General features: G+C 58.5%; 37 protein-coding genes and 1 pseudogene (1 of these 38 only partly in view). 12 read left to right on the top strand and 26 right to left on the bottom strand.

Annotation, left to right across the window (positions count from 1 at the left end):
• Window positions 1-134: 134 nt before the first annotated feature.
• On the bottom strand, window positions 135-2,573 hold the full coding sequence (locus tag MWH26_RS18070; protein ID WP_247975375.1) for an efflux RND transporter permease subunit: 2,439 nt from the start codon (window positions 2,571-2,573) through the stop codon (window positions 135-137).
• A gap of 248 nt (window positions 2,574-2,821) precedes the next feature.
• Here MWH26_RS18070 and MWH26_RS18065 point away from each other — a divergent pair, with 248 nt between their 5' ends.
• Window positions 2,822-3,220, top strand: a complete 399-nt coding sequence (locus MWH26_RS18065) for a hypothetical protein (protein ID WP_247975374.1) — start codon at window positions 2,822-2,824, stop codon at window positions 3,218-3,220.
• 94 nt (window positions 3,221-3,314) lie between these two features.
• Here the strand turns inward: MWH26_RS18065 and MWH26_RS18060 are convergent, their stop codons facing one another.
• On the bottom strand, window positions 3,315-4,832 hold the full coding sequence (locus MWH26_RS18060; protein WP_247975373.1) for a glycine--tRNA ligase: 1,518 nt from the start codon (window positions 4,830-4,832) through the stop codon (window positions 3,315-3,317).
• 356 nt (window positions 4,833-5,188) lie between these two features.
• Between MWH26_RS18060 and MWH26_RS18055 the strand changes: the two genes are divergently transcribed.
• The gene (locus MWH26_RS18055) at window positions 5,189-6,595 is read left to right on the top strand and encodes an inorganic phosphate transporter (RefSeq protein ID WP_244694280.1); all 1,407 of its coding nucleotides are present in this window, start codon (window positions 5,189-5,191) and stop codon (window positions 6,593-6,595) included.
• Window positions 6,596-6,789: 194 nt separating this feature from the next.
• Here MWH26_RS18055 and MWH26_RS18050 read toward each other — a convergent pair whose 3' ends face one another.
• The 10 genes from MWH26_RS18050 to MWH26_RS18005 all read right to left on the bottom strand — a co-directional run bounded on the left by MWH26_RS18050 (window position 6,790) and on the right by MWH26_RS18005 (window position 22,947).
• Complete coding sequence (locus MWH26_RS18050; RefSeq protein WP_244694279.1) at window positions 6,790-7,272, bottom strand: hypothetical protein; 483 nt, start codon at window positions 7,270-7,272, stop codon at window positions 6,790-6,792.
• Window positions 7,273-7,335: 63 nt separating this feature from the next.
• Window positions 7,336-7,827 (bottom strand): DUF4385 domain-containing protein, encoded by a 492-nt coding sequence (locus MWH26_RS18045; RefSeq protein WP_244694278.1) that lies wholly within the window; start codon window positions 7,825-7,827, stop codon window positions 7,336-7,338.
• Between the two features lie 1,144 nt (window positions 7,828-8,971).
• Complete coding sequence (locus MWH26_RS18040; protein WP_247975372.1) at window positions 8,972-10,597, bottom strand: Ig-like domain-containing protein; 1,626 nt, start codon at window positions 10,595-10,597, stop codon at window positions 8,972-8,974.
• Window positions 10,598-10,809: 212 nt separating this feature from the next.
• The gene (locus tag MWH26_RS18035) at window positions 10,810-11,703 is read right to left on the bottom strand and encodes a class I SAM-dependent methyltransferase (RefSeq protein WP_247975371.1); all 894 of its coding nucleotides are present in this window, start codon (window positions 11,701-11,703) and stop codon (window positions 10,810-10,812) included.
• A gap of 298 nt (window positions 11,704-12,001) precedes the next feature.
• Complete coding sequence (gene mnmG / locus MWH26_RS18030; protein ID WP_247975370.1) at window positions 12,002-13,870, bottom strand: tRNA uridine-5-carboxymethylaminomethyl(34) synthesis enzyme MnmG; 1,869 nt, start codon at window positions 13,868-13,870, stop codon at window positions 12,002-12,004.
• A 326-nt stretch (window positions 13,871-14,196) separates the two neighbouring features.
• Window positions 14,197-14,925 carry a GNAT family N-acetyltransferase gene (locus MWH26_RS18025; RefSeq protein WP_247975369.1) on the bottom strand — a complete coding sequence of 243 codons (729 nt, stop codon included), beginning with the start codon at window positions 14,923-14,925 and terminating at the stop codon, window positions 14,197-14,199.
• Between the two features lie 300 nt (window positions 14,926-15,225).
• Window positions 15,226-15,711, bottom strand: coding sequence for an rRNA maturation RNase YbeY (gene ybeY / locus MWH26_RS18020; protein ID WP_247975368.1), 486 nt, complete (start codon window positions 15,709-15,711; stop codon window positions 15,226-15,228).
• A gap of 14 nt (window positions 15,712-15,725) precedes the next feature.
• The gene (locus MWH26_RS18015; RefSeq protein WP_188557231.1) at window positions 15,726-16,184 is read right to left on the bottom strand and encodes an ATP-binding protein; all 459 of its coding nucleotides are present in this window, start codon (window positions 16,182-16,184) and stop codon (window positions 15,726-15,728) included.
• A 49-nt stretch (window positions 16,185-16,233) separates the two neighbouring features.
• A complete protein-coding gene (locus tag MWH26_RS18010; protein ID WP_247975367.1) occupies window positions 16,234-19,659 on the bottom strand; it encodes a DUF4175 family protein in 3,426 nt (1,141 codons plus the stop codon).
• Between the two features lie 252 nt (window positions 19,660-19,911).
• Window positions 19,912-22,947: a M16 family metallopeptidase gene (locus MWH26_RS18005; RefSeq protein ID WP_247975366.1), complete on the bottom strand. Its 3,036-nt coding sequence runs from the start codon at window positions 22,945-22,947 to the stop codon at window positions 19,912-19,914.
• Between the two features lie 449 nt (window positions 22,948-23,396).
• Between MWH26_RS18005 and MWH26_RS18000 the strand changes: the two genes are divergently transcribed.
• A complete protein-coding gene (locus tag MWH26_RS18000) occupies window positions 23,397-23,804 on the top strand; it encodes a hypothetical protein (RefSeq protein WP_247975365.1) in 408 nt (135 codons plus the stop codon).
• A 4-nt stretch (window positions 23,805-23,808) separates the two neighbouring features.
• Here MWH26_RS18000 and MWH26_RS17995 read toward each other — a convergent pair whose 3' ends face one another.
• The 6 genes from MWH26_RS17995 to MWH26_RS17970 all read right to left on the bottom strand — a co-directional run bounded on the left by MWH26_RS17995 (window position 23,809) and on the right by MWH26_RS17970 (window position 33,049).
• On the bottom strand, window positions 23,809-24,906 hold the full coding sequence (locus MWH26_RS17995; protein WP_247975364.1) for a glycosyltransferase: 1,098 nt from the start codon (window positions 24,904-24,906) through the stop codon (window positions 23,809-23,811).
• A gap of 235 nt (window positions 24,907-25,141) precedes the next feature.
• A complete protein-coding gene (locus MWH26_RS17990; protein WP_247975363.1) occupies window positions 25,142-26,557 on the bottom strand; it encodes an MFS transporter in 1,416 nt (471 codons plus the stop codon).
• Window positions 26,558-26,657: 100 nt separating this feature from the next.
• On the bottom strand, window positions 26,658-28,505 hold the full coding sequence (locus MWH26_RS17985; RefSeq protein ID WP_247975362.1) for an alpha-amylase family glycosyl hydrolase: 1,848 nt from the start codon (window positions 28,503-28,505) through the stop codon (window positions 26,658-26,660).
• A 119-nt stretch (window positions 28,506-28,624) separates the two neighbouring features.
• Window positions 28,625-29,332 (bottom strand): SDR family oxidoreductase, encoded by a 708-nt coding sequence (locus tag MWH26_RS17980; protein WP_247975361.1) that lies wholly within the window; start codon window positions 29,330-29,332, stop codon window positions 28,625-28,627.
• A 91-nt stretch (window positions 29,333-29,423) separates the two neighbouring features.
• Window positions 29,424-31,328, bottom strand: a complete 1,905-nt coding sequence (locus MWH26_RS17975) for a glycoside hydrolase family 13 protein (RefSeq protein WP_247975360.1) — start codon at window positions 31,326-31,328, stop codon at window positions 29,424-29,426.
• Window positions 31,329-31,603: 275 nt separating this feature from the next.
• Window positions 31,604-33,049, bottom strand: a complete 1,446-nt coding sequence (locus MWH26_RS17970; RefSeq protein ID WP_247975359.1) for a hydrolase — start codon at window positions 33,047-33,049, stop codon at window positions 31,604-31,606.
• Window positions 33,050-33,427: 378 nt separating this feature from the next.
• Here MWH26_RS17970 and glgP point away from each other — a divergent pair, with 378 nt between their 5' ends.
• Entirely contained in the window at window positions 33,428-35,080 is a 1,653-nt protein-coding gene (glgP, locus tag MWH26_RS17965; RefSeq protein WP_247975358.1) for an alpha-glucan family phosphorylase, read from the top strand.
• A 235-nt stretch (window positions 35,081-35,315) separates the two neighbouring features.
• On the opposite strand, the gene MWH26_RS17960 is transcribed toward glgP, so the two are convergent.
• The gene (locus MWH26_RS17960; protein ID WP_247975357.1) at window positions 35,316-35,903 is read right to left on the bottom strand and encodes an arylesterase; all 588 of its coding nucleotides are present in this window, start codon (window positions 35,901-35,903) and stop codon (window positions 35,316-35,318) included.
• A gap of 431 nt (window positions 35,904-36,334) precedes the next feature.
• On the opposite strand from MWH26_RS17960, the gene MWH26_RS17955 reads away from it, so the two are divergent.
• Both MWH26_RS17955 and MWH26_RS17950 read left to right on the top strand, forming a co-directional pair.
• Window positions 36,335-36,652, top strand: a complete 318-nt coding sequence (locus MWH26_RS17955) for a thioredoxin family protein (RefSeq protein WP_188557220.1) — start codon at window positions 36,335-36,337, stop codon at window positions 36,650-36,652.
• A gap of 12 nt (window positions 36,653-36,664) precedes the next feature.
• Window positions 36,665-36,907 carry a DUF6952 family protein gene (locus MWH26_RS17950; RefSeq protein WP_244694263.1) on the top strand — a complete coding sequence of 81 codons (243 nt, stop codon included), beginning with the start codon at window positions 36,665-36,667 and terminating at the stop codon, window positions 36,905-36,907.
• Between the two features lie 283 nt (window positions 36,908-37,190).
• On the opposite strand, the gene MWH26_RS17945 is transcribed toward MWH26_RS17950, so the two are convergent.
• The 3 genes from MWH26_RS17945 to crtD all read right to left on the bottom strand — a co-directional run bounded on the left by MWH26_RS17945 (window position 37,191) and on the right by crtD (window position 40,150).
• Entirely contained in the window at window positions 37,191-37,802 is a 612-nt protein-coding gene (locus MWH26_RS17945; protein ID WP_247975356.1) for a TetR/AcrR family transcriptional regulator, read from the bottom strand.
• A 69-nt stretch (window positions 37,803-37,871) separates the two neighbouring features.
• A complete protein-coding gene (locus tag MWH26_RS17940) occupies window positions 37,872-38,555 on the bottom strand; it encodes a carotenoid biosynthesis protein (protein ID WP_244694261.1) in 684 nt (227 codons plus the stop codon).
• 101 nt (window positions 38,556-38,656) lie between these two features.
• Complete coding sequence (crtD, locus tag MWH26_RS17935) at window positions 38,657-40,150, bottom strand: 1-hydroxycarotenoid 3,4-desaturase CrtD (protein ID WP_247975355.1); 1,494 nt, start codon at window positions 40,148-40,150, stop codon at window positions 38,657-38,659.
• Window positions 40,151-41,167: 1,017 nt separating this feature from the next.
• Between crtD and MWH26_RS17930 the strand changes: the two genes are divergently transcribed.
• The 6 genes from MWH26_RS17930 to MWH26_RS17905 all read left to right on the top strand — a co-directional run bounded on the left by MWH26_RS17930 (window position 41,168) and on the right by MWH26_RS17905 (window position 53,225).
• Window positions 41,168-43,054, top strand: a complete 1,887-nt coding sequence (locus MWH26_RS17930) for a cellulase family glycosylhydrolase (protein WP_247975354.1) — start codon at window positions 41,168-41,170, stop codon at window positions 43,052-43,054.
• A 35-nt stretch (window positions 43,055-43,089) separates the two neighbouring features.
• The gene (locus tag MWH26_RS17925) at window positions 43,090-45,105 is read left to right on the top strand and encodes a 7TM diverse intracellular signaling domain-containing protein (protein WP_247975353.1); all 2,016 of its coding nucleotides are present in this window, start codon (window positions 43,090-43,092) and stop codon (window positions 45,103-45,105) included.
• Between the two features lie 745 nt (window positions 45,106-45,850).
• Entirely contained in the window at window positions 45,851-49,018 is a 3,168-nt protein-coding gene (locus MWH26_RS17920; protein WP_247975352.1) for a SusC/RagA family TonB-linked outer membrane protein, read from the top strand.
• Between the two features lie 24 nt (window positions 49,019-49,042).
• Window positions 49,043-50,539 (top strand): RagB/SusD family nutrient uptake outer membrane protein, encoded by a 1,497-nt coding sequence (locus MWH26_RS17915; RefSeq protein ID WP_247975351.1) that lies wholly within the window; start codon window positions 49,043-49,045, stop codon window positions 50,537-50,539.
• Between the two features lie 105 nt (window positions 50,540-50,644).
• On the top strand, window positions 50,645-51,904 hold the full coding sequence (locus MWH26_RS17910; RefSeq protein WP_247975350.1) for a PKD domain-containing protein: 1,260 nt from the start codon (window positions 50,645-50,647) through the stop codon (window positions 51,902-51,904).
• Window positions 51,905-52,340: 436 nt separating this feature from the next.
• The gene (locus tag MWH26_RS17905; RefSeq protein WP_247975349.1) at window positions 52,341-53,225 is read left to right on the top strand and encodes a glycoside hydrolase family 16 protein; all 885 of its coding nucleotides are present in this window, start codon (window positions 52,341-52,343) and stop codon (window positions 53,223-53,225) included.
• 370 nt (window positions 53,226-53,595) lie between these two features.
• On the opposite strand, the pseudogene MWH26_RS17900 reads toward MWH26_RS17905, so the two are convergent.
• From MWH26_RS17900 to MWH26_RS17885, 4 genes and pseudogenes are all read right to left on the bottom strand, one after another.
• A pseudogene (locus tag MWH26_RS17900) lies at window positions 53,596-54,785 on the bottom strand (class I SAM-dependent rRNA methyltransferase).
• A gap of 159 nt (window positions 54,786-54,944) precedes the next feature.
• Window positions 54,945-55,280, bottom strand: coding sequence for a hypothetical protein (locus MWH26_RS17895; protein WP_247975348.1), 336 nt, complete (start codon window positions 55,278-55,280; stop codon window positions 54,945-54,947).
• Window positions 55,281-55,557: 277 nt separating this feature from the next.
• Complete coding sequence (locus tag MWH26_RS17890; RefSeq protein ID WP_247975347.1) at window positions 55,558-56,025, bottom strand: SRPBCC family protein; 468 nt, start codon at window positions 56,023-56,025, stop codon at window positions 55,558-55,560.
• A 140-nt stretch (window positions 56,026-56,165) separates the two neighbouring features.
• On the bottom strand, window positions 56,166-57,671 hold the 3' portion of the coding sequence (locus MWH26_RS17885; RefSeq protein ID WP_247975346.1) for a T9SS type A sorting domain-containing protein. It continues 189 nt past the right edge of the window; 1,506 of the gene's 1,695 nt are visible here — the last part of the coding sequence; the start codon falls outside the window, past its right edge — the gene reads right to left on this strand; its stop codon occupies window positions 56,166-56,168.

Below are 57,671 nucleotides of genomic sequence, written 5' to 3'. Positions count from 1 at the left end.
ACGTCATGCTTGATCTTGCGTCCGCTTGCCGAAGCATCTCTACCGCTTCGTTGAATTACTACTGCAACGAAGCGGTAGAGATGCTTCGGCAAGCGGACGCAAGATCAAGCATGACGGTGGTATAAAGGGTGGTTTTAGCCGTTCAGTTTGGGCTGCCGCTTCATCCGGTTAAGGTTGAGTTCCAAGTCGTCGTCTTCCTCGTGGTAGTTGTCGTCGTAATGGCGAATACCGGATTGGTCGATAACATCCTCGTCCTTGCCGTGCTCGAAGGTAACGAGTAAGCAGGGCAGCAGAATCAGGTTAGAGAAGTTGGTGATGAGCAGGCTGGCCGACATGAGCAGGCCGAGGGCCTTGGTGCCACCGAACTCCGAGAAGGCAAACACCGAAAAGCCCAGAAACAGCACAATGCTGGTGTAAATCATGCTGGTGCCGGCCTCCGAAAGCGTAGTGCTGATGGCGGCCTTTACGCGGCGGCCGTTGGCGGCCATTTCCTGCCGAAACTTGGCCAGCAGGTGAATCGAATTGTCGCCGTCGATGCCCAGGGCAATGCTGAAAATTAGGGCGGTGCTGGGCTTGAGCGGGATGCCGAAGTAGCCCATAATACCGCCCGTGAGCAGCAGCGTGAAGAAGTTGGGCAGCAGGGTAAACGCCACGGCCCGCACGCTGCGGAACAAGATCAGCACGACCAGCCCGACCAGCACGAAGGCAATAACCAGGCTTTCCTTGAGCGTACCAATCAGGTACTCATTGCCTTTGGTGAAGATGATGGTGGTACCAGTCAGCTTCACCTTCATATCCGTACCCTTGAAAATCCGGTTGATTTCGGGCTTGATGCGGTTGTTAATCAGCGTATCGAGGTTGTGGGAACCTACGTCGGCAATCTTCAGGGAAATGCGCGCCCGCTGCATGCTGCTGTCGGTGAAGGAGCGCAGTAGTTTGCTGGTTAGCTGGCCCTCAGTGCCCTCCGTGGACTGCGAATGGGCCAGGTAGCTGAACACGTAGTTTTTCTCGGAGTTGTCGGGTAGGCGGTAGAACTCGGGGCTGCCGTTGTAGAAGGCCTGGGTCGAGGCCTTCAGAAAGGTAACCACGCTGACGGGGGTAGTCAGCACGGGCTGGGTGCGCAGAAAGTTTTCGAGGCGGTCAATCCGCTCCAGGTTCTTGAGCTTGAGCAGGCCTTTGGGGCGGCCGGTGTCCACTACCATTTCCAGGGGCATTACGCCGTTGAAGTGCTGCTCAAAGAACTTCAAATCAGAGTTTACCGACGAATCCTTGGGCAGATCATCCACCATGTAGCTCACGGATTTCACCTTCATTACCCCAAACGAAGCCAGCACCATCAGGGCCAGGGCGGTGAGGTACACCGTGCGCCGGCGCTCCAGCACCAGGTAGTCGAAGAACTCCAGCAGCTTAGTCAGGGGCTTGGCCTCCAGGTGCTCCAACTGCTTGGGGGTAGGCGGCGGCAGAATGGTGAAGATGATGGGCATCAGGATAAACGATACCGCAAACGCCACGAAAATATTGACCGTAGCCACCAGCCCAAACTGATACAGAATGGCAATGTTGGTGAAGCAAAACACCACGAAGCCGATGGCCGTGGTGGTATTGTTCATGAGCGTGACCAACCCAATTTTGCGCACCACCCGCGCCATGGCCAGCACCTGGTTGCCGGATTTGCGGTAGTCGTAGTGGTAGCGGCTAAGTAGGTAGGTGCAGTTCGGGATGCCGATAACGATGATAATGCTCGGAATCAGGCCCGTAAGCAGGTTGATTTTGTAGCCCAGTAGCACCATGGAGCCAATGCACCAGGTCACCACAATCAGCACAATCAGCAGCGGGAACACCACCGCCGACCAGGTCCGGAAGAACATGAGCAGGGTCACGGCCATCATCACAATGGTCAGGGCCACGAACAGCTTCATTTCCGAGGCGACCTTGGTAGTCATGGTGGCCCGCACGTAGGGCAGGCCGGCGTAGTGCATCCGAATGCCAGTTTTCTGCTGGAAGCGTTCAGCGTGGCCCAGAATCTCCTGCATCACGGCCTCGCGCCGGCTGGAGTTCAGGTACTTGGGGTCCATGGTGAGGGCCAGCAGCGTAGCCCCGGTGGTTGGCGAAATCAGCTGACCTTTGTAGAACTCCTGGGCATTTACCACCCGCATCAGGGAGTCTAGCTCGGGCTGGGTTTGGGGGAAGTTGCGGAAGATGGGTTCGGCCCGAAAGGTTTGGGTAGCCGTGTCCTTTACCAGCCGGGGTAGGCGCGTTACGCCCAGAATGCCATTGACACCCTCCACTTTGCTGAGCGTATCCGTGAGGGTGCGCAGCTCATTGAAGTTGCCGAGCTGGTACACCGAGCTGTCCTGCATGCCCAGCACCAGCACGTTGCCGTCCTCCCCAAAGGTTTGCTTGAACTGCTGGAAGTACACCATGTCCGGGTCGTCGGGCGACACGACCTGGGCAAAATCGTAGGTCATCTGCACCTTGCGGGCTTCCCAGGCCATAAACACCGTAATAAGGGCCAGCAGCCCGACGAGCAAGCGGCGGTTCTTGATGACGAATAGGGCGAGGTTTCTCCACATAGGCTGCTAAAATGCAGCAAAGGTACGCAACCCCGGGCAGGTATGCGGTGAGCCTCAGTCAGTAAACCCCACCCCTACCTCGACTACCAGTAGCCAGCCAAACAAGTGCGCTTGGTTGACAAACTCATTTTTTCTTCAGAATATAGGGAACAAATTATGCACTATTCAACGTAAATAGTCACACTTCAAGGCGTTGCGACCGTAACTACTTGTATTTTCCCGCGCCTTGCTGCTATTTTTCTATTATAATGACATTGTACAATTCCCCTGATGCGTCCCTGACGTATAACTCGCTGTTGGATACCCTACACTTGAGCTACAATGCAGCTCACCTGTCGGGGTCGTTCGGGGAGGCTTACCACCGGGCACTAGAGGAAATGCTGGCCCAGAACGTGGACAAACTTCTGGTGGATTTGAAGCGAAATGCTCCCCCAACCGACGAAGCAGACGCTTTACTTCAGCCCCTAACCAGCATCCTGCCCGGTCATTTGCAGCGCCCCTTGTTTATTGCCGCCGTGGTGTCAGAAGGCCAATACCAGTACCAGGTAGGCAACTCCCTTGCCTCGGCCAGCCTGCCTCCGTCCCAGGTTGAGTTCAATTACTTTACCTCCCGCCGCGACGCTACCCAGTGGCTGAGCGAGAACTAAGAAAGAACTCACCAGCCCTACCTCAAAACGCCAACAGGCCGCCGGATTGCTCCAGCGGCCTGTTGTGTTATAACCCCGTAGAAACAGCAGGGCGCTACAGCTTTTCGAAGACGCGTGAGAAGCTCACGGCTTCCCCGATGTAGGCGCGCAGCTCGGAAATTGGCATGCGGGTTTGCTCGCGGGAGTCGCGGTGGCGCACGGTTACGGTGTTGTCTTCCAGGGTTTGGTGGTCGACGGCAATGCAGAAGGGCGTGCCTATAAGGTCCTGGCGGGTGTAGCGCGTCCCGATGGAGTCCTTCTCCTCCACTACCAAGCGGAAGTCGTGGCGCAAGCTGTTGTAGATTTCGTTGGCTTTGTCGGGCAGGCCATCTTTTTTAACCAGCGGGAAGATGGCGGCTTTGATGGGCGCCACGGCCGGGTGCAGGCGCAGCAGCTTGCGGGTTTTGGTTTGCTGCTTGTCGCCCTCGCCTTCGGTAATCGTTTCCTCCTGGTAGGCCTGGCAGAGGGTAGCCAGAAACAGGCGGTCGGCGCCCACGGAGGTTTCCACTACATAGGGCACGTAGTTACCGTAAGGCTTGCCCGTCTCGGGGTTGAGGTCGTTATCGAAGTACTGCTGCTTCTTGCGGCTCAGGTTCTGGTGCTGGGTCAGGTCGAAGTCGGAGCGGGAGTGAATGCCCTCAATTTCCTTGAAGCCGAAGGGGAATTCAAACTCGATGTCGACGGCGGCCTTGGCGTAGTGGGCCAGCTTCTCATGAACATGGAAACGCAACTTGTCGGCGGGCAAACCCAGGGCCTCGTGCCAGCGGCGGCGCGTCTCCTTCCACGTTTCGTACCATTCATCTTCGGTGCCAGGGCGCACGAAGAATTGCATTTCCATCTGCTCAAACTCCCGCATCCGGAAGATGAACTGGCGGGCCACAATCTCGTTGCGGAAGGCCTTGCCGATCTGGGCAATACCGAACGGCACCTTCTGGCGCGCCGACTTCTGCACGTTCAAAAAGTTGACGAAGATGCCCTGGGCCGTTTCCGGGCGCAAGTAAATCTGCGAAGAGTCGCCGGCCACGGCGCCTACCTGCGTGGAGAACATCAGATTGAACTGCCGCACATCGGTCCAGTTGCCAGTCTTGGAAACCGGGCAGAGAATCTTCTCCTCAATGATGAGCTGCTTGACGCCGGCTAAGTCTTCAGCGGTGAGCAGGCGGCCCATTTCAGCCAGCAGAGCATCGGCACGAGCTTGGTCGCCGGCGTTTTCGTACTCGGCGGCTTTTTCTTCGAGCAGCACATCGGCGCGGTAACGCTTCTTGCTGTCGAGGTTGTCAATCATGGGGTCCGAAAAGCCATCAACGTGGCCGGAGGCTTTCCAGGTGAGCGGGTGCATGAAAATGGCCGCGTCAATGCCCACCACGTTCTGGTTGAGCTGGGTCATGGCCCGCCACCAGAGCTGCTTAAGGTTGTTTTTGAGCTCTACGCCGTTGGGGCCGTAGTCGTACACGGCGGCTAGGCCGTCGTAGATTTCCGAAGAAGGGAATACGAAGCCGTATTCCTTGGCGTGCGACACGATATCGGCCAGGGTATTTTCAGCCGTGGCGGCGGGTTTCTGCTCGTTGCTCATGAGGGGGAGGTTAAATGGAATACAGCTGTCCTGCCGAGCGCCGCGAGGAATTTGGAGTAGGAAGTATAGCCTGCCCCAACTTGCGCCCTGCCCTCGGAACGACAGCAGCTTCTCGGCAAAAGTAGCCAAAGCTTTAGCTTACAGCCTACCCAAAGGCCCATAAATAGCGCTGAACAACTGTTAGTCACTATTTTACTGTGCTGCCACCGTTCAGTCCTAACCTGACGCTACTTCCTGCGTTTAGCGGCTCAGAAGCACGCAACCGGCCGGTCCGGTAACAATTTCATAATCTTGCGCCCCCTTTGGGCGGTCCTACCTTTGGTTACCGAAACTGAATCCTCACCAATCCCCCCTCTATGTTTGGCTTAGAGCCTCATGTGCTGTTGCTGCTCGTTGCCTGTTTGGTAGCAGCTTGCGCGTTTGAATTTGTCAACGGTTTCCACGACACGGCCAACGCCGTGGCCACGGTTATCTACACCAACACCCTGCGGCCCTGGGTGGCCGTTATCTGGTCGGCGTTCTGGAATTTTTTGGGCGTACTGACGGGTGGTATTGCCGTGGCCATGGGCATCGTGTACCTGCTGCCCGTGCAAAGCCTCGTGGACCAGAATGTATACCACGGCATTGCCATGGTAGGCGCCCTGATTCTGGGCGCCATCATCTGGAACGTGGGCACCTGGTACTACGGCCTGCCTTCTTCCTCCTCGCACGCCCTGATTGGGTCCATTCTGGGTGTGGGCATTGCCTTCAGCTTCCTGCCTGGCGCTGATAATGCGGCCGTAAACTGGGGCAAGGCCGGTGAAACCGGGGTAGCTCTGCTTACGGGTCCGCTGTTCGGCTTCACGCTGACCATCGTCATGATGTTCCTGCTGAAGCGCTTCGTCCGCAACAAGGCCATCTTTAAGGAGCCGCACAAGCGCAAGCCGCCACCCCTCTGGATCCGGTTGATTCTGATTGCTACCTGTACCCTGGTAAGCTACTTCCACGGCTCCAACGACGGGCAGAAGGGAGTGGGGCTGATTATGCTGGTGTTGATTGGCATTGTGCCTACCTACTTTGCCCTCGACCATAGCAAGAACCCTCTGGACATGCGCGATTCGCTGGTGAAGATTGAGCAGGTAATGCAGAAGGTAAATGCGGCCGAGCTGAGCGCTAAGGACCGGGAAGCGGTAGCCAACATTAAGGTGCAAACGAATTCCCTGGACAGCATCTTCGCCGGTAAAACCCAGGTAGCCCAGTTGCCGCAAAACGCGCGTTTTGAAATCCGGAAGGCTATTCTGCTGCTGGGTAACCAAGCCAAAACCGTACTGGGCAGCGACAAAGTGAGCCTGAGCACCGCCGACCGGGAAACGCTCACCGCGGGCCTTTCCAACATGAAGGGCTTCACGGATTACGCTCCGTGGCAGGTGCTGGTGGCCGTGAGTGTGTCGTTGGGTCTGGGCACCATGATTGGCTGGCAGCGCATTGTGAAAACCATCGGGGAGCGTATCGGCAAGGAACACCTGACGTACGCTCAGGGCGCTTCCTCAGAGCTGATTGCCGCCGCCATGATTGGCGCCAATACCCAATTGGGCTTACCTGCCTCCACTACCCACGTGTTGTCGTCGGCTATTGCGGGCTCCATGGTAGCCAACCGCGGCATCAAGAACCTGAACCCCCAAATGGTGCGCAACATTGCCCTAGCCTGGGTGCTCACCTTGCCTGTAACCATGGCCCTGTCGGGGGGCTTATTCCTGCTATTCCGGGCCATTATGCCTTCGTAAACACTTCTTGGAATAAAACAAAAAAGCCACTCCGATTGCGGGGTGGCTTTTTTGTTTTCTACTTAAGGATCAGGGCATTCACTTGCTAGTGGTTTTAGCTCTCAAAGTGGGAAAGGTTGTTGAAAACTCCCGGCAATGAGCACCTTATCAACTTATCCACACCAATTTCTTGCGTTTTTGTGGATAACCTAGCGTTAAGCGGGCCACTGCACCTCTAAATCATCGTTGATAAACACGCCGAAGTTGACAAACTGCAGTTGTTCCTCGTCGAAGTAGAGGTCAATCATTTCCTTTTCGTAGGAAAGGCGCATCTCGCCAGTGTCCATTTTCTCGACTTCGCTCTGCTCGTGGCCGTGGCGCTTCATCAGGTCCTGGATTTCTTCCGGGCTCTTGCCGTGAATAGCTTCCCCGTACAGGCGAATGCCAGGGTGGTCCGTTTCAATGCAGCTCAGGCGGTAGTCGTCTTCCCGGTCGAAATACAGGGAGTAACCTTCTTCGAGGTAGTTCCAGGCCTGGTGCTCAAACTCATCGTCGTCTTCCGACTCCTCAATTTCTTCGGGCTCTCCCATCAGGGCGCGTACTTCGTCCATGGAGGCGCCAAACTTAAGCGGCCCCATGCCGATGCCGAGGGTAATTTCGTTTTCGTCGGTGCTGGAGGATTGGGCTGGTGTCTGCATAGCCGTCTGGGGTTCAAAAGTGAAGAAGAGTTCAGGGAAAGTAAAGGTAGGGGTTCTCGGGGGTCATTTGCCGTAGCGAGCCTCAAATTCGGCCCGCTGCTGCACGTAGCTGGGGTGTTGCTTGGCCTCGTCCCACTTGCGTTTGAAGATGGCGGCAGCCTCTGCTTTTTCCGGGTCTTCGGGGGTGCGGGGCAGTTCGTCGCGGCCGTGGGCACCGCTCTGACCTTTTTTGTCGTCGGGTACGGGACCGTCGTACTTCTTGCCGCCCTTGTGATTGGCGTAGCGCCGGGCCCGGGTAAAGCCCATCTGGAGGAACTTCCGGGCCATATCGGCTCCCACAAAGTCCTGCTCTTTCAAATACGCCTCAAACAGCGCATATATCTGCTCCGAAGACTCCCGGGCCAGCTCCGGCGTGCGGAAGCGCCAGTGGGGCAGAATCTCCCCTTTATAGGGCTGTACCAGCAGTACGCCCTGCTCGCCTTTGCCCACGCGGTACAGTTCCGGGTGCTGGCGGAAATCAACGGTTCGAAAATCCAGGGTGTAGTCGAACGGCATAAGAACTAGCAGCGCGCTTGCGGGAGAGTGGGCCTCTCTATACGCCACATCGGGCCCGGCGGCTGCATGTTTTCCCCAAGCGCAACAAACGGTGTGGATAAACGCGCGTTTTCGGTGGATAACTACTTGATTACAAACACTAGCTGTACCTGAAAAGTAATTTCTGCCGGGTCCAGGGCCTAAATTTTCCTTTTGCGCTAAGAAAAGCGACCGGCAGCCTTGCTACACACTTAACCGAAAAATGCACCGCTAAGCCAGCCAAAGCACCCTGCCCAGCCCGCCAAGGAGCGCAAACTCCTGCCTCGCTTTTTTGCCCGCTGCATTTTCTGTACTGCTCAGCTACCCGAAGTTCCGACCTGCTTGTTTTCTGCCCTTGCTCCCGAACAGGGAAACGAGAGCACCGGCTCGCTTTTCCACAGGGTTAATAACTTTTAAAATTCTTCTTTAAATAAATTCTCTTTTGTTATCCGTCGTTAGGGCTGTGCATAAGTGGATAAGAAAAAGGGGTTATGCACACCGGGGATAACATGTGCACAACAACCCAGTTATGCACCGTCTATCAACAGGGTGTGTTGATAGTAAATATCTGATTATTAGATACATATGTGAGTTTTTAACAATCCACATAGCTTGTGCACAAATCCACAATTCACATCCACACCCCTGTGTGGATTGTGCTTTTTTCGGGGGATAGTTATCCACCCTTATCCACCGAGTTTGCACTGCGCCAAGGTGCTGCTGTGGGTTGACCACATCCAAAAAAACTTTTCCGCAAGTTCTCCACGGGTTATCCTCAGGTTTCCCCACTATTATCCACAGGTTATGCGTGCTTCGCCTCAAGCAGTGGAAAACTATGTGGATTGCAAACTAGCAGGGCGCAAAACAGGCCGCTCCAGTAAGTAGGCCCATATTCAGCCTGTGGATATCTATTCAGGCCGGATTCTATATAGTTAGGAAGCATAAGGTTAAGCGCGCTACTCAGCGCTAGACTTGCTTACCTCCGGCCGAGATTACCCCAGCCTTGCAGGTTAAGCCATGCGGTGCTTGCTACTCATTATATACAGCAACGCCCAACATATACAGCAACGCCCAACTCCGGCATTGGAGTTGGGCGTTGGAGCAGTGCATTGGGGCTATTGCTAGGTTAGAAGCTAAGCGTTTCGACGTTATCAAAGTTGGAGCGAACCTGAATGGCCTTTGGAAACAAATAGACGGGTTCCGGCGGCCGGCGTAACTGTGGGTCGCCGCCCTGCCAGCGGCCGTCTTGGTTGGTATCAATCAGCACCCGCACCCGGTAGGTGCCTGGCTGCAGGTTATCAAAGCGGTAGGTACCTCGCGGGCTGTCGAGGGTAGTAAGCACCTGCCCATTGGATTCCAACAGCTGAACCCAGTAACGAGTGGCCTTGGTTTGGAGCGGACCGCTGAGCGTACCCGTAGCAGTCTGTTCGGACACGCGCAAACGCAGGGGTTTCAGCCCCAACCGCTGCCCGGTGATGCTGCTGATAACCGTGCTGTCGAGCAGGAACGTGACTGTTTTGCGAGCATTGGTATTTAGGTTCAGCGCCAACGTAGTTCGGTCAGGACTCAGGGTTCCGTCCTGGGGTAAGCGCAGCGGGCGGCGTTTCACAGAGTCCTCCACCAGCGTACCTACGGGCTTATTGGGCGCCAAGCGCACGGGCTCAGTGAATACAAACTTCACCTGGCCCTGCCGATATACTTCTCGCGGGCTGCCCTCCACGGTATAGGCTGCCCCCCGCCGGGCGGGCGAATTACCTTGGAACCGGACGTTAATTGTGTCGCGGCCCACGTTGCCGGCGCTATCCGTCGAAGCCAGCAAATAGCGGCCTTCCGTGAGGGCCGGGGTGCGGTAAAGTAGCGCAGTGCGGCCTTTTTCCGTGAGCTGAACGGCCTCGCTCAGGGCTGGTGAAACCGGAGCCGTTCCCAGCGGAGCCAGCGTTATGCGCTCTACACCCTCATTAAAGCTGATGCGAAAGTCCGTTGGGTTAGTCTTCTGGGTGGTTACGAGGGGGCGGCGGGCATCAGGCCGGGTGAGCAGAAACTGAAGGCTGTCTAGGCCGGGGCGCACGGTGAGTAGTTCGGGCAGGTAGCCAATTTTTTCGCCCTCTTCGTAGCGGTTACTCTGGTTTTTATCGGCCAGGGCAAACGCCCGGTAGCGGCCTTCCTTCAAGTTTTGCAGCTCAAAGCCACCCTGCTTATCGGTGCGGGCCAGGTAGTAGGGCCGGCCCCGCCGAATATTGGCCGTATCCGCTTCCGGGTACAGCACTACGGCCGTATTCTCGGTGGGCTGGCCCGTGAGCAGGTCGCGCACTACCCCCCGGACCGAGCCGGAATCGAGGCGGGCCCCAGTGCTGAAGCTCAGCACTACTTTCTGGGCCGGGTTGCTTTCGGTAATGTCGCTGATCGAGTTGCCGAAGTTAAACGAGTAGGTAGTGTTCGGGGCGAAAGGGCGGTCGAAGGTCAGGGTAATAGCTGAGCGGTCTTCCCGGATTTTGTAGGTGTCCTTGTCGCCGAGCACCGGGGCCACAATCAGGTTTTTCTGCAGATCCTTCAGCTGCACCTGCTCCGAAAACTCCAGCCGCACCGACTGCCCCGTTACGTTGCGGGCCCCGTTGGCGGGCGTGGTGCTCACCAGCTTGGGCGGGATGGTGTCACGGGTCCCGCCCTCGGGCGAGCTAATGGCCGCGCAGCCACCCAAGCCCGCCGCAGCCGTTAACAATAGAAAGATACTCGCTCGGGCAGGTAGGGCCATAGAGAAATAAGTCGGGAGAAAAAGCAGCATCGGCCAAAGCAGATTACGCCAGCCGAAGGTACAATGCACAACGCTGGAACAGCCAAAAACTGTCATTCCGAGCCCGGCACGAAAGTGGAGTAAGCCTCGCGGCGCTACTTCAGCTTTCGTGCCGGGCTCGGAACAGCAACTTCTTTGCTATAAGAACACTAGCCTCTCCCCTACCCCACTGACTAGCGTTTCTGGGAAACGTAAATCAGGCTGGAGTACTGGCCTTCGTGGCTGGCGGCGTAGCGGTTCGACTGGTAGCCCGCCTTGAGCACGGTCAGCATGCCGCCGCCCCGCTCGGCCCGGTGCTTTTCGCTGAGCATGCTCACGTAGTAGGCATCCAGGGGCATGGGTAGCACTTCCTTGACCTGCATCTTGTGCTTTTTGAGCAGCTGGGTCATGGTTTTGGGGCTGAAGTGATACAGGTGGCGCGGCACATCATAGGCGGCCCAATCCTGGCGGTAGTGCTGGGCATCGAGGCTGTCGACGTTGGGCACGGCAATGATGAACACGCCGTCGGGCTTCAATAGCCGGATGAGCTGCTGCAAGGTATCGTTCAGCTCGTGAACGTGTTCCAGCACGTGCCAGAGCGTAATGGCCTCAAACGATTCGGCGGGTAGCTGGCTAAGGTTGTCCAGGTCCAGGGGCTGGCCTACCCGTTGGGAGGCGTCCTGCCGGGCCCGGGGGTTGGGCTCCCAACCCGCCACCTGCCAGCCGTTGCTCTTAGCCGCGGCCAAAAAATGCCCCGTGCCGCACCCGTAATCAAAAAGGCGGCCTTTGCGGGGCGCCAGCTTGTTCACGAGCCCTACCTTGCGGCGCATGGTGAAGAAGCGGGCCACCTTGTAGGCCTGGTTGATCATGCCCCCTGCCCCGCTGTTATGCGACACGTACTCCTCCGACTCGTAGTAGCGGCCAATGTGGTCGGCATCGGGCCGGGGGTTGGTAAACTGAAACGAGCAGGCCGCGCACTGCTGAATGGCAAAACTCTCCTTGCTGACTGACTTGTCTTCTACAACCAGTTTATTGCGAAACTCCGTTTTCCCGCACACCGGGCACTTCTCAAGTCGCTCGTAAATCACAGATGCTCGCTGATTATATTGATTTCGCTGATTGCGACGACTGACCTGCGCAGAGAAGCCAGTCGCAAGGCGAAGGTACAAAACGAAGCTGCCACAAATTCACGGAGAATTCGGGGCAGATGTCAGGTAACAACGATAAAACCATAAATCATGCGGCCACTACTAACGCAAGCACGTCATCCTGACGAAGGAAGGACCTTACCACGCCAGAACGAGTACCCTTAGTACCGCTCGTGCTTCGTGATAAGGTCCTTGCTCCGTCAGGATGACGTGCTTGGTTGAAAGGATATGCGTCTTCTTACCGGCCTAGGTATACTATCAGTACCGACACGTCGGCCGGCGAGACGCCGCTGATGCGGGAGGCTTGGCCTAGGGTTTCGGGCTGAATCTTGAGCAGCTTTTCGCGGGCTTCGTGCGAGAGGGCCGGCATGGCCTTATAGTCGAGGCGGCCCCGGATCTGGAAGTTTTCCAGCTCCTGCACTCGGGCGGCCTGCTGGTGTTCCTTCACCAAATAGGACTCATACTTTACCAGAATTTCGGCCTGTTCCAGGGCCTCCGGACCGTAGGGCGCCAGGGCCAGCGTGAGGCCGGGCAACACCCGCGTGAGGGCCGGCAGGTCTACGTTGGGGCGACGCAGCAAATTCACGGCGCGCGTTTTCTCGTGGATGATGGCCGAGCCCAACTCCGTCAGCCAGTCGTTGATTTCCTGGGGCTCGATAGAGTAATTTTTCAGCAGCTTGGCTACCTCCTGGGTCTGGCGTTCTTTCTCGCGCACCAGCTCCATGCGCTCGTCGGAGGCCAAACCTAGGGCATGGCCCAGGGGCGTGAGGCGCAAGTCGGCGTTGTCCTGACGCAGGAGCAAGCGGTGCTCGGCGCGGCTCGTGAACATGCGGTAAGGCTCGTCGGTGCCTTTGTTGACGAGGTCGTCAATAAGTACGCCGATGTAGGCTTCGCTCCGCTTCAAAATGAAGGGCTCCTTGCCGTGCACCTTGTTGTGGGCATTAATGCCCGCCATCAGGCCCTGGCAAGCTGCTTCCTCGTAGCCCGTGGTGCCGTTGATCTGGCCCGCGAAGTAGAGGTTCTGGATGCGCTTGGTTTCCAGCGTCAGGTGCAGTTGGGTGGGCGGGAAGAAGTCGTACTCAATGGCGTAGCCGGGGCGGAACATCTTGGCGTTTTCGAAGCCGGCAATTTTGCGCAGGGCGCGGTACTGCACATCCTCGGGTAGGCTGCTCGAAAAACCATTCACGTACACTTCTACCGTGCTCCAGCCTTCGGGCTCCACAAAAATCTGGTGGCGGTCCTTGTCGGCGAAGCGGTTGATTTTATCCTCCACGCTCGGACAGTAGCGCGGCCCCAGTCCCTTGATGCGGCCCTGAAACATCGGCGACTTCTCGAAGCCTTCCTTCAGGATTTCGTGCACCTCGGGGTTAGTGTAGGTGATGTAGCAAGGGCGCTGTTTGGTTAAGGCAGGCGTGTTGAGGTAGGAGAATTTGCTGGGCACCTCGTCGCCGGCCTGCTCCTCCATTTTGGAGTAGTCCAGGCTGCGGCCATCTACGCGGGGCGGGGTGCCGGTTTTCATGCGGCCCGCCTCGAACCCCAGCTCTATTAGCTGCTCCGTAATGCCCGTGCTGCGGCTTTCGGCGGCGCGGCCCCCACCGAACTGCTTCTCGCCAATGTGGATAAGGCCATTGAGGAAAGTGCCGTTAGTGAGTACTACCGCTTTACCGCGAAACTCAATGCCAAGCTGGGTTTTTACCCCTACTACCGTGTCGTTTTCAACTAGCAAGCCCATTACGGCTTCCTGCCAGAAGTCCACGTTCAGGGTTTGCTCCAGCGTATTGCGCCACTCCTCAGCAAAGCGCATCCGGTCCGACTGGGCCCGTGGGCTCCACATGGCGGGGCCTTTGGAGCGGTTCAGCATCCGGAACTGAATCATGGTTTTGTCGGTGATGATGCCCGATTGCCCGCCCAGGGCATCTACCTCGCGCACAATCTGGCCCTTGGCTACCCCGCCCATGGCCGGGTTGCACGACATCTGGGCAATGGTGTTCATGTTCATCGTCACGAGTAGGACCTTGGAGCCCATGTTGGCCGCGGCCGCGGCGGCCTCACAGCCCGCGTGGCCGGCACCTACTACAATAACGTCGTACTCTTCTTGCTGAAACATGAATCACGGATTTAAACGATTGTGACGGATGACGCGGATTGTGGGCGGCTGCCTAACGCCTACCGGAAGGTAGCCGCCGCCGCTGACCGTTGGAAGGAAACAGGAACTAGGAAGGGGAAAGTTCGCAGCTTCTCAAACAGAAAACACCCGCAGTTGAGCGGGCGTATCTATCAGGCAATGCTCTTTCACAACTCGGGCGCAACCCGCTCAAAACGTGCGCAAAGATAGGCACTTGTCTTCTTTTTTTACCTGGCCTCGGTGCCCATGAGCTCCCAGGGCCGCCCTGGAAGCTCGCTGGCGGGCCGTTTGGCAGCTGAGCTGCTTGCTTAGCTGAAGTTATCCTCGGCCAGGTCTTCCGGGGGCCAGCCCGTCAGTAGCTCCGCGGAGTGGGCCGCAACGGTGTTCCAGTTAAAGGGTAGCCAGCCTCCGTTCAGGGCATCAAACACCTCCGTAGCCGCCAAGCAGGGGAAAAGCTTGTAATCAAATTTGGGGTAGCCGTGCACCAGGTAGCCGGGGTAGTAGTACGTCTTCTGATGCAGGCGGGCGTAGTTAGTTTTTAGCAGCATGAGGTACTTTCCCAGGCTGTAGCGGCGGTAGGCCGGATGGTAGAAGTTCATGATGCCCGCCAAGCTGCGGGCCCCACTATCGAAAATGCCAACGGCAATTAGCTGCTCCTTATCCCGCACCTCCAGTACGTGGGTGCTGAACACGTTGTGCGTGGCTCCGGCCAGCAAAAAGGCCTCTACCGTTTCGGGGGCATCAAACGTAATGGTGCTGCGGTAGAGGGCGTACAGAGCCTCATACTCGGCAGTGAGCTGGAACGGGCGGATGGTTACGGTGAACGGCTCGTTGAGGCGCAGAAGCCGCCGTTGGGCCGGACCGTAGTGCACCGCAGCCAGCCGCAGCCGCAGCCAGTGCACGGTATACAAGTCGTCGTCGAGGGGTAGGAAGCGGCAGGTAAATAAGTCCTGATGCATCCGGTAGTAGCCCTGACTCAGGTAAAAATCCAGCGCATCGCCTCGAATAATAGGATGTTGCGGAGGGGTAGCGGCCATTATGGGAATATACTAGGATGTGTAGGTAAGCAATATTACCTATCTGGTAAGAATATTATTCCGAGCTCCGCCCAATAAGAACGGTCATTCCGAGCTTGTCGAGGAATGACCGTTCTTTAATTATAGCCGCGCGGCACGTGGCCATTTACGACACTATTCGCCTAGCCCCTTACAAGCTCCAAACGTCAGCACCGTTAAGCAAATAGGTGTCTCCGGCGTTGGAACGGGTCAGGAAGTTGCGACGCAAAAACGCCCGCTCAGAGGCGGGCGTTTCAGTGATAAGTGGCAAACCTGCTCTGCTTAAAAAGTACGCAAGAGCAGACAGTCGTCCTCTTTCTTGCGCATGGCAGTCTGGCTGAGCAGGTCCTTGTCGGCGTAGCCCAGCAGGTGCAGTACGCCGTGAATCATGACGCGGTGCAGCTCGTCGCGGAAAGGAACGCCCAGTTGCACGGCATTTTCTCGCACCCGTTCTACCGAAATGAAGATGTCGCCTTCAATGATGTCGGCGTCGTCAGCATTATCAAAGGTGATGACGTCAGTGTAGGTATCGTGCTCCAAGTACTCCAGATTGACCTTGTGCAGGTACTCATCAGAGCAGAAGATGTAGGTAAGCTGCACAATTTCGTGCTCATGCACTTCCGCCACCCGCTCAATCCAGGAAGTCAGGTCTTGGGCATCGGCCAACTCAAAGTCAACATCCTCCACCAGAAACTCAATGCCTGGGCCTTCGTCGCGGCCAAAGTCATCTTCTTCCTGATCATCGTGCTCGGGGGGCAGGTCGCTCATGGTAGCAAAAGCAACTAGTGAATGGCTGTTTCGGCACCGTTAATGGTAGCGCCAGACTCAGGAGCCGAGGGCGTAGGCAGCATGAACGTCAGCTGCACGTTGCGGCCATCCTTGGTGAATTCCACGTCATCGGCCAGGTGCCGAATCAGGAAGATGCCGCGGCCACCGGGGTTTTCCAGGTTTTCGGGGGCCGTAGGGTCAATGAGGTTGGTGTAGTCGAAACCGGTGCCTTCGTCCTCGATTTCAAACTTTACCCGGTCCTGATCTACGAACAGCGACAGAAAGACATTCTTGTCTTTGTCAAACTTGTTGCCGTGGCGGATAGCGTTGTTAACTGCCTCCGTGACGGCCACCATGATGTTGCCGTAGATGTCGTCCTCGATGTGAAACGTATCCTTCGAGTTGTCGATAAAGCTCTCCACTACGCGGATGTTCTCGACCAGGGAAGGAATCTGAATTTTAACCTGCTTCATAGGAATTGAAAGGGGAAGGCGGCGTAGGGGCGGTAAAAGTAGCTGAACGCTACTTCATTTTCTGAAAATATTCACTCACCTCGCGCTGATAGTAGGGCGTGAGGGCCGGCGGCACGGTGCGAAGGAGCTCCGTCTGCCGGTTTTGCTGGCGCTTATACTGCTGAAACGCCGGCGGAAACACGGGCGGACGGTTCTGGGCCGTCTGCGCTTCGCGCTTCTCGTCCTGGTCCCGCTCCCGGGCCGACTTCTCGGCTTCCAGCAAGCGCGTCAGGATTTGACGCTGGCGCATAATGGTCTGCTCCGTCAGCCGCTTGTTTACGAGGTCGGTTTCGGTTTGTTCCATCAATTTTTTCACATCTCCGAGGCCTCCGGCACCGTCCTGGCCTTTGCCATCTTTGTTATTTCTGGGTTTGCCCCCGCCCTTCTGCTGCATGCGCTCCAATTCTTGCATGGCCTGCCGGAGCATTTGCTGCTGTCCGGCTAGCTTGGCCAACTCCTCCGACAGGGCCCTTCCTTGCTTGCCGCTTTGCTGGAGCTGCTGAATCTGCTGGTTGAGCTGCTGCTGCATGCGGCCCAGTTGGCCTTCGCCGGCGGAGCTGCCCTTCTTCTTTTTGCGGCCCGACTTGCCCCCGCCCTGCTGCTGCTGCTGGCTCTGGCTTTGGCGCTGCTGCTCCTGCATTTGCTGCAAGGCATCGTTCAGCATGAGGGCCAGATTGTTCATGCTGGTCATGGCTAGCTGCTGAGAACTGGTAGCCCGCCCAATATTGCGCTGCCGGATCTGGTCGAGGCTTTCGTCCATGCGGCCATTCATTTCGCCTACCTCCCGGGTCACGAAGGACTTGATCTGGAACACGCGCTTGGCCAGGGCATACAGTGAATCCTGCACCACGCGGGCGTCGTCCTTGAGCTTGCGCTGAGTCTGGCCGAGCTGCACGAAGCGCGGGTCTGACTGGTCCACGGTGCGGAATTGCTTCATTAGGTTTTCCTCGTCGAAGCTCAGCTTGAGCAGGTTTTCCAGGATGTCGCGCAGGTCGTCGATGTTTTCCTGCTGCTGGTCCTGCTCCTCCTCGTTCATTTGCTGCTGCATCTTCTGAGCCATCTGCTGCATTTTTTGGGCGGCTTGCTTCTGGCTCTGGCTGGCTTTCTGGTTCTGGTTTTTGCCGAGCTGCTCCTGGCTGTCCTGCTGCTGCTCGTCTACCTCCTGCTGCTCCTGCTTCATCTCGTCGGCGCCGTTTTCACCGTCGAGCTGCTTGTCCAGCTCCTTCATGTCCTTGAGGTCCTGCTTCAGCTCCTCAAATTTCTGCTGCTGCTCGCTCTGCTGCTGCTTTAGGTCCTGCTGCTTTTGCTGCTGCTGGTTTTTGTCCTGGGGCGCTTGGGGCGAGTTTTTATCGTTCTTCTGGGTTTCGTCGGCCAGCTTTTGCTGCTCCTGGGCTAGTTGCTGAAGCTTTTCCAGGGCCTGATCCTGCTTCTGCTCAAACTGCAGCTGCTTGAACATTTCCAGGGCCCGCTCCAGCTCTTTCTGCAAGGTGTTTTCCTTGTTTTCAAGCTGTTGGAGGAGCTTCTGCATGTCGGGCTGGTTTTGGTCCTGCTGTTGTTCCAGCAGCTTCTGCAGCTCTTCGTACAGCTTCTTGGTTTCCGGGTCGAGCAGAGTTTCCATGAGCTTTTTCAGCTCCTCGGCTTTCTGAGCCAGCTCCTCGTTTTTCTGCGGATCGAGCTGGTTTTGCTGCTCCTGGAGCTGCTCAAACTGGCGCTTCAGCTCATCCAGGGCCTGGTCCATCTGCTGTTTCTGGTCCAGCATGTCGCGCAATTGCTTGCGGTCCTGGAAGTTCAGGTCGCGCTTAACTTTCAGCTTGTCATCGGCCTTGGCCAGCTCCCGCTCCATCTTCTTGCTTTGCTGGGCGGCCTGGCTGAGCTGACTTTGCACGGCTTGGCTCTGGGAGGCCAGCTGCTGGCGCAGCTCGGTGCGCGAGGGCAGGCGGAACTCGGCGGTGCGGCTCCGGGCTGACTTCGGCCCGTGCACCCCGTCGTTGTCCCACACCTGCACGAAGTACTCCAGCCGGTCGCCGGGGCGCAGGCTCAGGGGGCGCACGTCCCACTGGTAGGCGTAGCTCTGGCTAGGGCCGCTGCTCAGGGGTAGGGCGCGGGTTTGGTAGGCGGCGTTGGGCCGAGCTTTGCTCAGCACGCGGTAGTGTAGCTGCAGGCGCGAGAGGCCGTAGTCATCCCGAACATTACCGCCCAGGGCCAGGTAGCGCAGGGAGGTAGTATCCTGAAAAGCTTCCAGCGTTACGTCAGGCGCCTGGTCCGGAATAACGGTGAGCTGATATTCGATGGGGTCCCGGTTGGGGCTGTTGGCGTTGCGCAAATGCACCGAGTACTGCTGGCTGCGTAAGGCCCGGCGGGACAGGCGAAACTGCTCGTCGTCGGGTTGGGCAGTTACTACCTCATCGGGGTTGCGGAACTTGAGTTGCAGTTGGTCGGTGGCTTCGGTGGCAAACTCCCAGCGCAGGTCCGAGCCTTCGGGCACGGTCAGGTTGCCGGTGTTGCGAATGGTTTCGGCGGGTTTGCCGAGGTAGGTGGGGTAGGAAACGCGCACGGCAAAGTCGCGCAGGTTGGGCCGGGCCTTCACCGTGAGGTCGTAGTCCGAAGAGGTGAAGCCCGCGGCCGCCAACTGAAACTCGACGTTTTGGCGCAGCTGCCGAAACTCGTAGCGAAACCGGTTGCCAGCCTCGCGGACCAAGTGCCGCTCCCGCCCGTCGTAGACAATGCTGATTTCGTTGGGTAGGGCTTCGCCTTCTACCGTCACGTTCAGCGTGTAATCTTCGCCCTTGAAGGCCGTGAGGTTTTTGTTTTCCACCACGAACCGGAAGGGCGCGGGCGGACTGTACTTTCGGTCGTAATTAAGAATTCGCTCGGTGCCTTGCACAAACAGGCTAGGGTAAATTAGCAGCACCAGCACCACTACGGCGGCCGGAATGGCCACGTACTTCCACAGGGGCTTGCTTTGGGCCTGAATGTTAATGCCTTGAGTAAACTCGACGCCGCGCAGCTGTCCGGCGCGCTGCTCCAGGCTGGCGGCCAGCAGGGCGTTTTCCTGGGCCTGCCCGCGCAGCTGCAGGGCGTTCAGCAGCTTGTCCTGCACATCCGGAAACAGCTCCCCTACCCGGCGCGCGGCCTGCTCATCGCTCAGCATGCGGCGCAGGTTGGTAAGGGCCGCCAGGGGCTGCCAGATCCAGCGCCCAAAGGCGTAGAGCATGCCCGCCACGAACCCGAACAACAGCCCCGCCCGCACCCAGGTGGGCAGGTACAGGAAGTATTCGAGCAGGTTGAACACCAGAAATAGGCTGAGCAGCAGGCCGCCAGCCACGAAGGCCCCGCGAACCAGCAGGCTCAGGTAAAACTTACGCTTGAAAGCATCGAGGCGGGCCAGCACATCGTCCAGAGCCCGAGTCGTTGCAAGGTCTTTCTCCACTACCATAGGTTTGCCGCCTCATATGGGCTTGGGAAAGATACGTATTTCGCCCGGCGGCTGCATGTACGCTACACGCGGAACTAGGCAAGAGGTTCCGTAAACCAACAAGGCACCCACTGGTGGGTGCCTTTGACGGCTGCGCTACTCAGCGCAACTACCTACTACTGCGCTAGGGCATGGTACCACGGGTGAGAGGCAGCATCAAAAAAGCCCGAATCCAATGGATCCGGGCTTTTGAGTAGGATGGAAAAGCGAGGATTACTTGGTGTCCTCTTTGTCCTTCTTGGCTTTGCGCTTTTCCTTTTTACCGTCGGCGTCTTTGGTCTTGATTTTCATCTTCTCATTCTCGGCCGGCGGGGTTACGCTAACCGCTGGTGCAGTCGGGGTAGCGGCGGCGGGAGCCGCCACGCGGTTGCCATCGGCATCCAGTTCTACTACCTCGTAGCCCAACTCCGAGAGGCCGGGGAAGGACTTCGCCCGGTCGCCTACTACCACGATGTACATGTTATCGGCGGGCAGGTACTTCTGGGCAATGCCTTGCACATCCTCCTTCTTCAGGTTTTTCAGGATGGTGCTCTGTTGCTGCACGTAGTCTTTCGACAGATCGTACTCCAGCAGGCGCGAGAGGAAGGCCGCTTTTTGCTGGCCGGTTTCGTAGCGCAGGGCATCGCTCTGGCCCACGGAAGCCTGCAGGAACTGCAGTTCTTCGTCGGTGATGCCGTTGCGGTAGTTCTGGATTTCCTTCATGAACTCCTTTACCGAGGCCGCCGTAGCATCGGCGCGCACGCCGGCGCTAGCCGTGTACGGGCCCACGTAGCGCGAGCCCTGGAAGCCCGAGCGGGCCCCGTAGGTGTAACCTTTATCCTCGCGCAGGTTCAGGTTGATGCGGGAGTTGAAGGCCCCACCCAGGATGTAGTTGGAGAGGTAGGCGCGATAGAAGTCGCCGGTGGCATCATAAGTGAGCGGGGTAAGGTAGCCCACCCGAATTTCCGACTGGGCAGCTCCGTCCTTGTTCACGAAGTAGATGCGGGTTTTATCGGGCTGCGTGGCCTGGGCGCTGGCGGGCAGACGAACATCCTTTTTCTGCCAGTTTTTCAGGAAGGCCGTCTGGTTGGTGAGCGTCGCCTGATCCACGTCGCCCACGGCCACCAGGTAGCTCACGTTGGGCGCGTAGTTCTGCTGGTAGAACTGCTTCACGTCGTCCAGGGTCAGGCCAGTAACGGTGGCCGTGGTGCCGCTGGAAGGCACGTTCATGATGTTAGCCGGACCGTAAATCAGGCGGGCAAACGTTTTGTCGGCAATAACCACCGGCTGGGTGCTCTGGTTGGCAATGCCCTCCAGGGTCTGCTTCTTGATACGGGCGAAGTCGGCGGCATCGAAGCGCGGGCGGAGCAGGCGCTCTTCCAGCAGCTTCATGGTAGCGGGCAGGTTCTTGGTCAGGCTCTGCACGTAGATGGTCGTGTTGTCTTCGCCAGCCGAAACGCGGATGGTGCTACCCAGCTTATCAAGCTCAGAGCTAAACTGCTCCGACGTGTACTTCTCCGTGCCTTCGTTCAGCATGCTGGCCGTCAGGGCGGCAATACCGGCCTTGTTGGGGTCGGTTTGCTCCAGGCGGTGGCCACCCCGGATGGTCAGCAGAATCGTTGCCGTCGGAATTTCGGCGTTGCGGGTGCCCATCAGGCGCAGGCCGTTATCCAGGGACGACTGCCACACCTGCGGCACTTGCACCACGGGGTTAGTACCCGCTTTGGGCTGCTTGCTCCGGTCGAAGGTATCGGTTGGCTTTACGTAGGTCAGGCCCGCGTAACCGTAGTCGGGGGCCTGGTAGCCTTCCTTCGATACCGTGTAGTTGTCGGGTTTGGCCGGGGCGCCGCCCGTCTTGGGCAATACGCTCAGAATCACGGCCTTCTTGCCTTTGATGTACTGGTTATACACCCGGTTTACCTCGGCGGGCGTCACGGCGCGCAGGCGCTTGAGCTCCTCGGGCAGGCGGTTGGGGTTGCCAAAGTACGTTTGGTTGGCAGCTAGCTGGCTTACCTTGCCGCTCACGCTGGCCAGGCTGTTCACTACCTGCGCCTCGGTGCTAGCCTTGAAACGGGCTACCTGCTCGGCGGTGGCGCCGGTGCGCTCAAACTCGGCCAACGTGCGACGCACCTGGCTTTCCAAGCTGTCGAGGCCTTTGCCGGGGAAGGGCAGCGTCACCATAGTAAACTCGCCGGAAAGCTCCGAGGAGTTGTTGTAGGCTTGGGCCTGCAAAGCCTGCTGAGGCTTAATCAGGTTTTTGTAGAGTAGGGAATTTTTGCCCTGGCCGATGATTTCGGACAGTGCTTCGAGGGCGTACTCATCGGGGTGGCCGTTGGGCACCGTCGGGAACACCATCTGCAGCATCGGGAAGCGCACGTTGTCCGTGTAGCTTACGTAGCGGTCCTGGGTGAGCTTGGGAGCGGGCAGCTTCTGGGCGGCCACGGCCGGACCTTTGCTGATGGGGCCGAAGTACTTCTCGGCCAGGCGCACCACGTCCTGGGGCTTCACGTCGCCGCCCACGGTGAGGGTCGCGTTGTTGGGGCCGTACCAGCGCAGGAAGAAGTTCTTCAGGTCGTCGACGTTGGAGCGGTCCAGGTCTTCGAGGTAGCCGATGGTCATCCAGGAATACGGGTGGCCGTAGGGGTAGAGCGTGCGCGACACGTTTTCCGACGCCAGGCCATAAGGCCGGTTGTCGTAGTTCTGGCCCCGCTCGTTTTTCACCGTAGAGCGCTGGTTTTCGAACTTCGGCTGCGTTACGGCATCCAGCAAAAAGCCCATGCGGTCGGCTTCCAACCACAGGGCCGTCTCTAGCTGGTTGCTCGGTACGGTTTCGTAGTAGTTGGTCCGGTCGCGGTTGGTGGAGCCGTTGAGGGTACCGCCGGCGGCCGTTACCGTTTTGAAGTGCTGCTCGTCGGCTACGTGGTCGGAGCCCTGGAACATCATGTGCTCAAAGAAGTGGGCAAAGCCCGACTTGCCAATCTGCTCCCGGGCCGAACCCACGTGGTAGGTCACGTCTACGTGCACCAAGGGGTCGGAGTGGTCTTCGGTCACGATAACCGTCAGGCCGTTGGGCAGCACGTACTTCTCGTAAGGAATTACTACCTCGGAACCTTTGCGGGTTACTTTCTCCACGAGGCGGGCGCCGCCAGCCGTAGCTGCCGGAGCTTTGGTAACGGTAGCGGGCTTGGTGGCAGGCTTCTGCTGCGCCTGAGCCGACTGGAACGCCAGCGAGGCCCCCAGGCCAAGCAGCAACAACTGGTTGCGAGTCATTAAGAAGAAAAAAGGAGTGAGATGAATGCGAACCGTAAGTTACGCGCCGAAAGACAATTTCAGCGCGAGCGGGCTGCACGAAAAAAGTCGGTGCTGCTCCGGCCGCATCTGCATCAAACCATTGCCCCGCCCGAAGCTCCGACACGGTAGGCTCCGGCCCAGTGGCTGCGCCAAGGCCCGTTGTAGCTCTAGCGCCACATCGTTCTTACATCTAACACGGCGGGTATATAAGAACTCCTATCGGGGGGGCACTCCTACATCAGTACTAGTAAAGCTACCCAGAACCAACCCGCGAAACCAGCGGAGCCGGCAAGCCCAGTGAGGCCGCTAGCCGCCGGTGTAGGCGAGCTGGCGGACCTGCCGCATAGGCAAACAGAAGCCCACAAAGTTGGTTAGATAAAGTGCCGGTTTGCCTTAGCGGCAGTACCTTCGTTTCTCTTCCCCTCTGTATGCTGCTCACTGAAACCGACTACCTCCGCCTGTCCTACCGCTCGGACTTGCGCCTGCTGATTATGCGCTGGACGCGGGCCGCTACCTCCGCCGAGCACCGGGCCGGGTACCAGGCGGCGCTGGAGCTGGCGCGGCAGCACCAGGCCGCGCACTGGCTGATTGATTTGCGGAGCCGGGGGTTGGCAGAGCCGGCAGATTTACAATGGGTGCTGGAAGATTTTCGGGCGCAAATGCGCAGTGCCCTGCCCGGTGTCACGCGGCGGTTGGCTTACCTGACTACCCCCTTCCACGCCGACATCCTGCGGCCACGCCTGATTGAGTTTGCCCAGACAGGCCAAGACGATGCGCAGGTAGAGGTATTCACCGAGGAAATGCCCGCCCAACAGTGGCTGCAGTCCGGTCAGTAAGCCCCTACCCTTCAGCCCAGCGGTAACGCCGCTCCTTCCACTGAATAGCTGATGGCCACCAGGTGTACACCAGCACCGCCAGCGACATAAACAGCAGATACACGTCGTAGAGCACCAGCACGGCCAGGTTCTCGCGGTGCCCGGCTTGGCGCAACGTAATGGCCAGGTAAAGCGTCTGGCACGCCACTTTCGCCGCGTACAACGCCCCCACCGTACCCAGGGGCAGCAGGCCCGGCCACCCCAGTACCGTATAAAACAGGCTGTAGGAGCTGAACAGCAACGTGAGCTGCCAGGGTAGGCGCACGGCTCCCTTCATCCAGCGCTTGCGCTGGTGCAGCAGGCAATACAAGGTGGGTTGGGCCACCGAAATACCCAAGGCGCTGGGAGCAATGATGTTGCGGTAGCCCCACCCCTGCGCCACTACCTTCTCAAACAGCTGCAAATCTTCGGTGATGCTGAAGGCTAGTGCCTCGTACCCACCAATAGACTCATAAGCGGCCCTGGTCACGAGCATGTTGTTACCTACGGCCGTGATGGGTAGCCCCATATCCGTCAGCACCCGAATCAAGCTCAGGCCAAACAGCCAGTCCAGGCCCTGCAGGCGCCCGAAAAGGTTGCCCTCGGCGGTGGTGATGCCCGTTACAATACCTACGCCCGCGGGCGCGGCGGCCAGCATGGTCTGGACCCAATCGGGGTGCAGAGCCATGTCGGCGTCGGTGAACAGGAGGTAGTCGGCGGTGGCGGCGCGGCAGAGGTGGGCCAGGGCGTTGCTCTTGCCCCGGGCCATGCCCAAACGGTGCCGAACAGAAAGGAGCCGAAACTGGGGCTTGTCGGCAATGAATTGCTCGATGATGGCTGCCGTGTTGTCCGTGGAAGCATCGTCGCCGATAAGAATTTCCAGCTGCTCGGCTGGGTAGTTTAGCTTGGTTAGGGCCGTAAGGCAGCGAATGATGGTAGCCTCTTCGTTGCGGGCGGCAATCAGGATGCTCACGCGCGGACGGTTGGCGGGCGGTACCAGCCGGCGGCGCGGCCACACCAGCAGCACTAGTATAAAGGCGTATATCCCGAAAAACAGGCCGAAGAAGATTACAGGAAACACCATACGCAGCGAGAAGGTCAGGGCAAGCCACGGGGTTGGGAAAGGAAATGCAAAGACGTGGCGCGACTAAGGAATACGACAAGAGGCTGGGTAGCCGTTGCCGGTTAAATGCGGATTTTTGCGCGCGGCCAGTTGCGTACTAATACGGAGGCCCGGCAGCCGAATCAGCAGCCCCTAAAAGGCAACAGCCCCCGCCGGTAAGGGCGAAGGCTGCTGGTAAGAAACGAGCCAGGTGGGGTTACACCCGCGGGTCGGTTTCTAGGGGCGCATCGTAGGCAGGCGAAGGAGCCCGTAAGTCAGCGGCGTCAGCGGGCAGGCGTACCTCGTCGGAGTCGTGCACAATTAGCGTCAGCACCCCGGCAATAATCATCGAAACGCCCCCTACGATAAGCGTGTACACGGATTCGCCGCCAAAAATGTTTTTGGTAAAGAAGCCTAAAATAAGCCCCGCCACTACCTGTGGAATAACGATGAAGAAGTTGAACACGCCCATATAGTAGCCCATTTTGTTGGCGGGCAGGGCCCCGGCCAGCATGGCGTATGGCACGCTCAGAATGGAAGCCCAGGCAAACCCCACGCCTACCATAGACAGCAGCAGCAGCTTGGGGTCCTGAATAAAATAGATGGAAATCAGGCCCAAACCGCCCGCCATGAGGCACAGCAAGTGAGTAACCCGGCGGCTGGTAGCGCGGGCAATAACCGGCAGCAACAAGGCCGCCACTGCCGATATGCCGTTGTACACTGCAAAGCAAACGCCTACCCAGTCGGCGCCTTCATTATAAACCTTCGAGGTAGCATCCGTGGTGTGGTAGATGTGGCTGGTAACGGCCGGCGTGGTGTAAATCCACATCGAGAACAGCGCCAGCCAGGAAAAGAACTGTACAATAGCCAGTTGGGCCATTGTTTTGGGCATGTGGAAGATGCCGGCAAACGACTCCCGGAATCCGTTGGCAATGCCGGCCGTGCGGCGCTTCTCCGCCTCAAACTCGGCCAGGTCAGCCGGGGGGTACTCTTTAGTGGTAAGCACCGTCCAGAGCACCGCCGAGAAAAAGGCTACTCCCCCAATGTAAAAGGAGTATTTCACGGAAGGCGGGATTTGGCCGGCGGGGGCCGTATTAGCAATGCCAAACCAGTTGGTAAACATCCAGGGCAGCGACGACGCTACCACGGCTCCTACCCCAATAAAAAACGTTTGCGCTGCAAAGCCCGTCGTGCGCTGGTCGCCGGGCAGCAAGTCGCCTACCAAGGCCCGGAAGGGCTCCATGCTGATGTTGATGCTGGAATCCATGATCCAAAGCATGCCTACTGCCATCCACAACGCCGACACATTGGGCATCACAAACAGGGCCAGGGAGGCCAGAATAGCCCCGATCAGAAAGAACGGCCGCCGCCGGCCCCAGCGCGGGCTCCAGGTGCGGTCCGACATGTAGCCGATAATGGGCTGAACCAGCATACCCGTTAGGGGGGCGGCCAGCCAATACAAGGCTATTTCGGTGCCGCCCAGCGTTTCAAAAATGCGGCTGACGTTAGCGTTCTGGAGAGCAAAGCCAAACTGAATGCCCAGGAAGCCGAAGCTCATATTCCAGATTTGCCAGAAGCTCAGGCGGGGTTTTTCGTGGGTGCCGGTGGGAGCGGCCGCTACGCTGGTAGCCATACGGTGGGAGGTTAGAATAGGTAGTAAAGACTTAGAAATCAGAACTTAATGCTTAGAATGTTAGAAATATTTCTAAGCTCTACAAGCTACGTTCTGAGTTCTACTTTTTCGGCTTGATTTCGAAGATGTAGGCGCTCTGCGGGGCCAGGGTCAGGTTGAGCGTTTCCACGGGTGGGGCCTGGTTGAGTAGCTCAGTGTAGGTGTAGAACTGCGAGGCCTCAAGGCCCATCAGCTGCAGAGCTTCCTTGGGCAGGCGCAGGGTAGGCCGGTAGGTTTTGTCGGGGCTGAAGTTGGCCACGATGAGCAGGCGCTGCTTGTCGGTGAAGCGCAGGTAGGTGTAGAGCTGGCGCTGGTTGTACTGGGCATCGAGGTTGTTGGCGTCCTGTAGCTCATAGAAACGGCCCCGGCGGATGGCCTCGCTCTGGCTGCTGAGGGTAAGCAAGCGCACGTAAAAATCCTGCAGCTGCTTCTGCTCGGTGCTGAGCTTGCCCCCGTCGAACTTGCCGCCGTTCATCCATTTCTGGTGCTCCGGTACGCCCCAGTAGTCGAAGATGGTCGTGCGGCCGTCCTCGCCCGAGAAGCCTTCCGAGCCGTGGGCCGGCTCGCCCACATCCTGCCCGAAGTACAGCATTACCGGGCCCGTAGCCAGGGTAGCCGACACCGTCATGGCCGGAATGGCAGCCCGGGGGTTGCCGGCAAAGTCTTTGGAGGCAATGCGCTGCTCGTCGTGGTTTTCCAGGAAGCGCAGCATGTGGCCCGAGAAGCCGCGGCTTTCCTCCTTCCAAACCTTGGTGATATCGTCGGTGGTGCCCTCGCCACGCATGAGGCGGCGCAGGCCGTCGTAAAGGCCTACTTTATCATACAGGTAGTCGAAGTGGCCCTGCTCGATGTACATCCGGTAGGTTTTGGCGTCGTAGGCTTCCCCAATAAAAATCAGGTTGGGGTTTACCTTCTTCAGCTCCGGAATCACCCAGGCCCAGAACTCTACGGGCACCATTTCGGCCATGTCGCAGCGGAAGCCGTCTACGTTCTTCTTGGTCCAGAAGATAAGGATGTCGCGCATCTTCAGCCAGGTATCCGGGGTAGGCGTGAAGTGCTTGGCGCGGCCGTTCTGGTAGTCGACGCCGTAGTTGAGCTTGATGGTTTCAAACCAGTCGTCCACCTTGGGCGCCTCCGAAAACACGTCGTTGCCGGTAGCTTTGGCGGGCACTTCCTGAAACTTCTTGTCTTCGCGCGGGCCAGTTAGCGGGCCCAGCGGATTGTAGCCGGCCGGCACCACAAACGACTTGCCGGGCAGGTAGTAGAAGTTGTTATTGGGTAGGAAGGCTTTGGTTGTGTTGTCCTTCTCCCCCAAATCAACCACTCCCTTGGGCCGCGCATCCGACTTGTAAGTACGGGCTACGTGGTTGGGAATGAAGTCGATAATGACTTTGAGGTTGTTGTCGTGGGTGCGCTTGACCAGGGCCTCGAACTCCTGCATGCGGTTCTTGACGTTCACGGCCAGGTCGGGGTCCACGTCGTAGTAGTCCTTGATGGCGTAGGGCGAACCGGCGCGGCCTTTCACCACGTCGGCGTCGTCGAGGGCAATGCCGTGCTTGGTGTAATCGGTCATGGTGGCGTGCTCCAGCACGCCGGTAAACCACACGTGCGAGGCCCCCATCTTCCGGATGGCCTGCAGGGCCGTGTTGTTGATGTCGTTGAACTTGCCCACGCCGTTCTCCTGGAGCGTGCCGTAAGGCTTGTTCACGGCCGTTTTGTTGCCGAACAGGCGCGTCATCAACTGGTAAATCACCAGCTTATGATCCTGGGGTTGTTCGTCAGTGGTGTTGGGATCCGAAGGAGGAAGAAGGTCAGCCACGGGCACAGGGGTAGGCGCAGTCGAAAGAGAAGGCGAAAGAAGAGCCAGCCCCGCGGAAAGGGCCGCCACGGGAAGTAGCAGTAGTTTCATACAAGAGCAAGGTAGGAAATGGTGAAATAGTGAGCTGGTGAACGGGTGAGTTTAATGTTCTATCGGTGCACCAACGCGCCAGCCGAACATTAAACTCACCCGTTCACCAGCTCACTATTTCACCACTCCTGAGTTATGGGGTGCAGCATCAGTTCGTCAACCACCACGTGGGCCGGAGCTTCCAGCACGTAGCGCACGGCTTGGGCCACGTCGGAGGGCTTGAGGTGGGTTTTCTCCGCTTCCACGCCGCCGGGCTTCGACTCGTTGAAATAAGTATCAACCAGGCCGGGGTAGATGGTGCTGACTTTCACGCCGTGGGGCCGCACTTCCTTACGCAAGGAGCCCAGCAGCGCATCTTGGGCCGATTTGCTAGCCCCGTATACGGTGCCGTGCTCAAAGGTGCGGCGGGCTACATCAGAGGCAATGGCTACCACGTGGCCGTGGCCCTGGGCCTTGAAGTGGGGCACCACGGCCTTGCACATCAGGAAGGTGCCCTTCACGTTCACATCAAATATCCGGTCCCACTCCGCCGACTCCATGTTTTCCAGCAGGTTAAACGAGCCTACACCGGCATTGCACACCAGAATGTCGAGGCGGCCGAAGCGGCTCAGCGTTTCCGCCACCACATGGTCGGCGTCGGCCTCATCGGCCACATCGGCCGGAATGGCCAGGCCCTGGGTTTTGGTGTTAAGCTCTTCCAGTTCCTCAGCGCTGCGGGCCACGGCCACCACTTTGGCACCCTGCAGGGCCAGCAGCAGGGCCGTAGCGCGGCCGATGCCGCGGCTGGCACCCGTAACAATGGCTACTTGATCGGTCAGGTCGGTCATGGTATCAGTCAAGTTTAAGCTGAAAATAGTACCAGGTAGTACTGCATAAGTAGCGAGGGGCACCGGTGGTTCCCGGTGCCCCTCCCAAAGCTTACTTTTTCAGCTCCACCACCCACGCCGTGCGGGCCGGAATCTTGAAGCTGCTGAGGCTACCCAGGGTAGCGCCGGTAGTAATTTCGGTGCCAGAGCTGAAGCCGTTGGTGCGCTCGGCAAACCGGGCGCCATCCACGGTTTTCTCGTCCTTGCTGCCGTTAAGCATCACCATCACGGCCTGGCCCTGGTCGTTGTAGCGGAAGTAGGTGTACACGCCGTCCTGTGGGATGAACTGCATGAGCTTGCCGGTAGCCACTACCGGGTGCGTTTTGCGGTAGTTGGCCAGGGTGCTCAGGTAGGTGAAAGCCTCACCGGCCTGGCCCGTGCGGCCGGCGGCCGTGAAGTAGTTTTTCTGGTCGCCGGCAAAGCCGCCGGGGAAGTCCTCGCGCACCAGCCCGTCGGGGTTCGAGAAGTTCTTCATCAGCACCTCCGTGCCGTAGTAGAGCTGGGGAATGCCGCGGGTAGTCAGCAGCCAGGCCACGCCCATCTTGTACTTGGCGAAGTCCTCCCCTATCACGGAGTAGAAGCGGCTCATGTCGTGGTTGTCGAGGAAGGTCACGTTGCGGCTCGCGTCCTCGTACATCCAGTCGCCCTGCAAGGCTTCGTACAGCCGGTTCATGTTACCATTGTCGCCCCGTAGCGCGTCGTGAATAGCCCCCTGCGACTGAAAGTCAAACACCGACTCCAGATTGGACTTAAACCCATCTACGGGCTGGAAGATGTTGCGGGCGAAGAAGGCCTGCTGAGCCGTGCTACCCACCCAAGCCTCCCCAAACTTGAACAGGTTCGGAAACTCCTCGTTCAGGGCCTGGCCCCACTGCATCAGGAACTTGGGGTCAGAATACGGGTAGGTGTCGATGCGGTAGGCGTCGAGGCCGGTGTACTCCACCCACCACAGGAAGTTCTGAATCAGGTAGGTAGCTACCAGCGGGTTGCTCTGGTTCACATCGGGCATGGTGGTGTCGAACCAGCCGCGGTTGTAGAGGCTACGGTCCAGCTCCGAGCCGTAGGGGTCGTTGAGGGCCGAGGAGTTGTAGTTGCTGCGCGTAAACTTGGGCCACTGGTTAAACCAATCCTTGGCGGGCTGGTCCAGGAACAAGTAGTTTTTGCTACCCATGTGGTTGAGCACCACGTCGTGCACCACTTTCAGCCCGTTCTGGTGGGCGCGGTCCACGAACTGCTTGTACTCCTGCAGGGTGCCGTAACGGCGGTCCGTGTTGTAGTAGTCGGTGAGGGCGTAGCCGTGGTAGCTGGCCTTGGGCATGTCGTTTTCCGTCACCGGCGTCATCCAGATGGCCGTGGCACCCAAGCTCTTAAGGTAGTCGAAGTGGTTTTCGATGCCTTTCAGGTCGCCGCCGTGGCGGGCGTACATGGAGTCGCGGGCTACTTTGGGGGCACGCATGTCCTTGAAGTAGTCGTTTTTCGGGTCGCCGTTCGAGAAGCGGTCCGGCATCAGGAAGTAGATGAAATCCTGCTGGGTCAGGCCCTGCACTTTGGATTTGTCGCCGGGGGTAGTGCGCTGGCGCAGCTCGTAGCTGTAGGTCTGCTTTTTGTCGCCCTTAAACTCCAGCTGCAGCTTGCCGGGCTTGGCCGCGGGACTGATGGTAAGGTTGAGGAGCAAGTAATTGGGGCTTTCCAGCTTCTGCACCCCGTCCAGGGTTACGCCCTCGTAGGCCTTGAGGGTAGCAGTGCTGCTGGCAATGCCGGGGCCGTGCACCAACAGTTGCAGCTTGGGGTTTTTCATACCCACCCACCAAAAGGTCGGGTCGATGCGCTGAATGCCGGCGGCCTTAGCGGCCGGGGCGGCGGTAGCAATGGGGGCGGCGGGCGCGCTGGCCAAGGCCGGGGCAGTGGTGGCTAGCAGAGTGCCAGCCAGCAGGGGCAGGAATCGGGCAGAAATCATACGCGAGTGGGAACAAGAAACGGAACAGCCAAGGTACGCACCCCCGCGCCCGTACGCTACTGCTGAACCTGCCCGAAATGATGATGTATTGACCGGTTTTCGGTGTGGTATTGATGGGTTTTGCTACTCGCCAAGTTTTAGGGTAGCAATGGGGTTGTACAGGCCCCGTTGAAGTGAAAGTAGAAAGCAGCAAAAAGCCCCACCGTCGGCACGTGCCGGCAGCAGGGCTTTTCGAGGAATGGGTGCTTAGCAACAAGCAAGCAACCGCAGTCAGTTTACTGCAGCTTAGCCAGCCACAGCGAGGCATTCAGGTGCAGGCGGGCATGGCTGACGTTCTCATTCCAGCCGTCGTACACGGTGTTACCGGGCGAGCCGGTACCGTCGTCGGCCGGGGAGGAGTCACCCACAATCACCACGCGGCCCGTGCCGAAGGTGCTGCTGGCGGCCATGGCTAGGCTGTTGCCCTGGGTAGCCGAGGTGCGCCACACCAGGCCCTGCACCGTGCTGTTGGCCGTGGGCGAGAGGGTCATGGTAGCGCCGTTGTGAAAGGACAGCTGCGACACCCGGCCCTGGGAGCCGTTCATGATGGGGTTGGTGGTAGAAGCCAGCGCGTTGGTGCTGTTTTCCACGATGTTGTCCAGGTTTACGCTGAAGCCAAAAGGGTTGGCCTTCACCGAGTTGTTCTTCATCAGGTCGTTCCAGATATCCGGCGAATCCCAGCCGTCGTTGTTGCGGTCCGAAATGTCGTGGTCGGAAATCATGAACAGCCCGCCCCCATTCTGCACGAACTGCAGAATGGCCGTTTTCTCGGCCGCCGTAAATACAATGTTCGGCTCATCCACCACGAACACGCTGTAGTTGCTCAGGTCCTGGGGGTTGCTGGCGTTGCCGTAGCTGATGGCCGTGCCCGTGGGCAGTTGCTCCACGCTGTGGCCCAGCTTCACCAGGGCCACGCCCCAGGCCGAAACGGCACCCGTCCAGTAGGTTTCCGGGGTAGTGCTGGTAATGCCGCTCTGGGCCGGCGAGGGGTAGCGCGGCGTCAGGCCACCATCCACGTCCAGCACCCAGTCGGCGTTGCCGGCCAGCTCCCCGTGGGAAGCATCGAACAAGAACTTCTTGCCCTCGGTAGTGGGCGGCGGGGTAGTCGTGCCGGAGCCGTACTGCTCCATCGTCACGTTATCAATGTTGATGCGGTTGGTGCCGCCGGAAATCTTGCGGATCTGCAGGCGGATGGTGCCACTCAGGTTTACCGTGAACGAGGCGGTGCTCAGGGCACTGCTGCTGCTGGTGATGGTGCTGCCTACTTTGGTGTAGGAGGAGCCGCTGTTCTGGCTGACCCACAGCTCCCATTGTGAGCTGGCATCGGTGCCGTACACGGCGTGCTGCACGGTTACTACCCCGGCGCCGGTGGTAGCATTGAAGTTCATCGTGAGCGAGCCCACGTTGCGGATGCGGGCTGATTGAGCGCCCGTTTTGGGGTCGGCGGTGGTGTTGCCTAGCAGGGCATCGTTCAGAGTCCAGGAGCCGGAACCCAGGGCCACGGAGCCGGTGGTGTAGGCGGTTTTGGTGCCGGTGTCAAAGCCTTCAGGGAAGCCAGCGCTGCTTACATCGGCCGCGGTTACTGCTGTTAAGGTGGGAGCAGGAAGGTTTTCCTGCTTAGCGCAGGACAGAACGGATAGGCTTAGCAGGGAGGCCGCCAGCCAGCGCAGGGGGTAGCGCATAGAAAGGTGTTGGTTGTGAAAGGTGGAAAAGAACTGACTTTCGAGCCGCAAAGCTACCGCGGGGCTACTCCACAGCTCGGCTGCCTAATATTATGTAATTGTTACAAAAGCGTCAGGAACAGAAAGGCTTACGCCAAAATTGTATTCAGCTTGCCGAGCAGGAGCCGCTGAGTTTATTTCAGCATAAGCACCTTCTGGTGGCAACGGGCTAATGATGCTTTTTTGCTTATTACTAATGGCTGATTTGCATTTTGGCCTTGTCGGCCCCGTCCGGCCCGCAGAGTCCACACTTTTCCGCTTTTTTTGGGTGCGAATTCGTACGCTTACTCGCCCGGGCGGACCTACCGCTCGTTCTCTCATTCAGCCCCCTCTTGCTTTATGGCATTCGACTTTCAGATGTACACCCCGGCCCCCGAGTTTAACACGCCGGCCGCGTATTTTTCCATGGAATTTGCGCTCGACCAAGCGCTGAAAACCTACTCCGGTGGCCTGGGCTTTCTGGCCGGCTCCCACATGCGCTCCGTGTATGAGCTCAAGCAGAACCTGATCGGCATCAGTATCTTATGGTCGTTTGGCTACTACGACCAGGGCCGCAACGAGGACCAGAGCATGCGCGCCGATTTCCGCCTCAAGCACTACAGCTTCCTGCAGGATACTGGCCTGGTATTTCCCATCGAGATTCACAACGCGCAGGTGCTGGTAAAAGCCCTGTACCTGGCCCCCGACACGTTCGGGACGGCCCCCATGTTCTTCCTGACCACTGACATTCCGGAGAACGACTACCTCTCGCGCACCATCTCCCACCACCTCTACGACGCCGACACGGCCGCCCGCGTGGCCCAGAGCATTCTGCTGGGCGTGGGCGGGGGCAAGCTGCTCGACCTGTTGGGTCGCCAGACGGAGGTATACCACCTCAACGAAGGCCACGGCCTGCCCCTAGCCTTTTACCTCTACGACAAGCACGGCCGCAACCAGGACGAGGTGCGCAAGCGTCTGGTTTTCACCACGCACACCCCCGAGCTGGCCGGCAACGAGGAGCACCCCGTGAAGCTGCTGCACAAAATGTCGTTCTTCGGCAACGTGCCCCTGGAGGAAGTACACCGCCTCGGACTGGTGGAAAATGAGCAGCTGAACTACACGCTCACGGCTCTGCGTTTCGCGCGCATCAGCAACGGCGTTTCCAAGGTGCACGGCGAGGTAGCCAACGACATGTGGGGAAGCTATCAGGGCATCAGTCCCATCATTGCCATTACCAACTCCCAGAACGGCACCTACTGGCGCGACAAGGCCCTGCACGCCGCCCTAGAAGCCAATGACGATGCAGCCTTGAAGGCCCGGAAGCGGGAGCTGAAAAAGCAGCTGTTCGACATCGTGGCCGACCAGACCGGTACCCTCCTCGACCCGGAAGTGCTGACCGTGGTGTGGGCCCGCCGCTTTGCCGGCTACAAGCGCGCCGACCTGATTCTGCGCCACTTCGAGCGGTTCCTGAGCATTGTAAATAACCAGGATCGGCCGGTGCAGGTGATTTGGGCAGGCAAGCCTTATCCCAAGGATTTCGGTGCTATTGGCTTGTTCAACGACATCATCAGCAAAACCAAGAACCTGAAAACCTGCGCCGTGCTCACGGGCTACGAGCTAGGACTGTCGGCGGCCCTGAAAAAGGGCTCCGACATCTGGCTGAACACCCCGCGCTACCCCCGCGAAGCCTCCGGCACGAGCGGTATGACGGCTGCCATGAACGCCTCGGCCTCCCTGAGCATTGCCGACGGCTGGATTCCGGAGTTTGTGCGCCACGGCGAAAACGGCTTCATCATTGAGCACACCGACATCAACCAGCCCGACCACGTGAAGGACGACATTGAGGCCACCAACGTGCTGGACGTACTGGAAAACGAAATTATCCCGTTGTACTACGCCCAGCCAGAGAAATTCCTGGAAGTAGTAAAAACCGGCATGCGCGAGGTAGAGCCCGAGTTCGAGTCGCACCGCATGGCCACCGAGTACTACGAGCGGATGTACAAAGTGAAATAGGGATTGAGTAGATGAGTGAAGTGTAGTCATGGCGAGGAGGTACGACGACGCCATCCTTCCTGACCAACGTGCTACCCCCTAATAATGTGACAAGCCCTTGACATCCGCGCTGGCGTCAAGGGCTTGTCACATTATTAGGCTTATTACAAAGGGAGGAAGGATGGCATCGTCGTACCTCCTCGCCATGACTACACTTCACTAACTCACCGAATCATTACTTTACTCAATCACCATTTCACTGAATCACTCTTTCCAGCACTGCCCATACGTTGTTGGCCAGAATCTTCTGGCCTTCGGCGTTGGGATGCACGCCGTCGGGGAGGTTGAGGTGGCGCTGGCCGATGACGCCGTGAAGCAAGAAGGGCACAAAATCGACCTCGTTTTTTTCGGCCAATTGGCGGAATAAAGCCTTGAACTCCTGGGCGTAATGACCCATGCGGCCGCCCCCCAAGGTAGCCAGCGGCCCCAAGTCGAAGGGAAATTCTAGGCCTACCAGCACCACGCGGGCTTCGGGGTGGGCGCGGCGCACTTCATCCAGAATATACTGTAAATTCTGGGTGGTTTCGCGGACGGGAATGCCCCGTAGGCTGTCGTTAGCACCTAACTCTAGCACGAACACGTCAATCTTCTCGAAGCGGCTCAACACAGAGCTAATGCGCTGGCGGCCCCCGGCAGTGGTTTCGCCGCTGACGCCGTAGTTGTAAGCTTTATAAGGCAAGTGCAGGGCGTCAATTTTTTCCTGAATGCGGGAAGGAAACGACTCGCTGGCGCGGAGTTGGTAACCGGCCGTGAGCGAGTCGCCGAAGAAGAGAATGGACTGCATGCGGAAGCGGAAAAGAACACGTAAGGGGTAGATTCCTAACGAAGTTGCTGGGCCTTGGTTCCCGGTAGCCTAGCACCAGAATGCTAGCCTGCTGAGTTGCGGCAGCCTCAAGTGTTTGGCCACTAGACAACTAAACGAATGGCGTCTCTGCATGACGGTCTTATACAGGGTAGCAGAAGCGCTGACTGTTCACGCAACCTAGTAACCGGTTGCCGCCTGGGTTATCAATCAGTTCACCGGCTCTTGCCGGCTTTGTGTAGTGGCTGATGAGCCGGGGCTTCGCAGCCGCGTTCGGCGGGAGTAGATGCAACCGCGTCCGGCGGGAGGTAGTAGATCCTAAACTTTTTTATCGAATTCGGGCTTTACCTTTGCCAGCAGATAAGAACCATTCTTATCTGCTGATTCCGTTTTGTCAACCAATATTTCAGATAATGCCCGTAACGAAAGCCACCGACGCTGATTTCCAACAACTACTGCAGGATAACGAGAAAGTAGTGGTGAAATACTACGCCGACTGGTGCGGTAACTGCCGCCTGTTTTCGCCCAAGTTCAAGCGCCTCTCGGAGGCTGAGCAAAACCAGGACATTGCTTTCCTGGACGTAAACGCCGAAACCAGCCCTGAAGCCCGCAAGCTGGCCAGCGTCACCAACCTGCCCTTCTTTGCCGTGTTCCGCAATGGAGAGCTGCTGGAAACCGTAGCCGCCAGCAAGGAAGAGGCCGTAGCCAGCCTGATTTCCCGCCTCAACTAGGTCCGCTGCGTCATGAAAATGCCCATAATCAAGCGCCTGGTGGAAACTCAGACGCTGCAAAGCCTAGTTGCCGCAGAGCAAGCCCTGCTGGAAGAGCAAACCCCCGCTTTTGAGGTAGAAGGGGAAGATGAAGGCGAGCAGCTTACCCACGTGTTTGCCGCCATCTTCATCCTCAACCACATGCAAGACCACGGCACCGAATTCAAAACCGCCCTGCGCGAATACACCGCCAAAGTGCGCGTGTCCATTAGCTAAATGGATACAGTGAGATGGTAAGTGAGTGACTAGGTGAAGTAGTGCCGTCCTGGCGAAGGCACCGACCCCATTCCTCTCATTTGCCTTAAAACCTAGAAACGTGACAAGCCCTTGGCGCTATCATACGTCAAGGGCTTGTTACATTCTGAAGGGTAGCAAATTGGTCAGGAAGGATGGCATCGCGCTGCTTGCCATGTCATGCTTCAGGATGAGGAATATTAGTGTCGCTCAGCCTCCGCGCCCTAGCACTGCCTCACTTAGTCACTCATTCCCTATCTCACCGCTATACTCGGGCGAACTGGTGGCGGACCAGGCGGGCGCCGGCATCGGTGCAGAGGCCGCGCACGTAGGGAAAGAACAGGTTGCGGTACACCTCAGCAAGGTTGGTGTAGTCGGGGGGGAAGAACTGCTCATTTACCAGCAGATTGAACTGGGCCAGCAGCAGGTGAGTGATGAGGCGGGCATTCAACTCCGCCCGGAACTGTCCTTCCTGAATGCCGGCCTGCAACAGCTGCACCAGCAGCGGCGCGACGTACTCCGTCAAGTAGCTCTGCATTAGGGTCCATGCTTCCGGATACTCCTCGCGCAGCACATGATAGTCGTAGTGCGGGGAGCGGCGCATTTCCTGGAGGCTATGATGCAATAAGGCCAGCAAACGCTCCACGGGAGTAGCCAGGTTGGCTAATAGCTGCTCGTGCTCTGCCCGCTGCCGGGCAAAGTTGTGCTGAATGGCTTGGCATACGAGTCCGGCTTTGGAGCCAAACAGTTCCCGGAATGTAGCGGGGCTAACATCGAGGGCAGCAGCCAGCTGCTCCTCGTGCAAAATACCTACCCCTACTTCGTGGAGCAGCGCCAGAGCGCGGTCGAGAAGTTTAGAGAGTACAATTTCCTCCATCTGAAGGGCAAGAAAATAAGGGATGAATTCTATCCGCACTGCCCAGCGGCCCTCCAACGCGGTAGGCGCCTAAAATAGCATGCCCAAGCCGAAAAAAAATAGCAGCTGAAGCAGATACACGAAAGGAACCAGCGGATTACGCTTGACAAAATCGACCCGGTTAAAGTATACCTGCAAAATCAGGCTGACGGCAAACCAACCCTTGAAGTTGAGCAGCGGAATAACGTCGTACTGCCAGCGCCAGAAGTCGTACCGCACGGCTACTGGCTCCAGGCACACATCCAGGCCTACTAGTAGCAGGGCCGCCACCACCGCCCGCAGAAAATCGGGAATGGGCAGGTAGCGGGCCAAAATACCGGCCGAATACGTGAGCATCAGCCAGTTAACGCCAATCATCAGCGGCACGTTTAGCCACTTCACCCCCAGAGTAGCACCATAGGTGTACTGCCCGAATAGCAGGCCCGTACGCACGCCTACTACCTCTACAAAGAAGCCCACCAGCATGGTTACCACGCAGAAGCTCCAGAAAGCCGGCGTGCGGCGGGGCTGGAAAGCCAGCAGCAGGCCCACAGTCAGCAGCAGGTTCAGGGGAACAAATTGCAGGTAGAAGCTGGGGTCTTGGGAAAACGCCAACCCAATGAATCCGGTGACGTGGAAGAGCAGCAACACGCCCTGGGCCCAGCGCAGGCGCCGCCGGTGCGCATCGGCAGTGACCAGGGTTGCGGCGGGAAGTTGTTGCGTGGGGTCAGTCATGAGGGGAAGGAATTAAAAACTGGGATGTAGAAGGTCAAGGCTCCGAACTGCGCTTTCAGCCATAGGATACGGGCCGCATATCACTTCTTACCTCGCCATTTTTAATTGTTAATTAAGTCAGAGACAATACGGGCCGAGAGTAAACACAGCGGGATGCCGCCGCCCGGATGCACCGAGCCCCCGCAAAAGTACAGGCCTTCCAGTTGCCCCGAAAAGTTCGGGTGCCGCAGAAACGCCGCCAGGGTGTTGTTGCTAGAGCTACCATACAAGGCCCCACCAAAGGAAGAAGTTCGGGTGGCAATGCCCGGCGGGTCCCACACGTGTTCCGCCTGTATCAGGGGGCCTACCTCGGTACCTAGGGCCCGGCTGACCCGGCGGAGCACGGCTTGGCGAGTGTGCTGCACCAGCGCGGCCCAGTCCTGGCCTTGGTCATGAGGGACGTTTACCATCACAAACCAGTTTTCGTGGCCGGGGGGGGCATCGGTGGGAGTGTGGCCGGAGGTGATATTGACGTAAACCGTGGGGTCGTCGGCAATGGTTTTCTCCTGGAAGATGGCCTCAAACTCACGCTTATAGTCCTCGGAGAAAAAGATGTTATGAACGCCGAGCTCCGGGAAGCGCCGCGCAATGCCCCAGTAGAAAATCAGGGCCGAAGAGGACCGGGGCTGGCGGAGGGTGCGCTCCGGAGCGGGCTGCCGGGGTAGCAGGTGGCGGTAGGTGGGCACCACATCCATGTTGCTGACTACCAGTCCGAAGTCGTACACATCCTGGGCCGTGCGTACTCCGGTTACCCGGTCCGCCGCCGTCAGGATTTCCAGCACCGGCTCCTGGTAGCGGAACTGCACGCCCAGCTCCTCGGCCAGCCGCACTAGGCTTTGGGCAATAGCATAAATGCCGCCCTCGGGGTAGTAAGCGCCCAGCCCGTGCTCCAGGTGCGGAATCAGACTGAGGGTAGCGGGGGCCTGGTAGGGGTCGGAGCCGTTATAGGTAGCAAACCGGTCGAAGAGCTGCACCAGACGCGGATCCGAGAAAGCAGCCGCGTGGCGCTGGTGCATGGTGCTGGTTAGGCCCAGTTGGGGAAGAGAAGTAAGAGCCTTGAGCACCTCAGGGCTAAGGTAGGTAGCCGCTTTGTGCAGGGACTTTTGCAGGAAAGTACCAGCCGTGGCTTCGTACGCCTGCCCACTGCGGCGCAGGAACCGCAGAACCTCAGTGGCTGGCACGCCCAGCTTTTCTTCTACTTCCTGAGCAAACCGGCCTTCGTCGGCCCAGGCCGTGAGGCGGATGCCATCGGCAAAGAAATACTGCGTAATGGGGTCGAGACGCTGGTAGCGAAAGTAGTCCTGGGGGTTGCGGCCCACCAGCTGAAACAGCTCATCAACTAAGTGCGGGAGCGTAAACAAGGATGGGCCCCCATCAAAGCGGTAGCCCCCGGGCAGCTCCAACTGGTGCATCTTCCCCCCAAACGATTCCTGGGCTTCGAACACTGTTACGCGGTGTCCGTGAGCAGCCAGGCGCACGGCCGTAGCAATGCCGCCAATGCCCGCCCCAATAATGGCAGTAGCTTGTTTGGGGGCGGCAGTTTTGGAAAGCGGCACAGGCAAAAGGTAAAAGAGGTGCACAGCACCCAAAGCAGAAGAGACGAGCTACCCCGCCGAGGAAGTAAGAACAGGCAGGCTAGCGTGTCAACACAAGGTACGGCGGAGAAATGTTTCGGTCGAAAGCTCTCCAACGCTGGTTGCTGGAGAAATGGGAAATTATTTCGCTGAAACAGGTGCTTTTTTCATTGTTGCGTAGCCGTGCCAGCACTTAAACAGGCGGCATCACATAAGGGCAGCGGTTGCTTTTTTGCGTGTGCAGTAAGCGTATAGGCCCACGTGTGCACTACAGGGAAAGTCGCTTTTTCGGATTGTGAGCAGGGTTTTAACGCTTGGTATTCTAAAATGGATGCTGATATATTTGGTTATAGCCCCGGCGCACTCCGGTTGGCCCCGCAGCATGCCGGGCCCGAAAGCGGCTTCCGTCCCGGTACCACGCTGTGCCCTTCTGCCCGCCGCTTCTGCCCAGGAAACGGCTGCCTGCTGCCCCTTCCTACCCCAAACCCCACCCAACTCATGCAAACACGCTACGCTTTGCCGGGCCGATAACTCGGGTAGTTCGCACACGGAACCCATCTGGGGCTATACGCGCAATGCTCTGGCCTCCTCACCGCATGGTCGGTTGCAAGGGGCCGCTGCGGTGCCAGCGGCACTAACGGCACCTTGCCTGCATTCTACTCGTCATCAGGCGAAAGGTCCTGTCGTCGCTAGGCAATTCAAACACCCCCGCTTTTCCGAAGTCATGTACTAGATACCTGCTCATGGGTAGTACCGGGCAGCATACCTAGGCGAGCCTAGCAGCACCATGATGACGTGCCGGTGGCTATCCATACGCAACGGGCTGATAGTGGGGCTGGTAAGGTGTAATACTGACTGCATTTTCGCTCCGTTTCGGCGGCTTATGAAGAACAAACAAGACATGTGAGTGAGAAAAATCGGAAACGGGGCGGGGAATCTCCGCCCTGTTTTTTTCTCTGCTATTCTGTCGAAAATCCTTTTCTACCTCTCTTTATGCACATGAACTGCCTATTTATGCTGCCGGACCCCTGGCGCAGAGGCTGGACTAGGGGCCTTGGTTTTCGCCTGGGGATGCTGCTCATGCTGCTGGGCTGCTCGGTTGGCTCCAGCACGGGCCAAAACCTGACGATGCTACGGGCCGCCGGCCCAAAAACGGTGGACGCCCAGGGCCGCGAAGTGGTGCTGCGCGGCTACAACGTGGGGGGCTGGCTCCTCCAGGAAAGCTACATTCTGCAAACTGATACGCTCAACAGCCAATGGCGCATCAAGCAGGGGCTGCTCCGTAGTATGTCGGAGGCCCAGATGGAGGAGTTCTACCGCCAGTACCGCCAGAACTTCATTACCAAGGCCGACATTGATTTTCTGGCCAAGCAAGGCTTTAACGCCGTGCGCCTCCCCTTTCACTACGACTTGTTTCTGACGCCGGCGCAGCGCCACGCCCGCACCGAGGTAATCCGCGACCCAAAAAATCCGCAGAAACTCACAGCCTATGTGGAGCAGCTCAGCCGCTGGTACGACGAGAATCAGCTCTTCGCCGAGCCAAAAAAGCTGGAGGGCATCCGCTTTATTGATGAGGTAGCACGCTGGTGCGCGGCCAACAACATGTACGTTATTCTGGACCTGCACGCGGCCCCCGGCGGCCAGGGCACCGACCGGAACATCAACGACAACTTTCAGCCCTTGGACCTGTGGAAACGTCGGGACGCCAAGGGACGCCTGATTTATCAGGATATGACGGTGCGCCTGTGGGAAAAGCTGGCCGCCCGCTACCGCCAGGATGCCCGTATTGCCATGTACGACCTCATCAATGAGCCCCACAACCTGAACGCCGCCAATGGGTTGTCGGCTGATAATCAGGAACTCAGTGCCTTCTACGCCCGCCTGATAAATGCCGTACGAGCCCAAAACGACCAGCACCTACTTCTGCTGGAAGGTAATGGCTACGGCAACGAGTACACCAACCTTACCCCCGACAAGCTGGCTATTCAAGACAAGGGGAACCTGGTGTATAATGCCCACCGCTACTGGTGCCCTAACACACCAGACGCATCTGACCCCAACCCTAACCAAATCAATCTGTTCCGTAACCTAGCCGCTTTCCGCGACCGGTGGCAGGTGCCGGTGTGGGTAGGCGAAACGGGCGAAAACTCCAATGAGTGGTTTGCCGCTGCCGTGCAGGGCCTCAACGCCCAGAACATTGGGTGGTGCCACTGGAATATTAAGCGCGTAGATTCCGGCGCCGGCCTGTTGCGGGTGCAGCCCTACGGCAGCATCCTGACGGCGCAGGGCCGCGCGGCCCTGCTGCGTAATGTGCAGTTTGCCAACTGCCAAGTAAACCGCGACGTAGCCACGGCCCTGACCAAACCCAGTGACTTCCGGGCTCCTTTCGCGACCCTTACCATTCCCGGCACCATTGCCGCCGCCGATTACGACCTGGGCCGCGACGGAGTGGCTTACCACGACGACTTCTCGGCCCGCACCGACTACCGTGACCTGACGCCCACCAACCACGGCGGTGCCTACCGCAACGACGGCGTGGACATCAACGCAAGTAAAGACGTAAATAATGGGTTTGTGGTGAGCAAGTTAGCTGCCGGCGAATGGCTCACTTACACCGTAACCGTAGCTGCGCCTGGGACCTATACGGCTGAGTTGCGCCTGCAACCCGGCACCGCGCCCGGCCGCCTCACCCTGCACCTCGGCAACCAGCCCCTGGGCACTGCTACCGTGGCACCCGGACAGCAGTGGGCTACGGTGGTCCTTACCACCCCCACCCTGCCGGCCGGACAGCACATTCTCCGCCTTGTTGTTGAAGAACCCGTAGGGCAGCTGGGCTGGCTACGCTTTGCTCCGGCAAAAGCCGCTAGCAGCGCCAGTGGCCAGTAGGCAAAGCCCCGAGGGTTTCGTACCTTGAAGCCACCATGAAGCTCGTGAATTCCCACTTCCCACCGCGTCGGGCTATCTGGTTTTCTTTCCTGACGCTGAGCATCCCCCTGCTCCTGTGCCTTTCCTTGGTCAGCTCCCCGGCCAGCGCGCGCCCCGCCGATACCCTCCGGGTGCGCACCGGTCTGGAGGAGCTGTTTGTTGACCCTTCCCTGTATAGCGTGCTGGAAGACCCCTCCGGTAAGCTAACCCTGACGGATGTGCAGCAACCCACCTGGGCCAGCCAGTTCCGGCCCGGCAACACCATTCCCACCACCATGGACCACCCTGGCTCGGCCTATTGGCTGCGGCTGGTGGTGCAGGCCCGCGGTCCACTCAGCCAGCATTGGTACCTGGAACTATTTGATTCTCACCTAAATGGAGTGCAGTTTTTTCCGGCTGATGGCAGCGCCCCCACCCGTACCGGCTCCGATTATCCGCTAGCAACCCGCAAGTTTCCTTATAAAAACTTCCTGTTCCGCTTACCCCTGCAGCCCGACCAGGCCCAAACCTACTACCTGCGGCTGACATCCAACTCCAAGACTACCTTCCTTAGCCGCCTGCGTACCGAGCAGCCCCTGGCGGTGCACTTCCAGACCGAGTATGGACTGCTAGGTGCCTTTTATGGGGTGCTGCTGATTATGGTGGTTTATAACCTCTGCCTTTACCTGTTCATTGGGGAGCAAACGTACCTGCGTTACGTGCTGTACGTGCTTAGCTGTAGTCTGGTGTTTCTTTCGGAAGATGGATTAGGCTTTCAGTATATTTGGCCTAGTTATCCGGCTCTAAATGAGCTGATTATTGCGGGTTCTCCGATTCTGCTGCTACTCACGTTCAGCTATTATGCTCGCCAGTTCCTCGACACCCCCCAGCGCCTGCCTACCTATGACCCCTGGGTCAGAGCCATTGTGCTGCTAAGTGTGCTAGGGCTGCTGATTGACGCCGTATGGCTGAATTCGGGGTGGGGCTTTTGGTTTTACCTGCTACCCTACTGCATGATTTACTACGCGGCCTACCGCGTGTGGCAACGGGGGCAGCGTACGGCCCGGTTCTTTCTGCTGGCTCACGCCCTGGTTGCCATCAGCGTTGGCTTCCTGATTCTGCGCAAACTGGGTATTAACACCTTCACGACTACGGCCACGGTATACAGCATGAACGTGGCCTTCGTCATTGAGGTCGTCGTGCTGTCATATGCCCTCGGCGAAAAAATCAAGAGCATCAAGGATGCTACCATCCGGGCCCAGGGCAAGCTGGTAAAGCAGCTGCGTAAAAAGCACGAGGTGCAGGAGCAACTAGTTGAGCAGCTGCAGCATAATCAGGACCTCAAGGACCAACTGAACTCAGAGCTGGAAAGCCTGGTAGCGCAGCGTACTGATGAGCTGCGCCAGCAAAGCGACACGATTGCCGCCCAAAACCGGGAGCTGCTCCAGGCCAACGGTTTGCTTGCCTTGCAATCGGCGGCTATTGAGAAGCTCAACACGGACTTGCAGCGCGACCTGCAGGAAGCCAAAACGGCTCGGGTGCTTTCTAAGGAGGTGAACTTCGGCGAGTTCAGCCAAATCTACCCTGACAAGGACGCCTGCTTGGTGTACCTAGCCAACCTCAAGTGGGCCGATGGCTACCAGTGCCGCAAGTGTGGGCACGAGAAGTACTGCGACGGCCGGGAGCCTCATTCGCGCCGTTGTACCAAATGCCGCTACGTGGAGTCAGCTACGGCTTATACCTTGCTGCAAAAATGTAAGTTCTCGATTATCAAGGCCTTCTATGCTGTATTTCTGATCTATACGCATAAGGGCAATTACTCGTCCCAGGAGCTTTCCCGGGTGTTAGATCTGCGCCAAGGGACCTGCTGGAGCTTCAGTCAGAAGGTGCTGGAAGCCATGCGCCGGCGGCGCCACGCCCCCGATTTCGATGAAAACGAAGGGTGGACCCACGTGCTACTCGATGCCACGGGTACTGAAACAGAAGATGCAGTAATGGGTGTTGGGGAGGAGGCCTCTTCCACTCGGGGTTAATGCGCAGGTGATTCGTTCTAGTGTTTTTGAAGAGCAGGAGGCGGGTAGGAATCATACCGTAGCCTCTTGCTCGAAACAACTAGCGTACTGCAGCTACAAGTAAGGGCCCACTAACTGGAGCTAGTTTAGCGCAGTATCGTCCAATGAAATCTAGTAACTGTAGTATATAGTCAGCTTTTAAGACTGCAAGTGTTATTCCGTAAGTGAATACTCACCCGCTATGAAAAGCGAAAAAAGTTGATCAAAACACCTGTTTTTTTGATTGTTTTTTACGTGGTGCAGCGCCTATAATAAAAGCCTGAACTGGTTGCTACAAGGCCTATACTACCCAAGTTAGCGTGTGCTGTAAGTGTATAATATAATTGTGCGTTAAGGTGAAAATGCCTTTTCATGGCATTTTGAGGGGGTTTTGGTATTGCTTTTCCGAAACACGGTCGGATATATTTGGGCATTCCGCATAGCCCTTGGCGGCAGTTTAAGTCAGGTCAGCAGCTTTAGGGTAACCTATTAGGGTACTCTTTGAGCTCGACTTATCCGCGCGGCCTTGCTTTCCTGAGTTTAATTATCCCTTGCTCTTTTCCGGCGCTGATACGCCGGCTGACCCCGCTCCGGTTCGCCTTTTTCGAACCGCTACTTCAGGTGCACACAGCTTAAGTAACAACTTCCAGGTAGCCACTCCTTCCCAGGGCTCGGCAATGTAGTTGACAACTACCCTGTATTTACTTCCCTCAATTCCCACACATCAATGAACCAACACCTCTACCCTCAGGCGCTGCTGCGCCGGGCTTTGTGGCTTACGGCGTGCGGCCTGCCTGCCCTTCCCACCCTGGCGGCAGCTCCCGCCTCTCCCGATGGGCTTCCGGCCCCCGCCACCAACCGGAACCTTCTGGCCGATGTGCCGGTGTCTGGCCGAATCACTCAGAGCAACGGTGACCCGTTGCCAGGGGTAACGGTCATCGTGAAGGGTACCACTATTGGGGCTACTACTGATGCCGACGGCCGCTTCTCCCTGAACGCCCCAGAAAACTCTACCCTAGTCGTAAGCTACGTAGGGTTTGCCCGCAAGGAAGTACCCATTACGGGCGCGTCCTCATCCGTTAACGTAACCCTAACGGAAGACACCCGGGCCCTCAGCGAGGTAGTAGTAGTGGGCTACGGTACCCAGGAGCGCGGCAGCGTAACAGGGGCCGTATCGTCGGTATCGTCGCGGGAAATTGCTACCCAGCCGGTGGCTGATGCTACTCAGGCCCTGCAAGGCCGGGCGGCTGGCGTTACGATAACTTCCAACGGAGGTGCTCCGGGGGGGGCAGCGGGTACTTCTATCCGTATCCGCGGGCTTACGTCGGCTGGCAACAACAACCCCTTATTCGTTGTCGATGGCTTTCCGCTGCCCGATAGCGGCGAAAGAGAAAACCAGCTGAACGCCATCAGCCCCAACGACATCGAGTCTATTGATATTCTGAAGGACGCGTCGGCGACGGCCATTTACGGGGTGCGCGCGGCCAACGGGGTAGTCATTATCACAACCAAGCGGGGCAAGGCTGGGGTTTCTACTATTAACCTCGATGCCTACCGTGGAGTGCAGCAGGTGTGGCGCAAGCTTGATCTGCTCAACGCCGAAGAATACGCAGTTATCAACAACGAAAGCCGTTTAGCTGGGGGTGCCCCTATTGTGGTGGACCGCCTGCGCGACCCTCAGGCCCTTGGTGAGGGCACCGACTGGCAGGACCAGGTATTCCGCCGGGCTGCCATCCAGAACTATTCGCTGGCCGCGACGGGGGGCAGCGACAAGGCTCGCTTCTCCATATCAGGTAGCTACTTCCAGCAGGATGGAACCATCATCGGCTCCGATTTTGAACGCTTTACGGTGCGCGCCAACGGCGACGTGCAGGTAAACAAGATTCTGAAGCTGGGCAGCAGCATCTCGCTTACCCACCTCAGCGACCGGCAGATTACTTCCAACAGCGGGGAGTACGGCACGGTGCAGCAAACTTTACGCATTCCGGCCATCATTCCCGTGTACCGGCCCGATGGTTACTACTACGAGCCGCGCGGGGCCCAAGACAACTTCATTGAGGAAAACCCGCTGGCGTCGGCTACCATTACCAACCAACGCTTCAACCGCAACCGCGCCCTGACTACCTTGTTTGCGGAGTTGGAGCCGGTGAAGGGCCTGCGCTTCCGCACCAACGTAGGCGCCGACTTCATCTTCGACAATTTTAACGCCTTCCGCCCCGGGGTGCCGGAGCTGCAATCGGGCGGCCAGACCTACACCACCCGCTACACTCAGGCCACGGCGGGAGCTACCGCTACGTCCTCGTACGCGCCGAGCTACCTGATTGAGAATACGGCTACGTTTGACCACCTCTTTGCCGATAAGCACCAGGTAACGGTGCTGCTGGGACAGTCGGCGCAGCAGTTCAACTACAGCAATGTGGAGGCCTACCGCACGGGCTACCTGCGCAACGATTTGCAGGTAATCAACTCCGGCCCCATCAACACCCAGATTGGTAATGCGGGTGCCATCAACCGGCCTTCTCGCCTGGCTAGCTACTTCGGCCGCGTTAACTACGAGTTTGCGGGCAAATACCTGTTCCAGGCCATTGCGCGCTACGACGGTTCGGGCAGCTTCCCGCCCGGCGACAAGTTTGGCTTCTTCCCCGGGGTTTCGGCGGGCTGGCGCATTTCGGAGGAAGACTTCCTGAAAGGCAACCGCGCCATCAGCAACCTGAAGCTGCGCGTGGGATACGGCAAAGTGGGTAACCCCAACAACGCCGGCCGCTTCGCCTACCTCTACGCCGTTAACTCGAACATCCGCTACCCATTTGGTCCGAACGGGGGCACCCTGCAGACCGGCGCCGCGCCTACCCGCCAGGCTAACCCCGACCTGCGCTGGGAAACCAACAACCAAACCAACGTTGGCATTGACCTGGGCTTCCTGGAGAACCGCTTCGAGGCTACCATCGACCTGTACAACCGCAGCTCGCCCAACCTGATTGCGCCGGTGCCGCCTTCCTTGGTGTCGGGTACCTACGAGACGGTAAACCGCAACGCGGCTTCGGCTTACAACCGCGGTATCGACTTCTCCTTTACCTCGCACAACGTGCAAGGCACAGGCCGCAGCCTGAACTGGACGACCACGCTCAATGTATCGGCTTACAAAACGGAGCTAGAATCGTTGGGGGTAGGCCAGCCCTACAACGGCCTGGGCGCTCTGAGCGGCGTGATTGTGCGCTACGACGAAGGCCAGCCCTTTGGCTCTTTCTACGGCTATGTGGCCGACGGTCTGTTCCAGACGCCCGAGGACGTGCGCGCGCATGCCACCCAGAATGGGGCAGCCCCTGGCGACATCCGCTTTAAGGATCTGAATGGGGACAAGATTATCAACGCCGAGGACCGCACCTTCATCGGCAACCCCAACCCTGACTTTACTTACGGTCTGAACAATACCCTGACCTGGGGCGGTTTCGACCTGAACGTGTTCCTGCAGGGTTCCCAGGGCAACGACATCTACAACCAGAACCGCTACATTCTGGAAAGCCCCCTTTATGGCACCAGCAGCGGTAGCACCCGCGTGCTCGGCCGCTGGACCGGCCCCGGCACCAGCAACGACGTGCCCCGCGCCGTGGGCGGCGACAACGCCGACCCCAACCAGAACCTGCGCGTTTCCACGTACTTTATCGAGGACGGCTCCTACATGCGCATCAAAACCCTCACGCTGGGCTACTCCTTGCCCCAGAGTGTGATGGACCGCATTGCCGCCAAGCAAGTGCGCGTGTACGCCAGTGCCCAAAACCTGCTGACCCTGACCAAGTACTCCGGCTACGACCCCGAAGTAGGCTCTCGCGGTGTTGACCTGGGAGTTTATCCTCAGCCGCGGGTGTTCCTGCTTGGCCTCAACATCGGTTTCTAATTCCCACCCCAACCGTTTTAAAAAATGCGACCCCTACATACATATAAAGTCACTTGCGGCGCTTGGCTCCTAACGCTGGGCCTACTTAGCGGGTGCGGCGAGAAGTTCCTGGAAGAAACCCCAACTGACCAGGTAACCGACGCCAACTTTTACCGGACCACCACCGACGCCATTCAGGCCACCAACGCCATCTATGGCGAGTTGATTACGGCTGGCCAGTACAACGCCGCCCTCTGGGGCCTCGGCGACATTGCTTCCGATATTTCTACCACCGGCGGCGGTGGCGGTGGCGACGGAATTGAGTACCAGCAGCTCGACTTCTTCAACATTCCGAGCACGAACCTGGTCACGAACCGCCTGTGGGGCAGCTGCTACGTAGGTATTGGGCGCGCCAACATTGTGTTGCAGAAGGTGCCCACCATGAGCATCGACCCGGCTATTCAGAAGCGCAGCATTGGGGAAGCCCAGTTTCTGCGGGCCAAGTACTACTTCGACTTGGTGCGGGCCTATGGTGACGTGCCCCTGCTGACGACCCCGCCCGCCACGCTAGCCGACGTGAACATCCCGCGCACCCCGGCCGCGCAGGTGTACGCCCAGATTGAAAAAGACCTGACCGACGCTATCGGCAACCTGCCGCCCTCCTACAGCGGCGACGACCTGGGGCGGGCCACCAAGTGGGCCGCTGCCGGTCTGCTGGCCAAAGTACAGCTCACCCTGAACAAGCTGCCCGAGGCAGCCACCCGCGCCCGCGAGGTTATCAATGGCAGTGGCAAGACCATGTGGGACAACTACGCCGATAACTTTAAGGTAGCCAACGAGAACGGCAAGGAGTCGTTGTTTGAGGCCCAGTTCCTATCGGGCCGCAACACCTGGGACCAGAACGGTCCCGGTTTCAGCGGCAACGAGTTCTTCGGACCCCGCGGCCAGGGTGCCGTGCCCCAGGGCGGTTACGGCTTCAATATTCCCGAGGCTGATTTTGTGGCGGGTTACGAAGCCGGCGACCTGCGCCGCGACGCTACCATCTGGATGCCCGGCGATACGTATCCCGACGGCCGCAAGCAACCGGCTTCGCTGCCCGGCTCGCCCAATGGCTACGGCTGCAAGAAGTGGTTTGTGGGTAAGGTAAATACCAACATCTGGGACTCGGAGCTGAACATTCCGGTGATGCGCCTGGCGGAGGTGTACCTGATTCTGGCCGAGGCCGTGGGCCCTACCCCCGAAGGCTACGAGGCCATTAATAAAGTACGGCGCCGCGCCTTTGGCCTGCCCATTGCCACGGCCAGTGCCAAAGACCTGACCCCCGGCCTGAGCGCCGACGCCTTCAAGCGGGCCGTGTGGCGGGAGCGGAAGTACGAGCTGGCCTTTGAAATGGACCGGTGGTTCGACATGAAACGCACGGGTGAGTTACTTACTTCGCCCCAGTTGCTGGCCAAAGGCGTCAAACCCTTTAATGTAGTATTGCCCATTCCGCAGTCTGAACTGGACGTTAACCCCGGCCTGCGCCAAAACCCCGGTTACTAACCCTGCGCGGCCCTTGCGACCCTAGTACTTTCCTCCGGTGTCGTACGGCACCGGAGGAAGCAGGCGCCGGCAAACGAACTCTCATCCTCTTCTCCGCCAATTCCCATGAATATGTTTACTCGCCTGGCAGCCCTCGGCCTGTTGGCTGCTCCCCTGTTGCTGGCTTCCTGCGAAAAGGACGCCAAAGACTATGAACTGGAGGGCGCCGTGCCTCAGTCCAGCTTTACTTATCAGGTAAACACAACCGAATACCCCGCTACGGTAACCTTCACTAGCACCAGCCAGGATGGGTTTCTCTACCAGTGGAACTTCGGCGACAACACCCGTGCCTCCGGCAATACCGTTACTCATACCTATACCCGACCGGGCACCTACCAAGTAGAACTTATTACGGCAGGGCGCGGTGGAACGGGTATTTCAGCTACGCAGGCCGTAGTTATTCCGGATGTCTGCACAAACTCAGCCTTTAGCCGGCTGGTTGACTGCGCGGGCAGCGGCACGCGGGTATGGTCGTTCTCAACTGACCCCGGCGCCATTGTGCGGGAGTCGGCTACGGGCACCCAGCTTTCAAGCTCAACTACGCTCAACAACTGCCAGCTCGACGATCAGTTCTCGTTTAGCAACAACTACTCCGTTAACTACGAAAGCGCAGGCCAGACTTTCCAGAATGGAGCCTGCGGTAGCTCGCTGAACCGCGGCGGTAGTTTTGTGTATCGTCCGACAACCGGGGGGCTAGGTCAGATTGTGCTAAAAGGCAAAGGCGCCTTTATTGGCTTGCCTGACTCAGTAGCCAATAAAACGTACGACATTCTGGAGGCTACCGATACCAAACTACGCCTGCGGGGCACCAACCCCGATGGTACGCGTACTATTGTAACTCTGATGCCCTTTGATGCTACTGCGCCCATCAAGCGGTTGCTCACGGGAGGCTCGTCGAAGACCTGGCTGCTGGACAATGCGGCCGACGCCGTTATTACCGTGGGCACGGAGGCCAACCCCAAGCAATACTACGCCGGAGGGGCTCCTAGCTCGCTGCCTGGCTGCCAGGCCGACGATGAGTATACCTTCTCGATGACGAACACGTTCACGTACAACGCCTTTGCGGAGACGTTTGTGGCCGGCAACCCAGGTAGCTGCTCGGCTCCTCGTTCAGGTACTTCGGCTTTCGTGTTTGGTCCTTCGGCCGGGGCCGGGCTGGCTCAGTTCACGCTCACGCAGACAGGAGCCTTTATTGCCGCCACCGATGCGTCGCCCACGGAGCGAGTGTACCGTATTATCTCGATTAACAATACACGCATGGTTCTGCGGGCAGGTAGTGGCCAGTCAGGCGGAACGGTATTCGACATTAAGATGATTGCCAAGTAGCCTTGCGGGGATACCTACGTAACTCCTTCTCGGTTTGACTTATTAGTAGGAAGCCGAACTCAGAGCCGACTAAGGTGCTGGCTTGTGAGTTCGGCTTCCTACCGAAAAGCTAACGGTAGCAACCTCTCGGTTTTGATAGCTAGAGAGCAAGCGTCTTCTTAGAAGCTTAAGGTTTGAGTCAAACACTGCTTGTAAGGTTATTACTCGGTGAACCTAGCCAAAGAAGGCCGCTGCCTGAATTTGAGCTGTCATTTTGCTGTAGAAGTCTAACTGCCAGCCGCAATAGTACCAAACGGAGCTGCTAGCAACTCCCATATCGCTTCGTTCCGCTTAAGCCAGAGAGCTACCCCTTTTAGGACTAGTGGAACAAGCACCCTTTGTAAGATGTATGCTGGCTAAGCAGTGCATCTTTCTTATTTGTAAGTACTTGTAGTTCATGAAAAATCTACCCCTACTTGGACAGCAAAAGCAACGCTTCGCAACTGGTTTGTTGCTGGCGCTGGGTTTGCTTTCCTGCACCGAAACCAAAACCAAAAACATCCCGGCTCCTACGCCTCCTACCCCTTCTACGCCGGTAGTAAATGAGGAAGCCAAGGCGTATGACCAGTACACGGAAATGAAGTGGAACGACGAGTTCACTGGTGGCGCGCTGGATCAAAGCAAGTGGGTATATGAGCTGGGGGCCAGCGGTTGGGGCAACAATGAGCTGCAGAACTATACCAACTCCACTGATAACTCCTTTTTGCGCAACGGAAACCTCGTTATTCAGGCCATTAAGCAGACCTCCGGTAGCAACGCTTACACTTCGGCCCGCCTGATAACCAAAGGCAAGCAGAGTTTCCAGTATGGGCGCATCGACGTACGCGCCAAGCTGCCCAAAGGCAAAGGGGTATGGCCCGCCATTTGGATGCTCGGGGCTGACATTGATCAGAACAACTGGCCTAAATGTGGAGAAATCGACATCATGGAACTGCGCGGCAGCCGGCCCATGGAGTTGATTTCCACAATGCACTACGCCAACAGCATGGGGGTACACGAGTACAAAGGCACTACCCAGAACCTGACCGACGACCTCTCGGCTGATTACCACATCTACAGCGTAGTGCGCAGCAAAAACATGACGCGCTTTTACCTGGATGGTAATGTGACTCCCTACTACACGTATAGTAGCACGGATGCCAGTCCTTTCCCCTTTAATAATCCGTTCTTTCTGATCCTGAACGTGGCCGTGGGAGGCAACTTCGATGGCAACCCGGACGGGGCTACTACCTTCCCTCAGCAGATGCAGGTAGATTACGTACGTTTCTTTCAGTACAAGTAAGAAAAGCCAGCGCCGTGGTCAGCCTCTGGGGGTGGGAAACGAACCAGGTATGACCCGGCTTCCGGGAAACTTCCCGCTGGCCCGGGTGGGGGTGGTGCTCAGTTGTGGTTTTCTGAGCGCTGCCACCCCCGGAAACCGGAACGCATACGCCACTCAGCCTTTTGCTGGGTAGAGTGATTAATACGCCTTACCTGATTCAGCCTTTTTGAGCCGAATTGGTACTTCCGGGGCCGGTCCGCCTGTTAGGGGTGCGGGCCGGCCTTTGGATTTTAGTAAGGCTGAAAACAGTAGTAGCCCGCTGGGTTTTGCACTTGCCTGAAATCAGGTAAGCGCTAGGTCCGGCGGGCTACTGCGTTGATGCAGGAGGTAGTTATTCTACGGCTAGCACCAAGCCTTTCAGGTACTCACCTTCGGGATGGAAAAGGCTCACGGGGTGGTCAGCGGGCTGGGTGAGGCGGTGCAGGATGCGGGCCGGCCGGCCGGCCTCAATGGCGGCGGCCAGTACGGCTCCCTCGAACAACTCCATGCTGACCACCTGCGAGCAACTGAAGGTAAAGAGCAGCCCACTCGGGGCAATCTGCCGAATGCCGGCCGCGTTCAGGCGCTTGTAGCCCATCAGGGCATTGTGGCGGGCGGAAAGGTGCTTGGCAAAAGCGGGCGGGTCCAGCACAATCAGGTCGTACTGGTTGTGGCGGTCTTTCAGGAAGCTGAACACGTCTTGGGCGTAAGCTTCGTGCCGGTCTTGGTGGCCTGTGAGGGAGGCGTTGCGTTCCGTTAGCTCAATGGCTTTCTTACTGGAATCCACGGAGTGCACCAGTTCAGCCCCGGCCATGAGGGCATAGGAGCTAAAGCCCCCGGTGTAGCAGAACGTGTTGAGCACCCGCCGGCCGGGAGCGTAGCGGGCTAGCAGGCTGCGGTTGTCGCGCTGGTCAATGAAAAAGCCCGTTTTTTGGCCCGTCTCCCAATCAACAGCAAACGGATGACCATTCTCCTGCACCACGTGCTCAGCACCATTGCTCCCCCGAAAAGGTACCCGTTCTGGGCGTCGGGAGCCGCCTTGGTAGGTACGGTCTCGGCACTCTTGTCATAGATGGCCCGCAAGCCGGGAATAACCGCCTGTAAGGCCTGGGCAATAAGCGGCCGGGCCTTGTACATGCCGGCACTGTGCGCCTGAACCACGGCTACGTCGCCGTACACATCAATGATGAGGCCGGGGAGGCCGTCACCCTCGGCGTGGGCCAGGCGATACACGTTGGTGGTGCCCTGCCCCGTGAGGCCCAGGCCCTGCCGCAGCTGATAGGCATTGCGCAATCTGTTTTCCCAGAAAGCGGCATCAGGAAGCTGAGCATCAGGACCAAAGGCGAGCATACGCACGGCAATGGAACCGGGAGCGTAGTGGCCCACGCCCAGCAGCTCACCGCTCGAGGCGTGTACTGCTACCACTTCCCCCTCCACAACTTCGCCCTGCATCCGGCCGATGGCTCCGGAAAACACCCAAGGGTGCAGGCGACGGAGGGATTGGTCTTTACCGGGCTTGAGCGTGACGGCGGCGGAGTTCATAAAGGCAAATTCAAGAAATGGACTGCAAAGGTAACCTAACCCGCCGAGGATACGCGACCAGCCTGCCCTACCGCTGCCGAATACCTGCGCGGCACCGAGAATTATCTGATAGTTCCATCAGCGTAGCGTATTAGAGTTACGCGACCAATGCCCGCTAGCTTAGGCAAACGGGTCGAGATAGGCAACGAGTACCGCCAGGGCAGCCAGCCCCGCCAGAATGGCCCACACCGGCCCTCCCCAGATAAGCAGGCCCAGCAATGCCAGCGGCAGCACCACCAAGCCCAGCACGCCCAGCACGGTAGTGCCTAGCCCTACCTCCGTGCCGTGCGCAGGCGCGGCCACCCGCCGAACCTTCTGAATTGATGTCGTTTTCGACGGGAGGCTTACCCTGGCACGCGCGGCCTGGGCATACATGTTGCGAAGCTGGGGCGGGCGCCGCGCCACCAAGCCCCGGACCAGCCGCGGCTTGGTGGCCTGCTTGGGAGCCAGACGCACGGGCGCTGACACGGTTGTTTCAGGGGGGGCTGCTGGCAAGGCCGCCGGCTTGGGCACAAGGTGAGCTGAGTGGCTAGGAGGCCGAAACAAATAGGCCGGCTGAGCACTCCGGCAGCTGGCAGCTACACTGAAAAGCACCAGCAATGTCAAAAGCTTCCGAAGGCGCTTGGTGGCAGCGGATAAAAACGGGGTCATGCAGTCAGGATAAGTTGCGTCAGGACAGAAACGGAGTCCGCAGGCTTATACGGGCCGCGCCCGGCGGTGGCGCTTTCAGTGGTTACTTGCGTGGCAACCTCAGGCTGGGCCGGCCAAAGTAGCGCCGGTATATGGGGCGTCGCCAGGCAAATTGGGCCCACATGGCGGGGTACAGCAGGGTGTCCAGGGGCCGGAAGCCAGTTTGATATTCCAAGTCCTCTATAATATACGTGCCGCCGTCTGGGGCTGGCTGTAGCAGATGGCGGTGCCGCCAAAACCGGAGCGGCGGCGGAAGCACCTGACCCTCATCCACAAAGTAATACGTACCGTCGGGGCTAATGCCGTGGTCGGTAATCAAAGAGGTCCAGGGGTAGCGGAGCGGCCCGGCGCCCAGTTCAATTTGCACCTCGTCGCCGCGGTGGCACCCATCAAAGCGGAGCAGCCGAAACGGTGGAAACGGCGGAGCCAGGGCCAGGAACAGGTCGCGGGTAAAGCCCTGCCATACTTGGGCTGGCGCGGCCGCCACGTGGGTGCGTAGAATGAGGTGCATGCCTGACATACCCCGTACCCAGGAGCTTTGTTTCTGACACCTGTTCGGCGTGGCTTCAGCCTCCTTGTCAACCCCATAAAAATACTACCCCGCCGCGGCGAAGCTACGGCGGGGTAGTCGGGGGTAAGCGGGACAAACTGCTATTCAACAACCAGCCGTTGAGCTGTTTCTCCCACTCGAATGATGTAGACTCCGGCTACTAGCCCGCTTAGGTTTACTGTGGCTTGAGTGGCGCGGGCGGGCAGCAGCTGCCGGCGTACTACGCGGCCTAGTCCATCGAGCACTACTAGGGGCTGGGCCTGGGGCTGAGCCTCAACCCACGTCAGGCTTACGTGGTGGCGGGCTGGGTTTGGAAGCAGGGCCAGGGAGGCGGCTGTTCGCTTCGAGGTAGTGGCAGTGGTTAGCCCCATTAGCTTGGCAATAAAGGCCGAACCGGCGCTGTTCAGGCTAAGGCTACCGAAAGTAGCCGGGGAGCTGTTCAGGTTGCCGCCTACCACGGCGTTGCCGCTGCCATCGAGGGTGAGGGCGTTGGTGTAGTCGTCGCCGACGCCCCCGGCGCGCAAGGCCAGGTTCCAGACCCCCGCGCTGCTGAGGCGGCCAACCAAAATATCGAAGGTTGCGCCCGTGGGATCGGCGTTGGGCAGGGCAATGGTACCAAACGTAGAGGTAGCGCCCTGGAACAACCCGCCCACGCTGGCACTGCCGTTGCCATCCACGGCCAGCGCATTGGCATAGTCGTTACTTGCGCCCCCGGCGCGGGCAGCCATGGTCCAGGCATTGGCGCTGCTGAGGCGGGCCACGAAGATGTCGGAGGTGTTGCCGCTGTTGTCGGCGTTGGCAAGCGAGGTAGCCCCGAAGCTTACGGCCGGGCTAGCGAAGTTGCCCGCCACGTAGGCGTTGCCGCTGGCATCCAGGCCTACCCCCCGGGCGTAGTCGTTGCCTGGTCCGCCGGCTTGCAGGGCCTGGGTCCAGGTGCCGGCGCTGCTTAGCCGGGCCACGTACACGTCGCTGCTGTATTGGCCGGGGTTGGCGTTGTTCAGGACCGTGCTGCCAAATGTAACGGTAGCGCGGGCGAAGTGACCGGCCACAACGGCGTTGCCACCCGCATCCAGGGCCAGGGCCTGCACAAAATCGTCGCCGGCGCCGCCACCCCGCACGGCCTGGCTCCAGTCGCCGGTGCCACTCAAGCGGGCCACAAACACGTCGTTGCTGCGGTCGGTGTTGCCGTTGGTTAAGGTAGTCGAGCCGAAGGCGGCGGTGTTGCTAGAAAAGTTGCCGGATACCACGGCTGCCCCGCCGGCCTCTAGGGCCAGGCCGGTGGCACCGTCATTATCGGTGCCGCCCATGCGCACTGCCTGGCTCCAGGTTCCGGCGCTGCTCAGGCGTGCCACGAAGCCATCGGTTGTGTTGCCCGTATTGTCGGCGTTGGTAAGAGTAGTGCCCCCAAAAGCAGCCGTAGCTCCCTTAAACGACCCGGCCGCAACGGCATTACCCGCCCCGTCAACGGCCAGGGCCAGCGCTACATCGTCGCCGGGGCCGCCCGCCCGAACTGCCTGAGTCCAGGCACCCGCTGCGTTAAGGCGCCCCACAAAAACGTCGGTGCCCCCGGCACTAGTTAGGGTAGTGGCCCCTAGGGTAGTAGTACC

Origin of the sequence: Hymenobacter sublimis, from assembly GCF_023101345.1 — a bacterium.
GTDB lineage: Bacteria > Bacteroidota > Bacteroidia > Cytophagales > Hymenobacteraceae > Hymenobacter > Hymenobacter sublimis.
Note: the sequence above shows the minus strand (reverse complement) of the source record. Positions and strands in the feature narration are given on the sequence as shown.

What these genes read in the sequence shown, in the direction of transcription:
- MWH26_RS18005 (WP_247975366.1), bottom strand. Translation starts at nt 22,947, where the DNA reads ATGACTCGCAACCAGTTGTTGCTGCTTGGCCTGGGGGCCTCGCTGGCG.
- MWH26_RS17890 (WP_247975347.1), bottom strand. Translation starts at nt 56,025, where the DNA reads ATGCACCTCATTCTACGCACCCACGTGGCGGCCGCGCCAGCCCAAGTA.
- MWH26_RS17990 (WP_247975363.1), bottom strand. Translation starts at nt 26,557, where the DNA reads ATGGCTACCAGCGTAGCGGCCGCTCCCACCGGCACCCACGAAAAACCC.
- ybeY (WP_247975368.1), bottom strand. Translation starts at nt 15,711, where the DNA reads ATGAGCGACCTGCCCCCCGAGCACGATGATCAGGAAGAAGATGACTTT.
- MWH26_RS18070 (WP_247975375.1), bottom strand. Translation starts at nt 2,573, where the DNA reads ATGTGGAGAAACCTCGCCCTATTCGTCATCAAGAACCGCCGCTTGCTC.
- MWH26_RS18000 (WP_247975365.1), top strand. Translation starts at nt 23,397, where the DNA reads ATGCTGCTCACTGAAACCGACTACCTCCGCCTGTCCTACCGCTCGGAC.
- MWH26_RS17995 (WP_247975364.1), bottom strand. Translation starts at nt 24,906, where the DNA reads ATGGTGTTTCCTGTAATCTTCTTCGGCCTGTTTTTCGGGATATACGCC.
- MWH26_RS17920 (WP_247975352.1), top strand. Translation starts at nt 45,851, where the DNA reads ATGAACCAACACCTCTACCCTCAGGCGCTGCTGCGCCGGGCTTTGTGG.
- MWH26_RS18025 (WP_247975369.1), bottom strand. Translation starts at nt 14,925, where the DNA reads ATGGCCGCTACCCCTCCGCAACATCCTATTATTCGAGGCGATGCGCTG.
- mnmG (WP_247975370.1), bottom strand. Translation starts at nt 13,870, where the DNA reads ATGTTTCAGCAAGAAGAGTACGACGTTATTGTAGTAGGTGCCGGCCAC.
- MWH26_RS17955 (WP_188557220.1), top strand. Translation starts at nt 36,335, where the DNA reads ATGCCCGTAACGAAAGCCACCGACGCTGATTTCCAACAACTACTGCAG.
- MWH26_RS18010 (WP_247975367.1), bottom strand. Translation starts at nt 19,659, where the DNA reads ATGGTAGTGGAGAAAGACCTTGCAACGACTCGGGCTCTGGACGATGTG.
- MWH26_RS17970 (WP_247975359.1), bottom strand. Translation starts at nt 33,049, where the DNA reads ATGCGCTACCCCCTGCGCTGGCTGGCGGCCTCCCTGCTAAGCCTATCC.
- MWH26_RS18060 (WP_247975373.1), bottom strand. Translation starts at nt 4,832, where the DNA reads ATGAGCAACGAGCAGAAACCCGCCGCCACGGCTGAAAATACCCTGGCC.
- MWH26_RS17985 (WP_247975362.1), bottom strand. Translation starts at nt 28,505, where the DNA reads ATGAAACTACTGCTACTTCCCGTGGCGGCCCTTTCCGCGGGGCTGGCT.
- glgP (WP_247975358.1), top strand. Translation starts at nt 33,428, where the DNA reads ATGGCATTCGACTTTCAGATGTACACCCCGGCCCCCGAGTTTAACACG.
- MWH26_RS18015 (WP_188557231.1), bottom strand. Translation starts at nt 16,184, where the DNA reads ATGAAGCAGGTTAAAATTCAGATTCCTTCCCTGGTCGAGAACATCCGC.
- MWH26_RS17925 (WP_247975353.1), top strand. Translation starts at nt 43,090, where the DNA reads ATGAAGCTCGTGAATTCCCACTTCCCACCGCGTCGGGCTATCTGGTTT.
- MWH26_RS18065 (WP_247975374.1), top strand. Translation starts at nt 2,822, where the DNA reads ATGACATTGTACAATTCCCCTGATGCGTCCCTGACGTATAACTCGCTG.
- MWH26_RS17950 (WP_244694263.1), top strand. Translation starts at nt 36,665, where the DNA reads ATGAAAATGCCCATAATCAAGCGCCTGGTGGAAACTCAGACGCTGCAA.
- MWH26_RS17930 (WP_247975354.1), top strand. Translation starts at nt 41,168, where the DNA reads ATGAACTGCCTATTTATGCTGCCGGACCCCTGGCGCAGAGGCTGGACT.
- MWH26_RS17960 (WP_247975357.1), bottom strand. Translation starts at nt 35,903, where the DNA reads ATGCAGTCCATTCTCTTCTTCGGCGACTCGCTCACGGCCGGTTACCAA.
- MWH26_RS18055 (WP_244694280.1), top strand. Translation starts at nt 5,189, where the DNA reads ATGTTTGGCTTAGAGCCTCATGTGCTGTTGCTGCTCGTTGCCTGTTTG.
- MWH26_RS17980 (WP_247975361.1), bottom strand. Translation starts at nt 29,332, where the DNA reads ATGACCGACCTGACCGATCAAGTAGCCATTGTTACGGGTGCCAGCCGC.
- MWH26_RS18040 (WP_247975372.1), bottom strand. Translation starts at nt 10,597, where the DNA reads ATGGCCCTACCTGCCCGAGCGAGTATCTTTCTATTGTTAACGGCTGCG.
- MWH26_RS17910 (WP_247975350.1), top strand. Translation starts at nt 50,645, where the DNA reads ATGAATATGTTTACTCGCCTGGCAGCCCTCGGCCTGTTGGCTGCTCCC.
- MWH26_RS18045 (WP_244694278.1), bottom strand. Translation starts at nt 7,827, where the DNA reads ATGCCGTTCGACTACACCCTGGATTTTCGAACCGTTGATTTCCGCCAG.
- MWH26_RS17975 (WP_247975360.1), bottom strand. Translation starts at nt 31,328, where the DNA reads ATGATTTCTGCCCGATTCCTGCCCCTGCTGGCTGGCACTCTGCTAGCC.
- MWH26_RS18050 (WP_244694279.1), bottom strand. Translation starts at nt 7,272, where the DNA reads ATGCAGACACCAGCCCAATCCTCCAGCACCGACGAAAACGAAATTACC.
- MWH26_RS17915 (WP_247975351.1), top strand. Translation starts at nt 49,043, where the DNA reads ATGCGACCCCTACATACATATAAAGTCACTTGCGGCGCTTGGCTCCTA.
- MWH26_RS17945 (WP_247975356.1), bottom strand. Translation starts at nt 37,802, where the DNA reads ATGGAGGAAATTGTACTCTCTAAACTTCTCGACCGCGCTCTGGCGCTG.
- MWH26_RS17905 (WP_247975349.1), top strand. Translation starts at nt 52,341, where the DNA reads ATGAAAAATCTACCCCTACTTGGACAGCAAAAGCAACGCTTCGCAACT.
- MWH26_RS17940 (WP_244694261.1), bottom strand. Translation starts at nt 38,555, where the DNA reads ATGACTGACCCCACGCAACAACTTCCCGCCGCAACCCTGGTCACTGCC.